Origin of the sequence: Dyella sp. OK004, assembly GCF_900114495.1 — a bacterium.
Classification (GTDB): Bacteria; Pseudomonadota; Gammaproteobacteria; order Xanthomonadales; family Rhodanobacteraceae; genus Dyella_D.
Genome location: NZ_FOZI01000001.1, coordinates 604,839 through 660,225, shown reverse-complemented (window position 1 = coordinate 660,225; position 55,387 = coordinate 604,839). Strand labels below are relative to the sequence as shown.

Sequence of the window (55,387 nt, the reverse complement as noted above, 5' to 3'; positions counted from 1 at the left end):
CGATCTGCGCGCGATCTTCCGGCTCGGGCCGCGCGTGCTCGGCGTATTCGCCTGCACCTCGATCAGCCTGTTCGTGGCCTTTATCACTACCTATCTAATGTTCCGGCGCTGGTTGCCCGGCGATGCCTGGCATCCGCTGGCCGCGCTCAGCGGCAGCTGGGTAGGCGGCACCGCCAACATGATCGCGGTGAAGCAGGCGATCGGCATGTCGGACACACACTTGGCGATGAGCCTGCTTACCGATGCGCTGTGCTACTCGATGTGGGTGGTGGTGCTGTTCTCGGTGGCGAAAATGGCACCGGCCTTCAATCGATGGACGCGCGCAAAGTCGAGTGGCGATCTGGATGTCGCCGAAACGCCAAACACCGGTCCGACTACGCCGGACACCGTGCTGCTATGGCTAGGCATGGCCTTGCTGATCGCGGCGGGTTCCAGCTGGCTGGGTGAACTACTGCCGACGTCGAGCATGGTGAGCGCGTCCACTTGGTCAATCCTGCTTGCCACGGCGGCGGGCCTCATCGCAGCGCACACGCCGCTGGCGCGTTTCCCGGGGGCGAGCAAGATTTCCAGCACGCTGTTGATCAGCGTGGTGGCGGTGCTTGCTTCGCAAAGCAATTTCGAGGGCATCGCCTCGGCGCCGGTGTACCTGATGTGCGGCGTCTGCATCATCGCTATCCATGCGGTGCTGCTGGTGATGTTCGCGCGGCTGTTCCGCTTCGACCTGTATCTGTGCGGCATCTCCTCGCTGGCGCATATCGGCGGCGTGGCGGCGACGCCGGTGCTGGCCGCGACGTATTCGCGCTCGCTGGTGCCAGTGGGCATTTTGCTGGCGCTGCTGGGCTATATCCTCGGCACCGGCTTCGGTCTGGTGGTGGCGTCGGTGCTGTCGCGGCTGGCGTTGCCTTGAGCCTGCTCTTGTCTGGAAACCGAACCATGCGCTATCCACTTGCCGCCGCGATCGCCTTTGTCCTGTTGCTGGAAGCCGGCGCGCTGCATGCACGCGAAGCAAACGCTACGCTGCCGGTGCCGCCCTCGGGAGTGATCGGTGTGACACAGCAGCAGCTTGATCCGGAGTTCTGGGTACGCAAGGCGTCCCAGCCGGATGCCATCGTGTTGAGCGCCGATGCCATTGCGGCACAGAACGCGAAGCTGCTGAAAATTGATCCCACCATGCACGACCTGCATGCGCTGCCGGCCACGCTGGACCAGGCGCAGGTGTTGGCATGGATCAACGGGATTTCCAGGCGCCCCAAGGGGTCGCTGTTTGATGTGGATGGCAAGCCAGTGCCGGCGGCCACGCTCGATGCACTGAGCGCGGACCTTGCCCTGGATCGCGTCCCCAAGCAGCAGGCCACGCGCTACGGCATGGTGGTGCGTCGCGCCGATCTGCGTGCCTTTCCCACGGCGCTGCGCGTGTTTAGCAGCAAGGGTGATACCGATATTGACCGCTTTCAGGAAAGTGCGGAATTCCCCGGCACGCCGATAGTGATTGCGCATACCAGCCAGGACGGCCAGTGGCTATTTGTGGTGAGTCCGCGCTACGCCGCATGGATGGCGCGCGAGGATGTGGCCGAGGGTACGGCGGCGCAGGTGCTCGGCTATGTCGACAAGGCGCCTTACCGCGTGATCACCGGCGCCACCGAGCGCACCGTGTTCACCCGCGAGCAGTCCGGGGTTTCACAGCTGCAACTGGACATGGGCGTGCGCCTGCCGCTGGCGACGGGGCTGGCACCGGACCAGCCGGTCAATGGCCAGTCCGGCTACACCTCGTATCCGGTCGAACTGCCGTTGCGCGCGGAGGACGGCACGTTGGCATTCACGCCGGCGCTGCTCCAGCACAACACCGACACCGCGCCGGACTATCTGCCGCTGACGCGTGCCAACATCATTCGCCAGGCCTTCAAGTTCCTGGGCGAGCGTTACGGCTGGGGCCATGCCTACGACGCGCGCGATTGCAGCGGTTTCACCTCCGACGTGTATCGCAGCATGGGTGTGCAGATGCCGCGCAATACCAGTGGACAGGGCGTGAGTCCCGCGCTCGACCACACGTTGTTAACGGCGGCCGACGATCATGCAAAGCGCGAGCGCGCCATCGATGCGCTGGAGGTGGGCGACCTGATCTACATCCCCGGTCACGTGATGATGATGATCGGCCGCATCGACGGCGAACCCTATGTGATTCACGACACCACCGGTATCAGCTATCGCGAGAGCGGTGGCGCCATGCGGCGGGTCAAACTCAATGCGGTATCGGTGACGCCGCTGCGGCCGCTGATGTTCAACGGCACGCAGTCGTATATCGATCGCATGACCAGCATTGTGCGCATCCGTCAGGCGCATGCAGAACCGCAAAAAAACTGACCAGACAATCAGCCAGACGGACCTCATGAAAATTACCGATATCCAGTTCGGCATGCTGCGGGTGCCGCTGAAGACACCCTTCAAGACCGCGCTGCGCACGGTTGACCGGGTCGAAGACATCATCGTCATGGTGCATACCGACTGCGGTCACATCGGCTATGGCGAGGCGCCGGCCACGGCGGTGATCACCGGCGATACGCACGGTTCCATCGTCGACGCCATCCGCCACTACATCTCGCCGCGCGTGATCGGCCAGGACATCGCCAATCTCAATCGCATCACCCAGCTGATCCAGGGCTCGATGGAGAAGAACTCTAGCGCCAAGGCGGCGGTGGAGATCGCTGTTTATGACCTGTGGGGCCAGCTCTACCAGGCACCGCTGTACAAACTGCTGGGCGGCGGCGACCCGGTGATCACCACCGACATCACCATCAGCGTGGACTACATCGACAAGATGGTGGCCGATTCGATCAGCGCGGTGGATCGCGGTTTCGAGTCGCTGAAGATCAAGGTGGGCAAGGACATCGGCGTCGACATCGAGCGGGTCAAAGCGATCTATGCGGCGGTGGAAGACCGTGCGCTGCTGCGCCTGGACGCCAATCAGGGCTGGACCGCCAAGCAGGCGGTGTATGCCTTGCAGACGCTGGAAGATGCCGGCGTGAAGCTGGAACTGGTTGAGCAGCCGGTGAAGGCGCGCGACCTTGAAGGCATGCGCTACGTCACTGAGCGCGTGCATACGCCGGTGATGGCCGATGAGAGCGTGTTCGGACCGATGGAGGTGATCGAACTGATCCGCCTGCGCGCGGCCGACATCATCAATATCAAGCTGATGAAGACCGGTGGCATTTCCAATGCGGTGCGCATCGCCGACATCGCCGGCATGCACGGTATCGAATGCATGATCGGCTGCATGCTGGAAAGCAGCATCAGCGTGGCGGCGGCGGTGCACCTGGCGGTAGCCAAGGCCGACGTGATCACCAAGGTGGATCTGGATGGCCCCTCGCTGTGCCAGTACAACCCGGTAGATGGCGGGGTGAACTTCAACGAATCGGAGATCTCGGTGAGCGATGCGCCGGGACTGGGCATCCGCGAGATTCGTGGCTTGGAAAAGATCTAGTTATGTCTGCTCTGGTGAAAATCCGTTCCGAACGCGACCAGATGTCGGCGGTGGAGCGGCGCATCGCCGATTTCATCCTGGAGAATGCGCAGTTGCTGCGCGACTACTCCTCGCAGCAGCTGGCCAACGCGCTGGGCATCAGCCAGTCCAGCGTGGTCAAGTTCACTCAGAAGCTCGGCTTCAAGGGCTACCCGGATCTGAAGTACTCGGTGGGCGAAGCGATTGCCCGCGCGGATAACGGCGATGCGGCGGTGGTGTCGCGTCACGTTGCCGATGACGCCGCCGCACAGGCGAGCAGCCTGTGGCGGCGCAAGTCGGAAGCGGAGGAGGCAACCCGGCTGATCAATCCGCCGGAAACGTTGCAGGCGGTGCTGGGTGCGCTCGCTGACGCCGGCAAGGTCTTCGTGATCGGTGTGGGTGAAGACGACATCTATGCGCGCGGCTTTGCCCTGAAGCTCTCGATGCTGGGCATGACTACCGTGCAGAGCTTCGACATCACGCGTATGACGGTGAGTATTTCCGGAGCCGGCGCAGGGGATGTGCTGCTGGTGTTCTCCGAGCACGGCAACCATCCGGCGCTGTGCAAGGTGGGGCGCTTCTTTCGCGAACAGGGCGGCCGTCTGCTCACGGTAACGCGGCATACCTCGAATCCTCTGCGTGCGCTGGCTAACATCGCGTTGCTGGTGTCAGCGCACGATGATCGACCGTATATCCAGTCGCTGCTGTATCAGTCCGCCCTGCAGCAGTTGCTCGATGGCATCTTTATCCAGTTGTGCGAGGGCGACGAACAGCGCCACGCGCAGTTGATCGCCAATCTGGAACGCATGCAGTTGTTGCTCGAACCCTAGGTGTTTTCCTCTGTCGACAGGTCCGCATGGTCAACGCATCTCTTCGCTCCGCGCTGCGCTCAGTTTCTTGCCTGGTACTGGCGGCCACCTTCGCCGGCTGTGTGCGGCAAGTGCCAGAGGCACCCGTGAACACCACGCCCTGGCAGGACGCGCACCAGCTCGTGCTGGTGACCATCGACGACTGGGATACGGATCATGGCGACCTGCGCACCTATGAGCGCGGTGATGGCGCCTGGGAGGAAGTGAGCGAGGGTGTGCCGGTAAGCATCGGCCGCTCCGGTGCTGCCTGGGGCGAGGGCCTGCAGCCAACACAGACCGGCGGGCCGGTAAAGAAGGAGGGCGATGGGCGTAGCGCGGCCGGCGTGTTCAGCATCGGTCAGGCCTTTGGTTACGCCGCACGCTCGACCACCGCGTTGCCCTATCGCGCGCTGCAGGAGTCGGACTATTGCGTCGATGTCGACGGTTCGCCGCTCTACAACCGCATCGTCGATGCGCGAGAGGTAGGCCAGCAGGCGGTGGTCGATTCCACCGAGCCGATGCGGCGCGACCTGCATGCCGACGGCGACATGCGCTACGAGCTCGGCTTCGTGATCGAGCAGAACCCCAACGGCAAGCGCGGCGCGGGTTCCTGCATTTTCGCGCACCTGTGGCAGATGCCGATGGAGACCACGGCGGGCTGCACGGCGATGGACGAAGTGGAAATGCAGATGCTGCTGACCTGGCTGAAGCCGGAGGAAAACCCGATCTTCATCCTGCTGCCGCAAAAGGAATACGTGCGCCTGCGCAAAGACTGGGCGCTGCCGTGAGCGCCACCACGCGGGTCCTGATCGGCCTGGCGGCTGGTGCGGCGCTTGGGCTGACGCTGGATGCATGGCATCCGGTAACGGCCTTGCGCGTGGCGGATGTGGCGCAACCGTTTGGACGGCTATGGTTGAACGCCCTGCAGATGACGGTAGTGCCGCTGGTTTTTGCGCTGGTGATCGTGGGCGTCAACACGGCCACCGATGCGGCGGCATCGGGCCGGGTGGCCCGCCGCGCCATTGTGGTATTCGTGGTGTTGCTGGTGGCGGGAGCGTTGTTCGCGGCGCTCGCCGCCCCTTTGCTGTTCGCGTTGTTTCCGCGCAGTCCGGCGTTGACCGAAGCCCTTGGCCGTGCGGTGGCCACGCCGGTGGCGGTGGCGCCGATAGGCTGGGCCGAATGGTTCAACGGCATCGTGCCCAGCAACGCGATCATGGCGGCGGCGCAGAGCGCCATGCTGCCGCTGGTGGTGTTCGCGCTGTTCTTTGGCTTTGCGTTGACGCGGATCGAGTTGAAGCGGCGGGCGCTGATTGTGGAATTCTTCCAGGCGGTCGCCGACGCGATGATCGTGGTGGTGCGCTGGGTGTTGTGGGTAGCGCCGCTGGGTGTGTTTGCGCTGATCCTCGCGGTGTGCGCACGGGCCGGGCTGCATATGCTCGGCGCGCTGGGTATCTACGTGCTGGTGGAATGCCTGCTCTATCTCGCGGTGACGGCGATGATGCTGCCGGTGGCGCTGGTGTGGGGCGGCGAGCGCGTACGTCGTTTTATCGCGGCGCTGGTGCCGGCGCAGATCGTGGCGGCCAGTACGCAATCGTCGCTGGCGTCGATGCCGGCGATGCTGGAAAGCGCGGGTAGTCGGCTGGGCTATCCCGCGCACGTCACGGCGCTGGTGCTGCCGATGGCGGTGAGCCTGTTTCGCCTTACCAGCCCGGTGCAGTACGTCACTTCCGCCTGCTTTATCGCGTGGGCATTTGGGATGGACCTGGGCGTAGCGCAGCTAGTGGCCGGTGCGTTGCTCGCGGTGGTGATCAGCCTGGGTTCGGTAGGTTTGCCGGGGCAGGTGAGTTTCATGGCCACCAACCTGCCGGTGGCGCAGGCGATGGGTGTGCCGGTGGGGCCGCTGGGTCTGATGCTGGCGGTGGACACGCTGCCGGATGCGCTGGCGACACTGGGCAATGTCACCGCGGATCTCACCGCGACCAGCGTGGTGGCGAAGCAATCCGCGGCGGATGCGTCATGAGCCGGGTGATGGATATCGAAGCCATCGTGATCGGCGCTGGCATGGCCGGCGCTTCGGCGGCTTATTTCATGGCGCCGCATGCGCAGGTACTGGTGCTGGAACGCGAGGCGCATGCCGGCGTGCATGCCACTGGGCGATCGGCTGCGCTGTTTTCCGAGACCTACGGTTCGCCGCAGGTACGCGCGCTGACGCGCGCAACGCGTCCGTTCCTCAACCGTCCGCCGGCTGGCTTTGCGTCACAACCTATCCTTACGCCGCGTGGCGCCACGATCATCGGCACCGAGGCACAGGTGGAGCAGGTGATGGCGATGCATGCGGCGATGCTGCCGTTCACGCCGGACCTCGTTCTGCAAACCGGTCGCGAACTGCGCGAGCAGGTGCCGGTGTTGCGGCCGGAGGCGGCGCATATCGGCCTGCTCGAACCCGGTGCGGCGGATATCGACGTCAATGAATTGCATCAGGGGTTTCTGCGCGGGCTGCGCGCGCGTGGTGGGCAGCTGCGCGTGAATGTCGAGATTGCTGCCATCGAGCGCGGGCCGGGACACTGGTACGTGGACACTGGCGAGCAGGTCTATCGCACGCCGCTGTTGCTCAATGCGGCCGGCGCCTGGGTGGATCAGGTCGCGATGCAGGCCGGCGTGGCGCCGCTGGGTATCGAACCGCGGCGGCGCTCCGCCTTCCTGTTCGAACCGCCACCAGCATTGCCCACCGCGCACTGGCCGTTCGTGATCGACGTCGACGAGAGCTTCTACTTCAAGCCCGACGCCGGCCTGTTGCTCGGCTCGGCCGCCAACGCCGACCCCGTGCTGCCGCACGATGTGCAGCCGGAAGAACTGGATATCGCCCTCGGTATCTACCGCATCGAAGAAGCTACCACCCTGAGCATCCGCCGGCCGACCCGCACCTGGGCCGGCCTGCGCTCCTTCGTCGCCGATGGCGATCTGGTCGGTGGCTTCACCAAAGATGCGGAGGGGTTCTTCTGGGTTGCCGCGCAGGGCGGCTACGGCATCCAGACCAGCGCGGCGATGGGCGAGGCTTGCGCCAGTCTGGCGCTGGGGCGGGCGCTGCCGGCGCATCTGGCGGATGCGGGGTTGTCGGCGGCGATGTTGGCGCCAAGACTGGCTGTGTAGACATCCGTCCGGGCGGTCCGTCGCACCACACAAATGGCCGGCTATACTGCGGACTCCCCTGCGGCCACGGGGCCGCATGCCTGCAGGCTTGCCATGCTTTTGATGATCGACAACTACGACAGCTTCACCTTCAACCTCGTGCAGTATCTGGGCGAGTTGGGACAGGAGGTGAAGGTGGTGCGCAATGATGCGCTGGACGTGGCCGGCATTCGTGCGCTGCGGCCGTCGCACATCATGATTTCGCCGGGTCCGGGTACGCCGGATGATGCGGGGGTGTCGCTGGACGTGCTGCGCGAGCTGGCGGGTGAGATGCCGGTGTTCGGCGTGTGCCTGGGGCATCAGGCGATCGGGCAGGCGTTTGGCGGCAAGGTGATCCGCGCTAAGCAGATCATGCACGGCAAGACCTCGCCGGTGCGCCATCGCGGCCAGGGCGTGTTCGCCGGGTTGCCGAATCCATTCGAGGCGACGCGCTACCACTCGCTGGTGGTTGAGCAGTCTTCGCTGCCGGATTGTCTTGAAGTGACGGCGTGGACGGAGAACGCCGATGGCTCCATCGACGAGATCATGGGTCTGCGGCACAAGACGCTGGCGGTGGAAGGGGTGCAGTTCCATCCGGAGTCCATCTTGACCCAGCACGGCCATGATCTGCTGCGCAACTTCCTCGGCCTGCCGTTGAAGCTGGCCGCATGAACGGACAGGGGCGCAGCATCACCATCACCCCGCAGGAAGCACTGCAACGGACCATCGAGCATCGCGAGATCTTTCATGACGAGATGATCGAGCTGATGCGCCAGATCATGCGCGGCGAAGTGAGTCCGCTGATGACGGCGGCGATCATTACCGGTCTGCGCGTGAAGAAAGAAACCATCGGCGAGATCACCGGCGCGGCGCGTGTCATGCGCGAGCTGGCGTCCAAGGTGGACGCGCCGCCGCACGATCACTTCGTGGATATCGTCGGCACCGGTGGCGATGGCGCTTCCAGTTTCAATATTTCGACCGCTTCGATGTTCGTCGCGGCAGCGGCCGGCGCGCGGATCGCCAAGCATGGTGGGCGGAGCGTGTCGTCCAAGTCGGGCAGCGCGGACGTGCTGGAGGCGCTGGGCGCGTCGATCGATCTGTCGCCTGAGAAGGTGGCGCAGTGCATGGCTGAGACTGATATCGGTTTCATGTTTGCGCCCAATCACCATCCGGCGATGAAGGTGGTGGCACCGGTGCGCAAGGAAATGGGCGTGCGCACCCTGTTCAATATTCTCGGGCCGCTGACCAACCCGGCGGGCGCGCCGAACATCCTGATGGGCGTGTTCCATCCTGACCTGGTCGGCATCCAGGTGCGCGTGTTGCAGCAGCTGGGCGCGAAGCATGCGCTGGTGGTGTGGGGGCGCGACGGCATGGACGAGATCTCGCTGGGTGCGGCAACTCTGGTCGGCGAGCTGCGCAACGGCGAGGTGCGTGAATACGAAGTGGAGCCGGAGGATTTCGGTCTGGCGATGGCGTCCAGCCGCAATCTGCGGGTGGAGAACGCGGAGGAGTCGCGTGCAATGCTGCTGGACGCGCTGGATGGGCGCCGCGGCGTAGCGCACGATATCGTTTGCCTCAACGCGGGCGCGGCCCTGTATGCGGCCGACGTGGCCGGTTCCATCGGTGACGGTATCGAACTGGCGCGCGCCACCATTGCCAGCGGCGCGGCTCGTGCAAAAATGGACGCCTTCGTGACAACCACCCGGCGTCTTGCTCAGGCATAGGCCGAAGGCTGTAGGAGCGTACGTTGTGCGCGACAAGCCAGCGGAGTGGCGACGTTGTAACCTTGTTCGCACACAGAGTGCGCTCCTACTGAACAAAGACGATCATGACTGACATCCTTCAACGCATCCTGACGCGGAAGACGGAAGAAATCGCGGAGCGTAGCGCCAGGCTGCCGCTGGCCGAGCTGACCGCGCGTGCTGCCGATGCGCCCGATACACGTGGCTTTGCCGCGGCGATCGAGGCAAAGATCGATGCCGGTCTATCGGCCGTTATCGCCGAAGTGAAGAAAGCCAGCCCGAGCAAGGGCGTGATCCGCCCGGATTTCGATCCGGCGGCGATTGCGCGCAGTTATGAGAAGGGTGGGGCGGCTTGTCTCTCAGTGCTGACGGACAAGGATTTCTTCCAGGGCAGCGAAGATTTTCTGCGCCAGGCACGCAATGCCTGCTCCTTGCCGGTGCTGCGCAAGGATTTCGTGATCGACCCGTATCAGGTGTACGAGGCGCGTGCGATCGGTGCGGACTGCATCCTGCTGATCGTCGCGGCGCTGGGCGATGCTGCCCTGCTGGAGCTATCGCTGCTGGCGGCCGAGCTGGACCTGGATGTGTTGTGCGAAGTGCATGACGCCGAGGAGCTGGAGCGCGCGTTGGTCCTGCCCGTGCCGCTGATCGGCGTGAACAACCGCAACCTGCGCACCTTCGAGACCAGTCTGGATACCTCGATCGAGCTGCAGGCGCTGATGGAGTACGACCGCATTCTGGTCAGCGAGTCAGGCATCCATACGCGCGACGACGTGGAGCGCCTGCGCGACGCGGGCATCAGTGCCTTCCTGGTAGGCGAGGCCTTTATGCGCGCCGAGGATCCCGGTAGCGAGCTGAAGAAGCTGTTCGCTACGCGCTGAGGTTGATGGTGACAGGGGATAAGGTGGAAATAGTGCCCGAAACGGTGGAGGCGGCTGTGTGTGCGCCGCGTACCGTGCTGTTCGATTTCGATGGCGTGCTGTTTCGCGGCGATTCGTTTAGCGTGTTCATGCGCGAACGTTTCCGCGACTCGCTGCTGCGCCGTCTGCTGTTGCTGCCGGCACTGCCGTGGATGCTGGTGACATGGCCGATTTCCTGGCGCATTCCGGTCCGCACCGCGGTGCATGTCGGCCTGCTCGGGCTGAGCGAGCGCCGCTATACCCAGGCGGCTACGGCCTTCGCCTCGGCGCTGGTGCGCCGGCCGAGCCAGTTTTTCCGTGACGGTCTGAGCACGCTGCGGCGTCATCAGGCCGAGGGCGATCGGGTGATTGTGGTGACCGGCTGCGAGCAGACGGTGGCGAAGGCGATCCTTGCGCAGCTGGGTCTGGAAGAGCTGGAAGTGCTCGCCTCGGAGTTCAAGCCGGGGCTGTTGGGCATGCGCGTCAAGTTCCATAACGTGGGGCGGCGCAAGCTGGTGAAGTTGAAAGCCGCCGGCGTGACCGAGTGGCAGCTGGCCTATAGCGACTCGCTGCAGGACATTCCGATGCTGAAGCCGGCGGCCGAGGCGGTGCTGGTCAATGGCACGCCTAAGGTATGCAAGCGGCTGGAGAGGGCGCTGGGGCGGAGCGTGACGCGCGTCGACTGGTTCTGACCGACCGCTTGGATGGGTTTTGTGTGCATGAGTGGCCGGGCTTGTCCCGGCCACTTGTTTTTCTGGTCCCTGGCGAATTATGTTAGTACTTACATAATTTCCTGAGGGTAATCTCCATGTACCTCGCTTCGCTGGCCGAGCTGGCGCTCGGCAGCCGCCTCAAGGCACTCAGCGATCATTTCTATGGCGCGGCCGACGAGGTCTATCGCACCTGTGGCGCGCAGATCGAATCGCGCTGGTTTCCGGTGCTGCGCTACTTGTGGGAAAACGGGCCGAGCACGGTAGGCGACGTCGCCGCCGCGATTGGCCAAACCCATTCGGCGGTCAGCCAGCTGGCCGACCGGCTGGCGCGAGCCGGGATGATCCGCCGCAAGCGCGATCCGGCCGATGGCCGTCGCAGCGTGCTTACCCTGACCGCCAAGGGCACGGACTCGCTATCGCAGCTTGGCGTGATCTGGTGCTCGATCCGGCGCGGTGCCGTGGCGGCGCTGGGTGACGAGGGCGAGCGCTTGCTGGCGGCGATGGCGGCTTGCGAGAAGGCGCTGCAGGAACGGCCGATTGTCGAGGCGATCCTGGCCGAGCACGCGGCTCTACGCGCCGCCTCGTTGGAAATCGTTCCCTACGAGCCGGCCCTGGCTGAACACTTTTATCGCCTCAACGCGCAATGGCTGCAGAGACACTTCCGGCTGGAAGAGATCGACAAGCAGATGCTGCGTGATCCCGAACGCTATGTAGTCGGCCCGGGTGGTGCGCTGTTGTTTGCGCGGTTGGGCGGGGAGGTGATCGGCACCTGTGCGCTGCTACAGGAGTCGCCGGGCGTCTATGAGCTTTCCAAGATGTGCGTGGACGAGAGCTTTCGCGGGCTCGGCGCTGGCCGCAAGTTGCTGGATGCCGCCGTCGCCGAATTCCACCGGCGTGGCGGCAAGGAGTTGTTCCTTGAGTCCAACAGCCGGCTGAAGACTGCGCTGCGCATGTACGAGCAGGTGGGTTTCGTGTTTCAGCCGGGGACACGGTCGGGCTCGCATTACGAGCGGGCGGACGTGTACATGATTTACCAGGCGCCGAAGAAGGCGCGCAAGCGCTGAATGTCTTTCCCCTCAAAAGCGACATCCCGGCATGCGCCGGGATGTCGGATGAGGCAGGGTGGCGGCGTTATCTCAGCGGGTGCCACGCACCACGATGGTCTTACCGGCCACATCGATCATGCCCTGCTCCTCCAGTTGCTTGAGCACACGGCCCACCATTTCGCGCGAGCAACCGACGATGCGGCTCACTTCCTGGCGCGAGATGCGGATCTGGGTGCCTTCCGGATGGCTCATGGCGTCCGGTTCCTGACACAGGTCCAGCAGGGTGCGTGAGATGCGGTTGGTAACGTCCATGAAGGCCATGCGGCTGACCTGGCGCGAGGTGCGCAGCAGGCGGTGGGTCAGCTGCGAACCGATGGCGAACAGGATCTTGGGGCATTCCTCGCGCAGCGGGCCTTCCATCAGATGGAACAGGCGCTCGTAGCTTATCTCGGCCATTTCGCACGGGGTACGGGTACGCACCATGGACTCGCGCTGCGCCTGTTCCACGAACAGCCCCATTTCGCCGATGAACTGGCCGCGGCTCAGATAGGCCAGGATCAGCTCGCGACCCTGCTCGTCCTCGGTGCAGACCGCCAGCGAGCCGTCGACGATGTAATACAAAGTGTTGGCAGGATCACCGGGCCGGATGATGGCCGTCTTGCCCGGATAGCGCCGGCGGTGGCAAAGAGCGAGAAAGCGCTCCATCGACGCCGGATCGGGAGCGAAATTGGCGGGTGCCTGGGAGCGTTCAAAAGCTTGTTGGAGTTGGTATTTGAGTTGCGCCACGGTCTGTCCCAGCTAAGTAAGGTCGGGCCCTCCGCCAAAGCGGAAGGCTGACAGGTCTTAAAGCAGTCCCCGCGGCATTATGGCAAACAAGTCCGGCCTGCCAAGGTTCAGTTTTTCCAAATTTTGCCGCATACTTCACGATCTTTCGGATGCGACTCCCTGTCGCACGCCCGTCACAAGGGTCGCGGAAGCTTGATGCTTTCGCGTCGTATTATCCAGCGGGGACCCTTGTCGCTAACCCGCCTCTACTGCTGGCCGAGCAACGGTCATGGAGAGTCGCTGTGGTGAAACCACTCCCGCGCCTGCGTCTGCAAGGCTTCAACAACCTGACCAAGGCCCTGAGCTTCAATATTTACGACATTTGCTATGCGGTGTCGGAAGAACAGCGCCAACGCTATATCGAGTACATCGATGAGCAGTATGACGCCGATCGCCTCACCCAGATCCTGACGGATGTGGCGGAGATCATCGGCGCCAACATCCTCAACATTGCGCGTCAGGACTACGATCCGCAAGGTGCATCGGTCACGATCCTCATTTCCGAGGAGCCGGTGATCGAGAAACTCGGCCGCGACACCATCTCCGGTGCCGTGGTGGCGCACATGGACAAGAGCCACATTACCGTCCATACCTACCCGGAAACGCATCCACACAACGGCATTGCGACCTTCCGCGCGGATATCGACGTGGCCACCTGCGGCGTGATCTCGCCGCTGAAGGCCCTGAACTACCTGATCGACAGCTTCGAGTCGGACATTGTGGTCACCGATTACCGTGTGCGCGGCTTCACCCGCGACGTGAAGGGCAAGAAACACTTCATCGACCACAAGATCAACTCGGTGCAGGACTACCTGGCCAAGCACATCCGCCAGAAGTACGAGATGTTCGACGTGAACGTGTATCAGGAAAACATGTTCCACACGAAGATGCACATCAAGGACTTCGACCTCGACACCTATCTGTTCGAGGCGCATGCGGACGATCTCTCGTTCAAGGAGCGCCAGCGCATCGAGTCGCTGCTGCGCCGCGAGATCGAAGAGCTCTTCCACGGCCGCAACCTGATGTAACGAAAAAACCCGCCGAAAGGCGGGTTTTTTTTATGGGTATATGGATTCGCGCTGCGTCAGATGCGGTAGGCGATCGTCTTCATGACTAGTGAGCTTGCGTGCATCAGCGAGGGGATCGGGAACGGCAGGTCGATGCCGCCGCGCTCCTTTGCGTTCTCGGCGTGGCGCACTTCATCGGCCTGCATCTGTACCAGCACGGCGCGCGAGCGATCGTCCTGTGGCGGCAGGCGGTCCAGATGCTCCTCCAGGTGCGCCTCCACCTGACGCTCGGTTTCCACCACAAAGCCCAGGCTGACCGGGTCGCCGGCCAGTGCGGCCAGTGCGCCGATGGCGTAGCTACCGGCGTACCACAGTGGGTTGAGCAGGCTGGGGCGGCTGTCCAGTTCCTTCAGGCGCTCCGCGCACCAGGCGAGATGGTCGGTTTCTTCGGCGGCGGCGTGCTGCAGGTGGTCGCGATTCTCGTCGCTGCGTGCCAGTGCGGCCTGGCCGTCGTAGAGCGCCTGCGCGCACACCTCGCCGGTGTGGTTGATGCGCATCAGGCCGGCGGCGTGGCGGCGTTCGGCGTCGTCCATCTCCGCTTCGTCAACGTTGGCGGCTGGCGAGAGGCGTGCCGCCTCCGGGCTGCCGGCTACGGTCTCCAGGGCGCGCTCCAGGCCGATCAACAGGCGATCGAAGGGTGAAAGGATGCGGGCGTTCATGGCGGCCTCCATCAGGTTTCCAGTTGCTGAGCGAGCAGGACGAGTGGATGTTGGTGCGGCCAGCTTTGACCCACGGCGCCCATGCCGGCGGCGAGATGCAGCCGGCAACCGATATTGGACGACAACAGCCGTTGCGGTGCCAAGGTGGCGGCCTGCCGCAGGGTCTCGTCACGCAGACGGGCGGCGCGCTCGGGGTATTCCAGCATGTGGGTGCCAGCGGCACCGCAGCAGTGCGGCGGGCGCGATAGTGCCTTGGCGTCGAGTTTGGGAACGCGCTGCAGCAATTTCAGTAGTGCGGTATCGCTGCGCGTCACATTGCTCTGTGTGCAGGGCAGATGGACGGCGACGTGTTCCGGTAACGGGCGGAACGACAGGCGATCGGCACGGGAGGCGAGCAGGGTGACGGGGTCGATAACATCTGCGCCCGGCAGCGCGTGGCGCAGGGTGCCGATGCACCCGGGCGTGACGGATACCAGGTGATCTGCGCCGGCCTTTTCCCAGGCGGCGCGTACCTGCCGGGCCGCCTGCGCTGCGTGTTCCGAGTCGCCGCCGTGCAAATCCATGGCGCCGCAGCAGAAGGCCGGCAACTTGGTGACCCGGTAGCCCGCGGCGCGCAATAGAGTGATGGCGGCTTGCTGCGCCTCAGCGTCTTCGACGCTGGCGATACAGCCGGGAAAGAGCGCGACCGTTTCGCCCGCAGTTGGATTGCTGAGCGGCAGTGGTGACTGCTTTGGCAGGGGCTGCCTGGGCCAGAGCGCCAGGGCGGCGCGCATGGGTGAGTCCGGTGGCAAGAGACTCTGTAGTAATGGTTTCCAGTGGGCAAAGCCGGTCCATCCGGCGATCCGCCGTAGGCGTCGCCAGCGGGCGGGCTGGCGGATCAGCGCCAGTTCGCGTTCTGGCCGCCCGGGCGACGGGCCCAGCATGGCCCGTGTTTCGATCAGCAGCTCGCCATATTGCACGTTGGCCGGGCACACCTTTTCGCAATTCAGGCAGCCCAGGCAGTGGTCCAGATGCTCGCGCAGCGCAGGGGTGGTGGACACCTGCCCGCGGGCCAGTGCGGCGGCGATCGCGATGCGGCCCCGCGGCGACTCCGCCTCGTTCCGGTCCAGCGCATAAGTAGGGCATACCGGCAGGCACAGACCACACTGCACGCACTGGTCGGCCAGTGCCGCGATGCGTATGGGGGGCTTTTCATCGGGCATGCCGATCATGCTATCATCGACAGCTCGCAGCCCGCCGGTCGGTGGGCTTGCGCGATAGATGAAAGCTCCGCTATCATCTCGCGCCTTTGCTCCACCGATTATGCCAACCGCCACTTTGGCGGCAGACTAGGTATTCCGAAATGAAAACGTTCAGCGCCAAGCCGGAAAGCGTCAAGCGCGACTGGTTCGTGATCGACGCCACGGACAAGACGCTCGGTCGTCTGTCGACCGAGATCGCCCGCCGTCTGCGCGGCAAGCACAAGCCGGAGTTCACCCCGCACGTCGACACCGGCGATTACATCGTCGTGGTCAACGCCGAGAAGGTGGCCGTCACGGGTGCCAAGCTGGACGACAAGAAGTACCACCGTTTTACCGGCTATGTCGGCAACCTGAAGACCACCAGTCTGAAGGACCTGCTGGCTACCCACCCGGAGCGCGTGATCGAGATCGCCGTGAAGGGCATGCTGCCGAAGAACCCCCTGGGCCGCGCCATGTACCGCAAGCTCAAGGTCTACGGTGGCTCCGAGCATCCGCATACCGCACAGCAGCCGCAGGCGCTGGAACTCTAAGGAATCATGATGGCGATCCAGCAGAATTACGGCACCGGCCGCCGCAAGACCTCCGCCGCTCGCGTGTTCCTGCGCAAGGGCAAGGGCGACATCACTGTCAACGGCAAGACTCTCGACCAGTTCTTCGGTCGTGAGACCTCGCGCATGATCGTGCGTCAGCCGCTCCAGTTGATCGAAGCGACCGACAAGTTCGACATTAACGTGACGGTCGCCGGCGGCGGCATTACCGGCCAGGCCGGTGCGATCCGCCTCGGCATTGCTCGCGCACTGATCGAGTACGACGAAAGCCTGAAGTCGCAGCTGCGCAAGGCTGGCTTCGTGACCCGCGACGCCCGTGAAGTCGAGCGTAAGAAGGTCGGTCTGCACAAAGCCCGTCGCGCTACCCAGTTCTCGAAGCGCTAATCATCGCGCTTCGACAGTCCGACGCCCCAGGTCAGAGCGCGTCGTACTGCGAGTTATTGGGAGATCGTCTAACGGTAGGACAACGGACTCTGACTCCGTTTATCTAGGTTCGAATCCTAGTCTCCCAGCCAAAATAAAAAAGCCCGCCTTCACGGCGGGCTTTTTTATTTTGGGCTGTGGGGACAGGAGTCGAGCCACGTTCGACAAATTTGCCGGGAGCAAATTTGGACAGCGCGCAGCGCTGGCCTCGCGAAGCGAGGTTTGCCCCATGGATGGGGCAAACAATCCTAGTCCCGCACGCTGGAAAGGCCGCTCTTGCTAGGGGAGGGCATCAGTTTCTGCCCGAAAACCCCATCACACCCCCGAAACCCCCACCCAGAGTAACGTTCCCGTTTGCCGCTCGCGCATGGTGCGCGACAAGGAGGCAAACATGGCTACGCGAAAGAGGGTGGTCCCGAACCAGGCCCTGACGCTTGAGGGCCTGATCGAGAAATACGGCATTGCTGCCCTGGGGGCGCTACGCAATCCGGCGCTGTGGGACGTCATCGTTCCGATGGGGCCGGGCAAGAACGGGGTGCTCTCGGCGGCGGCGAAGAAGCAGCTGCAGGGCGAATTGAACGCTGTCTACGGTGTTCTGCTGAACAACGCCAAGGCAGGGGACGCTATTTCGGGGGCTTTCGCCGCGCAGGTGGCGATGAGCAAGGCGGTCATCCATTGAGACCGCATGGGTCGCGTCCGCCGCATGGCGGACGCGACCTCGTCGCATTACATCTCTCGGTCGCCGATCAACACGACATCCGCCGCGCGCTGCGCGAACAGGCCGACCGTCACGATGCCCGGGATCTGATTGAGATCCTTCTCCAGCGCGACCGGATCGACAATCTGCCAGCCATGCACGTCAATGATCCAGTTGCCGTTATCGGTAACCACGCCATCGCGCCACACCGGATTGCCACCACGCTTGACGATCTCGCGGCCGACCAGGCTGCGCGCCATCGGGATCACCTCGATCGGCAGCGGGAACTTGCCAAGCAAATCCACGCGCTTGCTCGAGTCGATGATGCAGACGAACTTGTCGCTCGCTGCTGCCACGATCTTTTCGCGGGTCAGCGCAGCGCCGCCACCTTTGATCAGGTGCTTGTGCGGATCGCATTCGTCAGCGCCATCCACATAGAGCGACAGGGGGCCGGTGGCGTTGAGATCGAGCACCGGAATGCCGAGCTTCTTCAGCTGGGTCGTCGATTGCTCGGAGCTGGACACGGCACCCTGGATGCGATCCCTGAGATCGGCCAGCGCATCAATGAAGAACGCCACCGTTGAGCCAGTGCCGACGCCGACGATGGCGCCGTCCTCGACATAGCGGATGGCGCTTTCACCGGCCAGACGTTTTTCGTTTGCGTTGCTCATGAAGTGGGTTCCGGATATCGGTAAGGAATTATTCGAGCGTGAGGATGTGCCGCCACTCGGCCGCGCCTACCGGCATCACCGAAAGACGGTTGCCTTTGCGCACCAGTGGCATCTCCACCAGGGCGGGATCGGCTTGCAGCTCTTTCAGCGTGATGGCGCGCTTGAGCTTCTTCACGAACTTCACGTCCACCAGCATCCAGCGCGGATTGTCGCGAGAGCTGGCGGAATCGAAGTATTTGCTCTTGGGGTTGAACTGGCTGGGGTCGGGATAAGCGTCGGTCGCGACTTCCGCGACGCCGACGATGCCCGGCTCGTCGCAATTGGAGTGATAGAAGAACACCTTGTCGCCGACGCGCATGCCGTCGCGCATGAAATTGCGCGCCTGGTAATTGCGTACACCGTCCCAGGCTTCCTGGCCCTTGCGCTTCAGGTCGTCAATGGAAAACGCGTCCGGCTCTGACTTCATCAGCCAATAATTCATGCGTGGTTTTCTCCGTCCTCGCCAGGGGTGTGGCAGTCGATCAATTCCTGATCCGTGGCGATGTAGTCGAGTGGCACGTCCCAGCGCTCGGCCTCGATCTCGGGCAATTCCTGGAAGGCGTAGCCGATGCCGACCAGCAGCGGTTCGGTGGGGCGCACCTGTTCTTTCAGGAAGGCGAAGCCGCGGTCGTAATAACCACCGCCGTAGCCAATGCGATGCCCGCGGCGGTCGAACGCCACCAGCGGCACCAGCACCAGGTCGAGCTGGAACGGTTCCAGCAATTCTTTGGGCGCAACCGGCTCGGGAATGCCGTAGCGGTTCGGCTGGACCTCTTCACCGGACTGCCAGGGGGCGAAACGCAGGCGCTTCCCCGGGCCGATTACCGGCAACAGGAACTGCTGGCCGCGCGTCGCCAGGGGCGGAATCACCAGATTCAACGGCAGCTCGCCGTTGCTGGCCCAGTAGCCGGCAACGCGCAGATCGGTGAAATATTCGGGGAGTTGTTCCAGGCTGCGCCGCAGCCCTTGGGCGGCGGCAATGCGCTGGGGTGGCGTGAGTGCGCGGCGGCGTTCGGCCAGCTGCTGGCGCAGTTCGCGGCGCTGGGCGGTGGCGTCCACGGTGACGCGTCTCCTCAAGAGAACGCCCGCAGCGGTTGCTGCGGGCGGTTCCGCGGGCCCGGCCGATGTCGGAACAAACTCGGCCGTAGCGGTAAAGGGGTGGCGTTCACCGCGATGCCGCTGCCCACCAAACGACCTTGATCCACGATGGATCAGGTGGGAGGGCCACATGGTCTCAAGGCTTTCCGCACGCAGCGGACATGCACAACAACCGATGAAGAGCCGACCCGGGGCCGTATTTAGGAACAAGGCAAATGTAAGAGTGTGCTGGCGCACACCGCAGTAAACGCCGAGGACTATTTTAGGGGTGCGTCGAGTGCGGCAGCAAGCTTATGTCGCAGCGCGGCCAAGCCGTCGCTAACGCTCTGGTCATGACCACTGTGTTGCTTGCGCAGCGCCAGGAACTCATGCGTGATGCTGATGGCCGCCAGGACGGCCAGGCGGTCGAAGCCCGGTGTCTTGGCGTTGGCACGAAGTTCGCGCATCTTGCGGTCCAGGTAGGCCGCCGACTCCAGTAGGCCCTCGCGTTCTTCCGGTGCGCAGGCAATCAGGAATTCGCGGTCGATCAGTCGCAGCGCGACCGGTTCACTGGGAGTGCTCATCGGGATACTCAGCCGTTGTTCTCGAGCGCCTTCAGGCGCTGGATCATTGCCTCGACGCGACTGCGCGCCTGCTCATTGCGGGCCATCAGGCCGGCGCGTTCGCTGGCCAGTTGTTCCTGGCTATGCCGCAGGCTGCGGTTTTCCTCGTTGAGCCGGCGCACCATGTCGAGCAGGCGGTCGAGCTGCTCGCCCAGCGCGGCGATCTCTTGCTTGACGGGGTCAGGCTTGACGGTATCAGGCGTGCTCATGCGAGGAACTATAACAGGAGGTTTGGCGAAGTCTGCAGGTGCTTCGGCGCTTTGCCAACCACTGCATTAAACTGCCTGCTTGCCCTTTGAGGAGTACCGCCATGGCGGCTATGGAGCTGATTGGCCACGAGGATTTGGACGCCGTCGCAAGGCGCCTGCAACTCGGTGTGGATGCCAGCGAACTGCACGGTTCCGTGTGCGGTTATTTGTCCGCAGGCGGGCGTCCCGGCAAGCAGTCGCTGCTCGCCTTGCTGGAGTTGGAGGGCACCGAGCCGGTGACGCCATCGCCACTTGACCAGGCGCTCCTGGATCGTCTGGTCCAGCAAAGCGAGGCCGAACTGGCCGACCCCGAACTGGGTTTCGAACCCCTGCTGCCCGCCGACGATCGCCCGCTGTCGGAACGTGTCGAAGCGCTGGTCGACTGGTGTCGCGGTTTCCTGGGTGGGTTCGGGCTGGCCGGATCGGACAAACACGGCAAGCTGTCGGAGGATGCGCAGGAAATCCTCAATGACCTCGGTTCCATCGCCAAGTCCGAGTTCGAGTTCGGCGACGAAGCCGAGGACGAAGATGCCCTGATCGAAGTGCATGAATTCGTGCGCGTCGGCGCCATGCTGTTGCACGCCGAATGCGTCGGAGGCCGCAACAAACCCAATAGCGACACCGTGCATTGAATATCCTGCCCGACGAATTCGCCCGTCGTCGGCGCCAGCTGATGAAGATGGCTGGCGAAGACGCCGTCCTGTTGATCGCTGCCGCACCCGAGCGCATCCGCAACGCCGATGCCACCTGGCCGTATCGCCAGGACTCGGACCTGCATTACCTCTCCGGTTTCCCCGAGCCAGGCGCCGTCCTGGCCATGCTGCCCGGCCGCCGGCACGGCGAGGCTGTGCTGTTCTGCCGCGAGCGTGATATTGAGCATGAGCGCTGGCATGGCGAATCCATTGGTACCGAACGCGCCGTCAGCGATTACGGCATGGACGACGCGTTTCCCATCGACGACATCGACGACATCCTGCCCGGCATGATCGAGGGCAGGGCGCGCGTGTACTGCCACTTCGGGCGCGAGCCGGAATTCGACGCGCAGCTGCTGGGCTGGATGCGCCGCCTGCGCCAGTTGCGCGGCGGTGGTGTGGTGCCGAAGGAGTTTGTCGCGCTGGGGCATCTGCTGCATGACCTGCGCCTGTACAAGTCGCGGACGGAACTGAAGTTGATGCGCGCCTCGGCAGCCATCGCGGCGGAAGCGCATCTGGCGGCGATGCGGATCGCGACGCCTGGGCGCCATGAATACGAAGTTGAAGCAGAGCTAACGCGCGTCATGCGCAGCCACGGCGCGGTGCCCGCTTTCCCGCCGATCGTCGCATCCGGTACGAACGCCTGCGTCATGCACTACCAGGCGAACCGTGCACCGTTGCGCGAAGGTGACTTGCTGTTGATCGATGCGGGCGCTGAGCTCGAATGCTACGCCTCGGACATCAGCCGCAGCTTCCCCGTCGGTGGCCGCTACAGCCGCGAACAGCGCGCGCTCTACGAAGTCGTGCTGGCCGCGCAGCAGGCCGCCATCGACGAGGTGCGGCCGGGGCAATCTTTCAGCGCTGCGCATGAAGTGGCAGTACGGATGATCGTGGAAGGCCTTTGCTCGCTCGGCTTGCTCAGGGGCGACGCTGACACGGCGATCGCCGAGGGCAGCTACAAACTGTTCTTCCCGGCCAAGACCGGCCATTGGCTAGGCCTGGATGTGCATGACGTCGGTGACTACCGCGTGGATGGTGAGCCGCGCTTGCTCGAACCGGGCATGGTGGTGACCGTTGAGCCGGGCATCTATGTTCCGGTCAATGAGCGCTCCGTGGCAGAGCGTTGGCGTGGCATCGGCATTCGTATCGAGGACGACGTGGCGGTAACGCGCGATGGGCATGAGGTGCTTACTGCGGCTGTGCCGAGAGATCCCGAGGAAATTGAAGCGCTGCTCGCACGGCGCTGAAGCAAGCGGCATTTGGACGTACAAACGGCCCGCATCTGGCGATGCGGGCCGTCGTTCTTTCAGGCGTCGTTCTTGCTTTGGTCCCTGCGCCGATCCGCTTCATCCGTCGCATGCACCTCGTACCACATCGCATTGAGGATGCCGAAGGCGCAGGCCAGGCCGAGACCGAGAATCCAGGAAAAATACCACATGGTTTTAGGCTCCGGTCAGTAGGTATGGCTGGAATCGCGGACGTGCTCGAGCGTCACACGCCCGCGCAATACCCGGTAAACCCAGCTGGTGTAGAGAATGATCAGCGGCATGAAGATCGCCGTGGCACCCAGCATCAAACCCAGCGTGGTGTGGCTAGACGATGCGTCCCACACGGTCAGGCTGGAGCGTGGGTCGAGCCGTGACGGCAGCAGAAACGGGAACAATGCGAAACCTGCCGAGAGGATGGTGCCGGCCACCATCAGGCTGCTGCTGATGAAGCCTGCCAGGCCGGTCTTGGCGACGGTGAGCTGCACACCTACCGCACCCAGGATCGCCAGCAGGGGCGCCGACCAGAACCAGGGATGCTGCATGTAGCTGGCGAACCAGCTGCTGCCGCGCGCGACTTCCTTGTACAGCGGGTTGGATACGCCGTCAGTCACCACCGGGCCGACGATGGCATAGCCGGGTACGCCGTAGGCGAGCCAGATGCCGGCAATGACATACAGCACCACATAGGCCAGCGTGAACCAGCGGGCGAGGGTGGCGGCGCGTGTTGCAATGCTTTGGTCGGCCTTCATCGCCGCCCAGCAGGCACCATGGGCCAGCAACATGCTCAGCGACACCAGGCCGGCCACCAGCGCGAACGGATGCAGCAGCTCAAGGAAGCTGCCGTGCCAGCTCATGCGCAGGTCGCCGTCGAACTGGAACGGTACGCCCAGGAACAGGTTGCCGAACGCCACACCGGAAATCAGCATCACCACGACACCGGATAGCACCAGCACCCAGTCCCACAGGTTGCGCCAACGCGTGTCATGGATCTTGCCGCGGAAATTGAAGCCCACCGGTCGCAGAATGAAGGCGAGCAGCACCAGGAAGATCGCCAGGTACATGCCGGAGAACGACACCGCGTAAAGCATCGGCCACGCCGCGAAGGCCGCGCCGCCGCCGAGGATGAACCACACCTGGTTGCCTTCCCAGGTGGGCTCGATGGTTTCCAGCAAGACCAGGCGTTCTTCGTCATTGCGGCCCAGCACGCGCAGCAATGCAGCGATGCCGAAATCGAAGCCGTCCATCACGGCGAAGCCGATCAGCAACACACCGAGCAGCGCCCACCAGATCACTCGCAGGGTTTCATAGTCGAACATGACGTTCTCCTCAGGCCTTGGTCGCGGTGGTGGAAGGCCAGAGGCCTAGGCCATCCGGTCCCTTGCGGGCGAATTTCACCATCAGCACTGCATCGACGACCGCGAGCGCGGTGTAGAACAGCACGAAGCCGCCGAGTGACGTCCACACCTGACCAGACGTCACCGAAGACACGCCCAGCGCCGTCGGCAGGATGCCCTCGATCGCCCAGGGCTGGCGGCCGTACTCGGCCACGATCCAGCCCAGCTCCGCGGCGACCCACGGCAATGGCAGGCTCCACAGCGCGAGCTTTAGATACCAGCGCTTGTGATCGAGTTTGCGCTTGCTGGATAGCCAGAACGAATACGCGAACAGCGCGATGAAGTAGAAGCCGCAGGCCACCATGATGCGGAATGACCAGAACAGTACCGGCACATTCGGAATGGTGCTGTCGGCGGCCTTCTGGATGTCCTCAGGTGTGGCTTGGCGCGGATCATCGATGAAGTGCTTGAGCAGCAGCGCATAACCCAGGTCCTTGTCGTGCGCCGACAGAATGGCCTTGGCCTGTGCGTTGTTCTTGTCCTCGCGCAGCACCAGCATGGCGTCATAGGCCTGGATGCCGTTGTCGATCTTGCCCTTGGTTTCTTCGACCAGGTTGGCGATGCCGGGAATGGGTTTGTCGATCGAGCGTGTGCCGATCAGGCCCATCACCCAGGGCAGGCGCAACGCATAGTGTGTGGTGCGATTCTGCACGTCGGGAATGCCGAACACGGTGAACGAGGCCGGCGCGGGTTCGGTTTCCCACATGGCCTCGATCGCGGCCATCTTCATCTTCTGGTTTTCTGAGACGGCATAGCCCGATTCATCGCCCAGCACCACCACCGACAGCGCTGCGGCAAGACCGAAACTGGCGGCCACCGTCATCGAGCGCTTGGCGAAATCCACGTTGCGTCCGCGCAGCAGATACCAGGCGCTGATGGAGAGTACGAACATCGCGCCCATCACGTAGCCGGCGCTCACCGTGTGCACGAACTTCGCCTGTGCCACCGGATTGAACACTACTTCGGCGAAGGAGGTGACTTCCATGCGCATAGTTTCAGCGTTGAAGGCCGAGCCTACGGGGTTCTGCATCCAGCCGTTGGCGATCAGGATCCACAGAGCGGAGAGACTGGTGGCCAGCGCCAGGAACCAAGTGACCAGCAAGTGCTTCACCCTGGAAATGCGCTTCCAGCCCATGAAGAACAGGCCGACCAGCGTGCCTTCCAGGAAGAACGCCATCAGTCCTTCGATGGCCAGTGGGGTACCGAACACATCGCCCACGTAGTGAGCGTAGTAGGCCCAGTTCATGCCGAACTGGAACTCCATGGTGACGCCGGTAGCGACGCCCATGGCGAAGTTGATGCCGAACAGCACACCCCAGAACTGGGTCATGCGTTTCCACACTTCGCGCCCGGTCATCACGTAGACGCTCTCCATGATGGCAAGCATCCACACCAAGCCGAGCGTGAGCGGGACGAACAGGAAGTGATAGAGCGCTGTCAACGCGAACTGCAGGCGTGACAGGGTGACGACATCGGCATCGATGATCATGGCTGGCCTTTGTGCGCAGCGGAGGATGAGGTGGCGGGAGCGAGCAGTTGTTCGATCGCGGTCGGACGGGTGTCGGGTCGTGGATGCGGGGCGATGGCGATCCACCAGATCAGTGTGAGCAACACGATCTTGACGATCACGATGAGGATCAGTTCGCGCGCCAGCCGTCGCAGTGGGCGGCCTTGAGGTGCGCTGCTGGGTTGGGCAGACGACATCGACATCTGGTGTTCCCCTGGATCAGCTGCGGGGCAGGATAACCATTGGGGATGTGGATGTCGCGCGAAGTGTTGTCGCAGAGGTGGGATGTCGCAGGGGGATGATCTGGATCAGGTTATGCAGCTTCGCGCCCTCTCTCCGACGACCCGAAGATAGTCCCTGTGGGAAAGAGGGTTGGGGTGAGGGTTCGGCCCTTGCGATATCTCTACCTACTCGTCATCCCTGCGTAGGCAGGGATCCAGTGCCTTGTTGCTCGGTTGTCGCGTCTGCGTGCTCTGGCTCGCCTGCCGCGGGCTTCCGAACCGCCGCCGCGGTCCGGGTCACTTTCTCTTTGCTGGCCCAAAGAGAAAGTAACCAAAGAGAAATGGCTTGAAGAGCAGGCGGTGTGCTTTGTAGCTGCGCCTTTTCCAGTGTCAGGCGTCGGGGAAGTTTTTTCCTTGGCCTGATCGTCTATCCGTTTCGAAGCGCCGCATCTCCCTCTCCCCTCCGGGGAGAGGGTTGGGGTGAGGGGCGGGTGCTCGGGATCGCGTTGCTACTTTCGAGGTTGGGGTGAATTGCTGGACTTCAGCGGGTGCTGGATCAACGCGCGTCGTCTTCGCTCACTTCATCATCCAGCGTCAGATCAATGCTGGAGCCGTCGGCCATCACCAGCCTGCCGCCGTCGATGCGTTCGTGATCGTCGTCTTCGGTGAGGAAGCGCGCTATCACAGTGCCGTTGCCGCGATCACCGGTGACATGGAAGGCGAAGGTGTCGTCATCGGGCTCGTCGGTGGTGGTGGACCAGTCGACATCGACGCGACGGATGTGGCCGATGTGTTCAGCGACGACGGGATGTTCGTTCATCTCGGCGGTGGCCTGAGTGACGAATTGGTGCCAGCCCCACCACGCGATGCCGCCGATGGTTATGGCGAGGCCGAGCAGCAGGCCGACGGCGAGCATGATCCACGGCAGGGCACGGCTTCGCTTGGCCGCGCGTGGCGGCAGCGGGGCGGGGCCGAGCAGTGGGGGCATGTTCGCCGACATGATCAGAGCTGAGCGAAGGCGTCGCGGGTGAGGTTTTCGGGGGTGTCGGTGGTGCAGACCACGTCGTCTTCGATACGGATGCCGCCGTAGGGGCGGAAGGTCTGCACTTTGGTCCAGTCGATGTCGGCGGCGAAGGGCTTATCGCGCAGTTCGTTGAGCAGCATGTCGATGAAGTAGAGGCCGGGTTCGATGGTGACCACCATGCCGGGTTCGAGCACGCGTGTCATGCGCAGATAAGGGTGGCCGTCGGGGCGAGGGATGTTGCCGCCGTGTTCGCTTTGCTGGAAGCCGGCAACGTCGTGAACCTGCAGGCCGATGGGGTGACCCAGGCCGTGCGGGAAGAAGGCGGCGGTGACGCCGGATTCCACCGCGCTTTCGGCACTCATGCGGATAAGGCCATGCTCGCGCAGCACACCGGCCAGCACGTGATGCGCATGGATGTGCAGTTCGGGGTAGCTTTGCCCGGCGCGCACTTTCGCGACGAAGCTAAGTTGGGCGGCTTCGACACTGTTGATCAACGCCTGGAACTCGTCCTCGCCTTTGCCGGCATAGGTGCGCGTGATATCGCTGGCATAACCCGCGGCGCTGGCGCCGGCGTCGATCAGAAAGGAGCGGCTATAGTCGGGGGCGGCGCGATCGAAGTGGGTGTAATGGAGCACGGCACCGTGTTCGTTGAGGCCGACGATGCTTGCGTAAGGAAGCTCTGCATCGATGGCGCCAGCTGCAGCCAGATAGGCCTGATGGATGCCGAGTTCGCTGGCGCCGTTACGGAATGCATGCTCCGCCGCGCGGTGCGCGCGTGCGCCGGTGCGGCTGGCGGCACGCATCAGTTCCAGTTCGTAGGGTGTCTTATACGAGCGGTGCCAGTGCAGGTAATCGACTACGGCCTGCGGGTTGTTGGCTTCCACACCCGGTACGCTCGGGCATTCGGGGGCGATGATCGCGCGGCGCGCAGTAGCACCCGGCAGCTGCGCCACGGCTTCGGCCGCGCTGCGCACGATCACGATGTCGAAATGTTCCACCCAATAGCCGCGCGGCGCCTCCGGCACCACGTGCCAGTAGTCGCGCGGCTGCAGGAACACCAGCTTGGTCTTCCGTCCCGGCGTATGCACGATCCAGCTGCCCGGCGCATCGGTCAGCGGTAGCCAGTGTTTGAAATGCGGGCTGGCGACGAAGGGGTAATCCTGGTCGTCGAGGAACTTGCGCAGCGGCGTGCCGGCGGCGATCACCAAATGGTCGTAGCCACCGAGTACAAGCGCCCGGTCGGCGCGTTCGCGCAGGGTGGCCAAGTGCTGGGGATAGAGCGGGGCGAGACGGTCGGTCATGGATGTTCCTGGCGTGGGCCCGCCTCGCTATCATGGTGGAGGCAAGCCGATCAATGCACCGCATGCGCAGCGCTGGGGACTAGCCCTACATGATCGCGCGCAGGTGTTGCGCTGCCAACCTTGGCTATCCGTGCCCGCCCGGTAGCGCCAGCCAGGCATCGAGCAGGGCGGCATCGGTCTGGCTGATCGCCACGATGCGATAGCCGGACCAGATCTGGCCCGGGTTGGCCGCAGCTTCGTGCCATTGCTCCTGGATACCGAGCTCGATGGTCTGCGCATGCGTGCCCAGACCCGGGAGTGGCAGGCTTACCTGGTAGATCGCTTCGCGGTGCGGCGGATACACGCTGATCAGCAGCATGCCAGTAGCGGAGAGGTTGCCAAGATGGCCAAGCGGTCGGTCGTTGATCGCGTCGGTGACGACCACGGTGAAGTTGGCGCGTTTGCGCTGGGCTCGGCGCTGATCGATGGAGCTGACGTTCGGGTTCATCGCCGGTCGCCCTCCGGACGGGTGGCAGGTGGCTGGCGCAGATTGCCGGTGAGTGCGTGCATGGCGCGGTCAAGCAGGCTATCGCGGCTGGGCGGTGCCTCACGGACACGGCCGCAGGCGATTTCGCGGGCGAGTTGTTCCAGCGAAATTTCCTCGCTGCGCAGGCCGCGCCGGGTCACGAACAGACTGTTGCCCGAGATCGGCGAAAACCACGCGAGCTTGCGTGGCGTGATACGGCCGCTGGCGGGATCGATGAACTCGAACCAGCTGCCGAAGGGCAATTTGAGCAAATGGTCGTGGATGCGTTGCTCTTGCGGCGTCAGGTGATGCGCGGGCAGTACGGGTGTTGCCGTCGCTGAGATCGCTGCAGTCGGCTCCGCGCCCTGATGCTCGCCAAGGCGCTGGTGTTGCTTGAGCTTTAGCGCCAGTCCGGTCGCGGTGGGCGTGTTCTCGCCAAGGCTGGCCGGCTCGGGCGTACCGAGCAGGCGCTGCGCCACCTGGCTGGCTTCGTCGGCGTGCATGCCGATCTGCTGCAAGCCAGTTTCCACCTCGAACAGCAGCTGCTCGCGGTCATCCACCGGCAGGCGTCCGAGCAACTGATCGGTAATGCGTAGGCGTACGGCGAAGACTTCGCTGTCTTCGCCATTGCGCAGCAAGGTCAGCGCAAGTACGTCCGACCAGGCGCGTTCCAGCAGGGTGCGTAGCAGACCGCGTGGCGGCGAGGCCTCAAAGCGGTCAGCGATTAGTTGGGCTGCCTGCCGACGCGCCTGCTCCAGCCGTTCGCGGCCTTGCATGGCTTCGACCTGACGACGCTCGGCGACCTGTGCCTTGCGATGGAGCATGGACAGATGGTGTTCGATATCGGCGAGCAGGCTGGTGTAAAGCCCTGCGCTGGGCGGCTCGCGCCGTGCGCGCTCCACCAATTGGCTGAGTTTGGCGGCCAGCGAGCGGTCCGGATCGCCTTCGCCACCGTCGAGCCAGTCGTTGGCGGCCTCGGCTACGGTGCCGAGCAGGCGGCGCGCCGGGTGCTCATGGTGGTCGAAGAAGCCGCGATCGCTCACTGCCATGCGCAGCAACGGCAATTGCAGATCACCCAGCAGGGTGTGTGCGTTGCCGCCCTGCTGCAGTTGCTGCGCGACCTGCTCGAACAACATGGCGAACAGTTCCACCGTGTCGCCTTGTTCGGACGAAAGTTGCGTGCGTTGTACCTCCGCGCTTTTGCCGGCGTTGAGTTGCATCATCAGCTCTTCGCGCAGTCGCTGCGCGCTGCGCAGTTCGCGAGTGGCTTGATGCGTCATGTCGGTCAGATGCTGCTGCAGCGCGCCGAGGGCGAGTTGCAGTTCTTCGGCCGTGGCAGGCCGGTCGCCTGCCGGGCCGACGCCGTAGCCGCTGCGTTGTTGCGCGAGCAGATCGCGCAGGGTCTCGAGTACGGCGATGGGTTCGCTGCGTTGGGTTGTCGCCGCCGCATGGTCCGGTGCGGCGGCACGCTCCGGTTCGCGTGATGCGGCCGCAGGGGGTGCGGCGCGGTTGCGCTCGCCGCCGTTACGCGCCACGCGAAAAGCGCGCAGCTGCGGCAGGATGCCGTCGCAGCTCAGGTGCTGGTTAACCGTTTCGTAGAGCGTCGCCAGATGGCGGATCACCAGACTGTCGAAGCTCTCCAGCATCAGCAGGCGATGCCGTACCGGCATGTCCAAAGTATGGCTGGCTTCGAGAAAGGCGCGCGCCAGAGCTTGAGGCCCCAGCGGCAGGGCATCGCCTTCAAGCGGTGGCTGGCTGACCAATACGGCGAAGCGATAGCTCAGTTCGAACAACAGCGATCCATGGCGTGCCTCGCTGCGCGCGCCGGCTTTTTCCAGGGCGGCGGCCTGTTCGTGTTCAGTCTGATCGAGCAGGGCGAGCGGATGCTGCTGCGCGCTGGCAACGTCCTCCGGGGCAGCACCCAGGCGGCCGAAGCGCCGGCGCACCGCGGTAAAGAAACTTTGCTCGAACTGTGCACGATGCAGCTGCAATTGCTGGCGCACGCCCATATGCAACTGCTGATCGAGATGGCTGTGGCTGCGCTCAGCCAGTATGTAGAGCTGCTGCTCGGCGTCGGTGAGGCAGCTGCGCAGCGGCGCTTCCAGCCAGCTGTTGCACAAGGCGTGCGTTTCTTCGATCAGGCGACGTGCGCGCGGACTCCAACGTTCGTTGTCGAGACGATCGTTGCGTCCGGATGCAAGCGGCTGACGTCGACCCTGTTCGACATCCATGGCAGTTCCGCCGATTTCCCCCTGGGGACCCCAGTCTATGCCTTGCCCCGCCCCGCCGGCCATCGGCCGGACGCGCTAGTCGAGAAAACTGGCGATCACGTCATTGAGGAAGCGCTGCCCCAGCGGTGTGGTCTGCAGCCGCTGAAGGTCCGGCGTAAGCCAGCCACGCTGGCGGGCCTGGGCCAGTGGTTCAGCGATGCGTTCGAGGGGCAGGCCGGTGCGCTCAGCAAATTCGGCCATGGGCACGCCGTCGATCAGGCGCAGGGCGTTGAGCATGTACTCGAAGGGCAGCTCGCCCCCGGCCACAGGGTTGTCGCCACCGATGCGGCCAGGGCCACCGGCGGCATCCAGCCAGGCGCGCGGGTGGCGGGTCTTCCAGCGGCGCTGGACGTTGCCGCCGGTCGTATCGCTGAGCTTGCCGTGGGCGCCGGCACCGATGCCCAGGTAGTCGCCGAACTGCCAGTAATTGAGGTTGTGCACGCAGCGCCGGCCGGGGCGCGCGTAGGCGGAGATCTCGTACTGACCGTAGCCGGCAGCGGCCAGGCGCTGCTCGCAGGCTTCCTGCATGGCCCAGGCATGGTCGTCGTCGGGGAGCGGCGGTGGGTTCGCGGCAAAGGCGGTGTTGGGTTCCAGGGTGAGCTGGTAGTGGGAGATATGCGTGGGCTGCAGGACAACGGCGCGCTCAACGTCAGCCAAGGCGCCTTCCTGCGTTTGCTCCGGCAGCGCATACATCAGATCGAGGTTGAAGTTGTCGTAGCCGGCGTCCTGGGCCGACTTCACGGCGGCTTCCGCCTCGGCGGCGGAATGGATGCGGCCGAGGCGCTTGAGCTTGTCATCGTCGAAGCTCTGGATGCCGAAGGAAAGGCGGTTTACGCCAGCGGCGAGATAGCCATCGAAGCGACCATGCTCGACCGTGCCGGGGTTGGTTTCCAGGGTGATTTCGGTGTTATCGGCGAGTGGCAGCCGCTCGCGCACGCCATCAAGAAAACGGGCAATCAGCTCTGGCGCGAACAGGCTCGGTGTACCGCCGCCGAAGAAGATGCTTTGTACGGTACGGCCCTCCAGCGCGGCGCCGAAGTCCGTGCGGTCGGCATCCAGATCGGCCAATAGCAGATCGGTGTAGAGCGCATACGGCGGTGGCTCATCGCGCAGGCCGTGCGAGTTGAAGTCGCAGTAGGGGCACTTCTTCACGCACCACGGCATGTGTACGTACAGCGATAGCGGTGGCGCGAGCAGCGACATGGTCAGGCGTGCAGTTCGGCCAGTCGCGCATGCAGTGCGGCAAGCGCCTGGCCGCGGTGGCTGAGATGGTTTTTCACGGCGGGCTCCAGCTCGGCGGCGCTGCTGGTGTGGCCGTGCGGGAGAAACAGTGGGTCGTAGCCGAAACCCTGTGTGCCACGCTGCTCGGTGAGCACGCGGCCGTGCCAGCGGCCTTCGGCGATCAGCGGTGCCGGGTCGTCGGCATGCTGCACCAGTACCAGTACGCAGATAAAGAAAGCGTCGCGTTGTTCGGTCGGTACGCCATCCATCTCGTGCAGCAGCTTGGCGTTATTCGCGGCGGCATCGCCATGGATGCCGCTGTAGCGCGCCGAGTACAGGCCGGGCGCGCCACGCAGGTGGTCCACGCACAAGCCGGAGTCGTCGCCCAGCGCGGGCAGGCCGGTGATCTGTGCCGCGTTGCGCGCCTTCAGCAAAGCGTTCTCGACGAAGGTCAAGCCGGTTTCTTCTGCGTCCTTGACGCCCAGGCTGCCCTGCGTGACGACTTCAAAGCCGCTGTCGGCAAATAGGTGATTGAACTCGGCAAGTTTGCCGCGGTTGCTGCTGGCGAGAACGATGCGTGACATAGCTCAGTCGGTGAGGTTGGCGAATTCGGGGGCGTAATCGATCTGGCCGCGATAATCGTGCAAGCCGCCTTCACATAGCGCCAGCGCCATAAAGGCATCACCGCCACCGTAGATGTCGTGCAGATGAAAGGCGGAGGCCGGGGTGAAGCCGAAACGGCCGTAGTAGGCGGGGTCGCCGAGTACGACGACGGCGCGGAAAGGGCTTGCGGCCAGCGCCTGCAACGCATCGTGGATCAGCGCCGTGCCCACGCCGCGGCGCTGCCATGCGGGCAGTACGGCCATCGGTGCCAGCCCCAGCGCCTGATTGTCGTCACCGTGTTCGATGCGAATCGGTGAGAACAGCAGGTGCGCAACGATTTCGCCATGCTGTTCGGCGAGCAGCTCAAATGTGTTGCGCCCGGAAGCACGCAACTGTTCCACCAGCCGCGCCTCGTCCTCACGCCCGAAAGCGGCGCGATGAACCGCGAGAATCTCGTTGAGATCGTCGGGATCGGGGCGGGGCCGGCGGATCAGCAGCGACATGTCAGCTCTGTTCGAGCGCGGCGCGCTGCGCGGCGACCAGCTCGCCGATGCCCTTCTCGGCCAAGCCGAGCAGAGCGTCCATTTCGTCGCGGCGGAAAGCGTGGCCTTCGGCGGTGCCCTGTACCTCGATAAAGCCGCCGCCGTCGTTCATGACGACATTCATGTCCGTGTCGCAGTTGGAGTCCTCGGCATAGTCGAGGTCCAGTACCGGCAGACCCTGGTAGATGCCGACGGAGACCGCCGCCACCGCACCGAGGATCGGGTTGCGGCGCAGGTTCTCGCGCTTCATGAGCAGGTTCACCGCATCGACTAGGGCCACGTAGGCGCCGGTGATGGCGGCGGTGCGGGTGCCGCCATCGGCCTGGAGCACGTCGCAGTCAAGGGTGATTACGCGCTCGCCCAGGGCCTGGCGGTCCACGCAGGCGCGAAGGCTGCGGCCGATCAGGCGCTGGATTTCCATGGTGCGGCCACCCTGGCCGCCGCGCGCGGCTTCGCGCTGGGTGCGGCTGGATGTGGCGCGCGGCAGCATGCCGTACTCGGCGGTGACCCAGCCTTCGCCCTTGCCGCGCAGCCACGGCGGCACGCGGTCTTCGATGCTGGCGGTGCAGAGCACGCGGGTATCGCCAAAGCTGACCAGCACCGAGCCTTCGGCGTGGCGGGTGTAGTGGCGCTCGAGGGTGACGGTGCGCAGCTGGTCGGCGGCGCGGCCGCTAGGGCGGCTGACGGAATTCATGGGAGGCAAGGGGCCGATTGGGCAAGGCAGGGTGGGAGAGTTTACCATTGCGGCCTTTCAAGCCATCCGCAGACTCAGGTTTCCATGATCAGCAGCATGACCGCCTACGCTTTCGCCGAGACCTCCGGTCCGGTCGGTACGCTCAGCTGCGAGCTGCGCACGGTAAACCACCGTTACCTGGAGCTCAGTCCGCGCCTGCCGGATGACCTGCGCAACTTCGAGTCGGCCTTGCGCGAGCGCATTGCAGCCCGGCTGTCGCGCGGAAAGGTGGACCTTACGGTGCGCCTGCGCAGCGAGGCCAAAGGTGACAGCCTGCAGATCAATCACGCGGTGCTTGGGCGGTTGTCCGAGCTGGCGATGGATCTGGAGTCGCGCTTTCCCAGCCTGCGCATCGAGTTCACCGAACTTTTGCGTTTCCCTGGCGTGATGCAGCAGGCCGAGGTCGATCAGGACACTCTGCAAGCCGCGCTGTTCGGTGTGCTCGACGACGCGCTTGCCGCACTCACCGCGACGCGCGAACGCGAAGGCGCCAAGCTGGGTGAACTGCTGAAGGAGCGCCTGGATGGCATCGAGCGCATCGTCGCCGACGTACGCACCTGGATGCCACAGATCCGCGAAGGCTTGCGTACCCGGCTGGAAACGCGCCTGGCCGACCTGAAACAGCCGGCCGACCCCGGTCGCCTGGAGCAGGAGCTGGTATTGCAGATCACCCGCGTCGACGTGGACGAGGAGCTGGATCGCCTCACCACGCATATTTCTGAAGCCCGCCGCGTGCTGGGCCTGAAAGAGCCGGTCGGCCGCCGCCTGGATTTCCTGATGCAGGAATTCAACCGCGAGGCGAACACGCTCGGCTCCAAGTCGATCGACGCGCGCAGCACCAATGCCGCGGTGGAGCTGAAGGTACTGATCGAGCAGATGCGCGAACAGGTGCAGAACATCGAATGAGTGCGCCTGCTTCCGACGTCGGCACGCTGGAAGGCACCCTGTTCGTGGTGGCCGCGCCTTCGGGTGCGGGCAAGTCCACCATGGTTAACGCGCTGCTCGAGCGCGAGCCGGCGATTTCGCTGTCTGTTTCGCATACCACGCGCCCGCCTCGTCCGGGTGAGCAGTACGGGCGGCACTATTACTTTGTCGAGCGCGTGGAGTTTGAACGCGAGATCGCCGAAGGTATTTTTCTCGAGCATGCCGAAGTGCATGGCAACCTCTATGGCACCTCGCGCACTACCGTGGCGGAGTTGCTGTGCCAAGGCAGGGATGTGCTGCTGGAGATCGATTGGCAGGGCGCGCGGCAGATCCGCAAGAGCAAGCCCGATTGCGTCAGCGTGTTCATCCTGCCGCCGTCGCGGGTGGAGCTGGAGCGGCGGCTGCGTGGCCGCGCCTCGGACAGCGCTGAAGTGATCGAGCGCCGCCTGCACAATTCGCGCGAAGAAATCGCCCACGCGCACGAGTTCGACTACATCATCGTCAACGATCGTTTCGAGGATGCGCTGGGAGACTTGCAGTCCATCGTGCGGGCGGTGCGTCAGCGCAGTGCCTTGCAATGGCGGCGGCACGAGACCCTGATCGCCGAACTCCTGGCCTGACGGCCTTGCCTTATAGGTAGGAGCCCACCCTGTGGGCGACTCATCCTGGCAACGGTACCTCGCAGGTTTGTCGCGCATGGGGTGCGCTCCTACCGAGATTTATGTCCGGATGTATGTGCGCATGAACCGGCGCCAAGCGGCAAAGCGGCGCCCCGCATAGCCTTCGGGGCCGTCTTCGGCTACTTTGATCGCCTTTCGACTGGCCATTCCGCCCATGACCGACTCCGTTCGTGCCAAGCCCGATGACAGCGCCATCGTGCGCGTCCGTGGCCTGACCACGGTGCTCAACGGCAAGACCATTTTCGATGCGCTGGATCTGGATATTCCGCGCGGCAAGGTCACCGCCATCATGGGCCCCAGCGGTACCGGCAAGACCACCCTGCTCAAGCACATCACCGGGCAGATGCGCGGCCAGGTCGGTGAGGTGGTGGTGGATGGGGAGAACGTGGCGACGCTGAGTCGCGAGCAGTTGTTCGAGCTGCGCGAGCGCATCGGCTACCTGTTCCAGAACTCGGCTTTGCTGACTGACTTCGATGTGTTCGAGAACGTGGCGTTTCCGCTGCGCCAGCACACCGAGCTGCCGGAAGTACTGATCCGCAACATCGTGTTGACCAAGCTGCAGGCGGTTGGCCTGCGCGGCGCCGCGAAGCTGATGCCGAGCGAGCTTTCTGGCGGTATGGCGCGGCGCGTGGCGCTGGCGCGTGCGATCGTGTTCGATCCCATGTTGATTCTGTACGACGAACCGTTTGTCGGTCTCGATCCGATTGCGTTGAACCAGGTCCTCAAGCTGATCCGCACGCTCAACCAGACCCTGGGTATCACCAGCGTGCTGGTAGCGCATGAGCTGGCGGCGGTGCAGCAGGTGGCGGATCACGTGTACCTGATCGCCAACGGCAAAGTGGTGGCGCATGGCGATCCCAAGACCATCGCCAGCGATGGTTCGCCGTGGACGCGGCAGTTCTTCGGTGGCGAGGCCGATGGCCCGGTGCCGTTCCAGTATCCGGCGGGCGATTACGCGGCCGCGCTTGGCTTCAAGGGGGGCGCATGAGCGCGCAGCCGGCACGCGACAATATTGTTATTCGATCGCTGAGCCAGATCGGCGACTGCGCGCTGTTCCTGTTGCAGATTCTGGCTGCCGTCCCGCGCAGCTTGAAGCACGTGCGCGAGACCGTGCGCCAGCTTTGGTTCGTCGGTGCGATGAGCCTGATCATCATCATGGTCTGCGGTCTGTTCGTAGGCATGGTGCTGGGGCTGCAGCTGTATGACGTGCTGTCGATCTTCGGCGGCACCTCGGCTACCGGCACCGTGGTGGCCATCGCGATCTACCGCGAATTGGGTCCGGTGGTGACGGCGCTGCTGTTTGCCGGTCGCGCGGGCACGTCGGTGACCGCGGAGATTGGCCTGATGCGTGCCACCGACCAGATCGCCGCGATGGAAATGATGGCAGTCGACCCGATGGCCTACGTCGTTGCGCCGCGCTTCCTCGCCGGTGTGATTGCCATGCCGCTGCTGTGCTGTGTGTTTTGCGCGCTGGGCATCTTTGGCGGTCATCTGGTTGGCGTGAGCTGGCTGGGTATCGACAACGGTACCTTCTGGTCGAACATGACCGCGACCGTGGATCTGGTGAAGGACGTGATCAATGGCGTGCTGTGGAAGAGTGTGGCGTTTGGCGTCGTGGTCTCGCTGATCGCCGTGTTCCAGGGTTACACCACGCCGCCGACCAGCGAGGGCGTGGCCTATGCCACTACCCGTACCGTCGTCGCTTCGTCGATCGCCATCCTGGCGCTCGATTTCGTGCTCACCGCGTTCCTGATGTGAGCCCCGATATGAAAACCGTATCCCATCACTTTTTACTGAGGATCGTGCCGTGAGCCAGAGACAATCCTATGCCGTCGGCACCGGCCTGTTCATCGTGCTCGGCTTTGCCGCGCTCGGCTATCTCGCCACCCAGACCACGTCGGTCGCCAACACCAGCCGCGGCCCGAGCTACACGGTGGAGGCGCACTTCGCCAACATCGGCCAGCTCAAGGAGCGTGCGCCGGTGAAGGTGGCAGGTGTGCGCATTGGTCAGGTGCAGTCGATCGTGCTTGATCCGGGCAAGGAGACGGCTGACGTCAAGCTGGCCATCGACAAGCGTTACGACAAGATTCCTGACGACTCCGTGGCGACGATCTTTACCAGTGGCCTGCTCGGTGATCAGTACGTGGGTATCCAGTACGGCAGTTCTGCAAAGACCATGGCCGATGGCGGCACGCTGGCGCTGACCCGTCCGGCGCAGCAGCTGGAAGAGATGCTCGGCAAGTTCTTCGGCGCTGGCGGCGCGGCGGACAATCTCTCCGGCAGCTATACGGTCAAGGCGCGCTTCACCAATGTTGGTGCGCTGTCCATCGGTGCGCCGGTGAAGATGGCTGGTGTGGCGATCGGCAGCGTGCAGTCGGTGAAGGCCGACCCGGTCAAGCTGGACGCCGAGGTGATGCTGGCGATCGACAAGAAATACAGCCAGATTCCCGACGATTCGGCGGCGGCGGTATTCACCAGCGGTTTGATCGGTACTCAGTATGTTGCGATCCAGCCCGGCGGCTCGCCGGACATGCTCAAGAACGGTGACGAGTTGGTGTTGACGCAGTCGGCCCTGCAGCTCGAAGACCTGATCGGCAAATTCCTGGTCAATGGCTCGCCCAGCGACAAGAAGCCTGCCGACAACTCCGGTTCGACCACTCCCCCGGCTGGCAAGCACTGAGCCAGCCCTTCCCCGAGACAGAATTTCCAGGAGTTACCCATGATGTTGCGTAGTCTGGCTCTTGCCACCGCCATCGCTTTCAGCGGTGTGGTCGCCGCACCGGTTTTTGCTCAGAACGCCGCGCAGACGCCGGCTGCGGGGCAATCCCCCGTGCAGGTGGCGCAAACCATCGTCGATCAGTTGGGCAATGCTATCGATGGCCATCAGGCCGAGCTGAAGAAGGATCAGGAGAAGCTGATCTCGGTGATCGATGATGTGTTCCTGCCGCACTTCGACATTGATTACGCGTCGATCCTGGTGCTTGGCCAGCACGCCCGCGACGCCTCGCCGCAGCAGCGCGAGCGTTTTGCCAAGGCCTTCTACAATTCCATCACCCATCGCTATGCAGAGGGTCTGGTCAACTACACGCGCGGTCGCGTAAAGGTGCTGCCGTTCAGTGGCGACCTCAACGACAAGCGCACCGTGGTGCGCACCCAGGTAGTACTGGACGACGGCAAGACCGTGGCCGTGGATTATGCCTTCCGCAAGAGCCGCAGCGGCGACTGGAAGGCTTACGACGTGATCATCGAAGGCATTTCCTACGTCACCAATTATCGCAACCAGGTCGACGCCGAGATCCGCAAGGTGGGCCTCGACAAGCTGATCACGAACCTGGAGACCCAGGGCTCGAAGGCGCTGGAAACCTTGGAAAAGGACGGCAAGGCCGCGCAGTGATGACGACCGCCGCCAGCGCCTCGTTTCAGTTGAATGCCGCGGCACCGGATACCTTGAGCGTATCCGGTGCGCTGACGTTCGTCACGGCGGCGAATGCGCTGTCGGCCATCACCTCCGCCGTGGCGGGCAACGGTCATACGCAGCTCGATCTCTCCGGTATCCGGCATAGCGACAGTGCGGGTCTGGCCTGCGTGCTGGCGGTGCTGTCCAAGGCGGCAGAGCAGGGGCGTCGGCTCCACGTGCGCAACGTGCCCGAGGGCATGCGCGTGCTGGCGCAGGTCTGCGAGGTGGATTCGCTGCTGGCGTAGAACGTGTGGTGCGGAAAGGAAAAAAGGGGCCTTGCGGCCCCTTTTTCGTATCTCAGTTCTTGGTCGGTTGCGGCTGCCCGGACTGACTCTTTTCCCATTTGTGCTGCTCGTCCAGCAGTTCCTCGGGATCGAAGTTCTTGTCCTTCAGGCCCTGCATCTGCTCGATCACATCAGTGGGCGGGTTGCCGTCGTAGATCTGATAGATGCGCTGCTGGCGATAGGCGTCACGCAGGAATGCGTACGGATCGTAGGCCGACTGCAGGAAGCTCTCCGCGTCGATGGCACGTGCGCGTAACGTGACCAGGTACAGCATCGATGGCAGGTAGTACTGACCGGCCTTGAAGCTGTGGTTGCGCGAGTAGTAGCTCAGTGGATCGAAGAAATAGCTGTCCACCGGGAGGCGCCATACATCGCGCACCGTGGTCGGGCCGATGAGGGGCAGCATCAGGAAATCGCCCTCAGGTACGCCCCAGCGGGCGAGGGTGATACCGAAATCGTTGTCTTCCAGCGGCAGGCCGAGCTGGCTGGCAGGGTCAAAGAAGCCGCCGACGCCCAGGGTCAGGTTGACCAGGAAGCGTCCGGTGCTGCGCGCGGCCTGCATCGGGCGCGCCTGCAGCAGATCGTTCGCCACCGTGATCGGCATGCGGATATTGGTGAAGAAGTCGCTCACCGCACGACGTACCGGTGGATTGGTGACCTTGCGGTAGCCCACGGCCACTGGACGGATCACGGCCTTGTCGACTGAGTCGTTGAAGGCGTAGACCTTGCGGTTGAACTGCTCGTGCGGATCGTCTGTGCGCGGTTTGGCGATACTGCAGCCGGCCAGAAGCGCCACGGCCAGCAACGGCAGGCAGCGCAGGGAAAGTCGAATGAGGGGCTGCATCGGCATCAAGGGGATCCGCTGGGGTCCAAAAAGTGTACTTCCTAGTACTTGAATTGTGTACCGCCCGGCAGTCTGGCCGGCTGGCGCTGCAGGCCTGCTGAACTGCGCATCATACGGGGATGCTGCATTGCCAGCAAAGCGCCCGATGGCTACACTGGTGACCTATAAGTCGTTTATTCCCTAAGGATTTCACATGGCACGCATTACTGTCGAAGACTGCCTCGAGGTGGTCGACAACCGATTCGAACTGGTGCTGATGGCGACCAAGCGCGCCCGCCAGCTCTCCAAGGGTGCCGAGCCGGCAGTCAATCCCGACCATGACAAGCCCACCGTGCTCGCCTTGCGCGAGATTGCGGATCGCCGCATCGACCAGGCCACCATCGACGAGATCGACAAGGCCGAGCGCGAGCGCGCCGAGCGCGAAGCGCTGGAATGGGCCGCGGCCGAGGTCGATGACGACCTTTCCAAGGGCGGCGACGACTGATGGATGGCGCCGGCTGTAAACGATGCTCCACGCGCACCGGCTCAGCCGGTGCCATGCGATGGTGCGTCGAAGCCGGCCCCCTGCTTTCCCTGCCGCATCGTGAGGAGGCTGCCTGAGCGGCGGCCGACCTACCATGCCGGCGGCCACGCATCCCGAGATTGTGGATACGTCGGCCCTGCCACCGTATGTGTTGGCTCTGAAAGAGCGCGTGGCCTACCTGCCCGAGTCGCAGGTGGTGCGCGTGACCCGCGCCTATGAGGTTGGCGCGCAGGCCCATGAGGGCCAGGCGCGCAAAAGCGGTGAACCCTATATCACCCATCCGGTCGCCGTGGCCGGCATCCTCGCCGAACTGGGCCTGGATGCCGAGACCATTATCGCGGCGATCCTGCACGACACGCTGGAAGATACCGAGCTGAGCCGTAGCGAGCTTGCCAGCGAGTTCGGCGAGACCGTGGCCGAGCTGGTCGACGGTGTCACCAAGCTGGACAAAATGCGCTTCAGCAGCCGCCAGGAGGCGGATGCGGAAAGCTTCCGCAAGATGTTGCTGGCGATGGCGCGCGATCTGCGCGTGATTCTGATCAAGCTGGCCGACCGCCTGCACAACATGCGCACGCTGGGTGCGAAAGATGCGCCATCGCGTCGCCGTATCGCGAGCGAGACGCTGGAGATCTACGCGCCCATTGCGCAGCGCCTGGGCATGAACAAGTTCAAGGCGGAGCTGCAGGACCTGGGCTTCCGTGCGCTGCACCCCGATCGCTATCGTGTGATCAGCGAGCGCATCCGCGCGGCGCTGGGCAATCGTCGCGAGGCCATGGGCAAGATCGAAGCGGCACTGTCCACGCGCCTCACCGCGGAACACATCGGTTCCAGGGTGATCGGCCGCATCAAGTCGCCGTGGAGTATCTATTCCAAGATGCGCAACGAGCACAAGAGCTTCGCGCAGCTGATGGATGTGTACGGCTTCCGCGTGGTGGTGGACAACGCGATGAGCTGTTACATGGCGTTGGGCGCAGTGCACTCGCTGTACAAGCCAGTGGATCGCCGTTTCAAGGACTTCATCGCCATTCCCAAGGCCAACGGCTACCAGTCGCTGCACACCGTGCTGCTCGGGCCGTTTGGTGCGCCGATCGAAGTGCAGATCCGCACGGCGGAGATGGATTCGGTGGCCGAGCGCGGCGTGGCTGCGCACTGGGCCTACAAGACCGACAGTGGTCCGGCCAACAGTGCGCAGGCGCGGGCACGCGAATGGCTGTCATCGCTGGCCGATAGCCAGGCGAATACGGCGTCGTCGTCGGAATTCATCGAGAACGTCAAGATCGATCTGTTCCCGGACGAGGTCTATCTGTTCACGCCGCGCGGCGACATTCTTTCGCTACCGCGCAATGCGACCGCGCTCGATTTCGCCTATGCCGTGCACACCGACGTGGGTGACCACGCGGTGGCCGCACGCGTGGACAAGAAGCTGCTGCCGCTGCGCACACGACTGGAGTCAGGGCAGCTGGTGGAAATCATCACTGCGCCGTCCGCCTTGCCGAATCCCGCATGGCTGGAATCGGTGGTTACCGGCAAGGCGCGCACCGCGATTCGCCAGTATCTGAAACATCTACAGCACGAAGATGCCGTGGATTTCGGCCATCGTATGCTTGATCGCGCACTCGACGCGCAGGGCAGCAGCCTCGATGCGATTCCTGCTGCGGTGCTGGACCGTTTCCTTGAAGCGTCCAAGCTCAAGCGCCTGGAAGAGCTGCTTTCCGACATCGCTCTCGGCAATCGCATGCCGGACGTGGTTGCTGGCCAGTTGCTGGCAGCGCGGGGCAAGCAGAAGGGCGGAGCATCGGTGCCGTCGCCGCATGTGACGGAAAAGATCCGCATCACCGGCGCTGAGCGTGGTGTGCTGAGCTTTGGCAATTGCTGCCATCCGCTGCCGGGCGACGAGATCATCGGCTATCTGTCGTCGGGCAAGGGCATCGTGGTGCACCGGGTCGAATGCCCGAATGTGGTGGAGCTGCGCAAGTCCCCGGAACGCTGCGTGGCGATCGAATGGGATCGCGACGTGCAGGGCGACTATCGCGCCGAATTGCGCATCGAGGTCATCAATCGTCCAGGTGTGCTGGCGACGGTAGCTGCCGCGATCGCCGCCGCCAACTCGAACATCGAGAATGTGGAGTACGTCGAGCGCGATGCTGCGGCGGCGACTTTGCTGTTCGCGCTGGAAGTGAAGAACCGCAAGCACTTGGCCGATGTGATCCGGCGCGTACGACGCACCGGCGTGGTCAGCGGCGCCTATCGCTACCCTCTGTAGGAACGCACCCCGTGCGCGAAAGGGCGCGATGAGCGTCCTACCAGCACGATTCTTCGCCTCCCGCTGTGCACCCCGGTGTCCGCGTTCGTAGTAGCCGGCGTCAATGGAGTCGAGTGCCGCGCTCCACAGGCTTTTCGCCCACAGGGTGGGCTCCTACACTTGGCGTTTTCTGCCTGAGGTTTGTGCCATGTCTCGCAGCATCATCTCTACCGATAAAGCTCCTGCCGCCATCGGCCCATATTCCCAGGCAGTGCGCGCCGGCAGCACGGTGTACTTCTCCGGCCAGATCCCGTTGGATCCGGCTACCGGCAGTCTGGTCGGGGGTGATATTGCCGCGCAGACCCGCCGGGTGTTCGATAACTTGAAGGCTGTGGCCGAGGCGGCGGGTGGTTCGCTGTCGAAGATCGTGCGCGTAGGAATCTATGTCACTGACCTGGCGAACTTCGCCACCGTGAACACGGTGATGGCCGACTATTTTCAGGCGCCGTATCCCGCACGCTCCACCATCGAAGTCTCGGGTCTGCCAAAAGACGCCGAGGTGGAAGTGGATGCGGTGATGGTGCTGGACTGATCCAGCTATCAGGCCGGCGCTGACGCGAATTGCCGCGGTGCCGGCTACGCGAGCGCCATGTGCTCGGGTAGGCTTGCGGCAATGTCTGTTTCATCTGACAAGCTTCTTATCGCTGACGCAGCCGGCTTGAGGCCGGTCGCTTCGCTGCCGGGTATCGGGCCGGCCCTGGCCGATGCGCTGCGGCGCCTGGGACTCGAGCGTGTGCAGGATCTGTGGTTCCACCTGCCGTTGCGCTATGAGGATCGCACGCGTATCAGCACCATCGCCGAGCTGCGCGCGGGCGATCAGGTACAGGTGCTGGGTGTGGTGGAGGCGGTCGAACGTGGTTTTCGCTATCGGCCGCAATTGAAAGTCGCCGTCAGTGACGACTCGCGACAAACGCTGCTGCTGCGTTTCTTCCATTTTCATCGTGCCCAGGTCGATCAGCTGCAGCCTGGGCGCCGCTTGCTGATTTATGGCGAAGTGCGCCTGGGGTCGCAGGGGTTGGAAATGGTGCATCCCCAATACCAGCGCTTGGCTGACGATGCGGAGCCAGTGGTCGAGGATCGCCTCACGCCGGTGTATCCCACCACCGAAGGCTTGGGTCAGAAACGCATCGCCGGTGTGATTACCAAGGCATTGGCGCTACTTCCGCCTGACGAGCAGCTGGAGCTGATACCTCCGGAGCTGGCCGCGGAGCATGGCCTCACTTCCTTGCGCGATGCCTTGCTCTACGTCCATCGGCCACCGGCGGATGCGCCTGTGGAGCAGCTGACGCTCGGCCGCCATTCGGCGCAGCAGCGCCTCGCTTTCGAGGAATTGCTTACCCAGCACCTCAGCCTCAAGCGGATGCGCGCAGCGGTGCGCCGCCGGCATTCGCCGGTATTGGGTGGCGATGGTGTGCTGCGCAAACGTTTGCTGGTTGATTTGCCGTTCTCTCTGACCGGCGCGCAGCAGCGCGTGTCTGATGACGTCGCCGCCGATATCGCGAAGCCTCGCCCGATGCTGCGTCTGGTGCAGGGAGATGTGGGCAGCGGCAAGACCGTGGTTGCCGCACTGGCGGCGCTGGCCGCGGCGGAGACGGGTTATCAGGTGGCACTGATGGCGCCCACTGAATTGCTGGCTGAGCAGCATCTGCGGAACTTCCGTCATTGGTTGCAGCCGCTGGGTATCGAAGTGGAGTGGCTCGCTGGAAAGGTCACGGGGAAGGCGCGACAGCAAGCTCTCTCGCGCGTTGCGTCGGGTGCGCCGGTTGTGGTGGGCACGCATGCTCTGATGCAGGAGGGTGTGGCTTTTGCGCGGCTCGGGCTGGTTATCGTTGATGAGCAACATCGATTTGGCGTGCAGCAACGCCTTGCCTTGCGCGACAAGGGGCTGGAGGGCGATCAGGTGCCGCATCAGCTGGTGCTCACCGCTACGCCGATCCCACGCACTCTGGCCATGAGTGCGTATGCGGATCTGGACGTCTCTTCCATCGACGAACTGCCACCTGGAAGAACACCGGTACAGACCATCGCGATTTCCAATGCGCGCCGTATCGAAGTGATCGAGCGTATTCATGCAGCTTGCAGCGAGGGGCGGCAGGTGTACTGGGTCTGCACCTTGATCGAGGAGTCCGAGCAGTTGCGTGCGCAGGCCGCCGAGGTGGCGCATGCCGAGCTATCCGCGACACTGTCTGACTGCAAGGTGGGGCTGATTCATGGCCGCATGAAGCCCAAGGAAAAGCAGGCGGTGATGGATGCCTTCAAGGCGGGCGAACTGGCCGTGCTGGTGGCAACTACGGTGATCGAGGTCGGCGTGGACGTGCCCAATGCCAGCCTGATGGTAATCGAGAATAGTGAGCGGCTAGGTCTGGCCCAGCTCCACCAGTTGCGCGGGCGAGTGGGGCGTGGCGCGGTCGCCTCCAACTGCGTATTGCTCTATCAGCCACCGTTAGGTCAGCTTGCGCGTGAGCGCTTGCAAGTGATGCGGGACACGAATGACGGCTTCCGCATTGCCGAAAAGGACCTGGAGCTGCGTGGCCCAGGTGAAGTGCTGGGTACCCGTCAAACCGGTCAGCTCAGTTTCCGCATTGCCGACCTGTCCCGCGATGCGCATTTGCTGCCGGCTGTGCAGCAAGTGGGTGCGAAGATGCTGAGCCACCATGCAAAGCGCGCCGAGCAATTGATCGAGCGCTGGGTGGGTGGCGCTGCTCGCTATGCACACGCGTGAAACAGGTTGCGAAACTACGTGGCCCGCTTCTGTTCCCCGTCTCCTGATCCCAATAAGCTAGAGGGCTCACCCAAGGAGCCTTCATGACCAAGCCACAACTCCTCATCGACACCGATCCGGGCGTAGACGACGCTCTGGCCATTTTGATGGCACACGCGCATGCCGATATCGCCGGCCTTAGCATTGCCGCCGGCAACGTGGGGCTTGAGCACACCGTGCGCAATGCGCGTACGTTGATGGATCTGGTGGGTGCGACAGCGCCGGTGTTCGGTGGTTGCCCGACGCCGCTGGTGCGCGCGCCGGAGGAGGATGCTGCATTCGTGCACGGCATGGACGGTTTCGGCGATGTCGGCTTCCCTGAGCCTAAGGTCACCGCGTCGGACGAGCAGGCTGCCCTGGCGTTGTTACGCCTGACCCACGAGCGTCCCGGTGAGCTGACCCTGGTTGCACTGGCACCCCTGACGAATGTGGCGCTGGCCCTGCGGCTAGATCCCAGCTTGCCGCAACGGGTGAAGCGCCTGGTCGTGATGGGCGGTGCAGTGACGGGTCACGGCAATACCGGCAATATCCCGGCGGAATTCAATATCGGCTTCGATCCCGAGGCGGCGCATGTCGTGTTCGAGGCCTTCCCGCATTTCGATCTGGTCGACTGGGAAGCGACGCTCCGTCACGCCTTCGATGAAACCGAGTTCGACGGCTGGCTCGCGGCGGGTGACCATCGCGCGGCGTTCTTCGGCCAGGTATTTCGCACGGCCCGCTCGTTCAATGCTAGGAGCAAGCGGCGCGGCATCATCGCTGCGGACGCGTTGGCCATGGCGGTGGCGATCGATCCTTCCATCGTCACCCGCAGCGAAGAGCGGCACGCCGCGGTGGAGCTAGATGGTCGCCTGACCCGAGGTGCCACGGTGGTGGACTGGGCGGGACGTCTGGGGCATCGGGCCAACACCCGGATCGTGCTGGAGGTGGACCAGGCGCGGTTCGCAGCCATGGTGAGACGGGCGCTGGGCGCTGCCTGAGTCCGATGGCATCGACAAGTCCCTGACCGACTTGCCAATGCCGGCCAGTCGTCGTTACAATGCCGCTCTTTTCACCCACCGCTTTGAGTCCGTCATGAAGCCCGATACCCATCCGAATTACCGCCCGGTGGTGTTCCAGGACCTGTCGTCCGAGTTCGCGTTCCTTACGCGTTCGACGATTGCCAGCAAGGAAACCGTCAAGTGGGAAGACGGCAACGAGTACCCGCTGATCAAGGTGGATATCTCGAGCCATTCGCACCCGTTCTACACCGGCAAGCAGAAGACGCTGGACGTGGGCGGCCGCGTCGACAAGTTCCGTCGTCGCTACGCGCAGAAGTAATTCGCGCTAGACGCGTTCGCCGGGCCTGACGGTCCGGCGTTCTGTCATACGGACATGGGGCGAGCGAGAGCTCGCCCCATGTTTTTTCGTGTCCGCCATCCGACCATGCGCTAGGGGATGTCCGCCGGATCGATGTGCGATAATGGTCGGTGTTGCATCGCCGCCATCCCCCGGCGCGGTGTCTCTACATTCCCTCGCCGGCAGGCGCCGCCAGGTGCCCCGGTGGTGACATTCGTGAAGGAGGTTTCCGTGTCCGATACCAAAATCGTCAAGCTGGTGGATGAGTCGAGCAACCGCAGCAGTGAGCTGCCCCTGCTGAGCGGTACGCTCGGTCCGGCCTGCATCGACATCGGCACGTTGTACAAGGACACCGGCCACTTCACCTACGACCCGGGCTACGGCAGTACCGCCAGCACCAAGAGCGCCATTACCTACATCGACGGCGACGAGGGTGTGCTGCTGTATCGTGGTTACCCGATCGAGCAGCTGGCTGAGAAGTCGAGCTTCCTTGAAGTGGCTTACTTGCTGCTCAACGGCGAGCTGCCGAACAAGGCGCAGTTCGACAACTTCGAGCACCAGATCACGCATCACACGATGATGCACGAGTCGCAGAAGGACTTCTTCAAGGGCTTCCATCACGACGCCCACCCGATGGCCATGCTGGCTGCTTCGGTGGCGTCGTTGTCGGCGTTCTATCACGACGATCTGGACGTGGATAACGCCGAGGACCGCAAGCTCGCTGCTGTGCGCCTGATCGCCAAGATGCCGACCATCGCTGCGGCCTGCTACCGCTACTCGATCGGCTGGCCGATGCGCTATCCGCGCAACAACCTCGAGTATGTCGATCGCTTCCTGCACATGATGTTCGAAGTGCCGAGTGAGCCGTTGGAGATGAGTCCAGTCGCCGCCAAGGCACTGGATCTGTTGTTCATCCTGCACGCCGACCACGAGCAGAATGCATCGACCTCGACGGTGCGTCTGGTTGGCTCCACCGGTGCCAATCCGTACGCCTCGATCGCCGCCGGCATTACCGCGCTGTGGGGCCCGGCACACGGCGGCGCCAACGAGGCGGTGCTGAAGATGCTTGAGGAGATCGGCACGCCGGACAAGGTGGAAACCGCGGTCAAGCGCGCCAAGGATAAGAACGACAACTTCCGCTTAATGGGCTTTGGCCACCGCGTGTACAAGAACTTCGACCCGCGCGCGAAGATCATCCGCGAGATGTGCCACAAGGTGCTCGCCGAGCTGGGCGTCAATGACCCGCTGCTCGACGTCGCCATGAAGCTGGAAGAGGCTGCGCTAAAGGACGATTACTTCGTCGAGCGCAAGCTGTATCCGAACGTCGACTTCTACTCCGGCATCATCTACAAGGCGCTGGGTATCCCGACTGAGATGTTCACCGTGATGTTCGCTATCGCCCGTACCGCCGGCTGGATCGCGCACTGGATCGAACAGCACGAAACCCCCGGCGCGCGCATCGGCCGTCCGCGCCAGATCTACACCGGTGCTGACGTGCGCGACTATATGCCGGCTAGCAAGCGCTAAGCCGCACGCACCGATGCAAAAAAAGCCCGGCTCTCGCCGGGCTTTTTTTTGTTGGGTTTCGAGTATGCCGGTCAGCGCAGTGCGGCGGCCAGTTTGCGTTCGAAATCGTCGCCCTCCTCGCCCTCGGCGAGCAAGGTCTCCACGGTTGCCAGTGATGCGCGTCGCATGGGTTTCTCATCCACTCGATCCAGTGGCGGCTGGCGCAGCGCATCGAGTGGCAGCACGGTAATGTCGAATGGTAGCTGGTCAGCAGCGAACAGCAGCACCGGATATTCGGCTTGCTCGTCGCGACTGGTGCGCAACCGGCGGGTTTGCGTTTCGACCGGCACGCCGTGCTCACGCAGGAACAGCGTGACGGCTTCTGGATCGTCGCTGAATACGTGCAGGCAGATCGCCGAATGGCTGTCCGCAGTGCCGTCGAGCACGGTACCGACCAGGCGTGGTTCGTATGCGTGCAGGAAACGCATGGCTTCAATCGCGGCTTCGCGCCGCTCCTGCAGCAGTTGGGGTTGGCTCTCCGCGTGGAATATGCGCTGGTGCTCGCGCAGCGCATCCTCGATTTCGTTGTTGCGGGGCAGGGCTTGCGCGTCGAGGATGCCAAGCCGCTCGGCGGCCTTGAGTTTGGCGTGGTGGAAGTCACGGATCCCGTGTTCGCTCATCAATCGCGCCGCTTCCTGGGCGATACGCAAGCGATTGCGCTGAACGCGGTCCTGTGCGTGGATGCGATGGTGTTCGCCTCGCGCCATGGTCGTAGTCCCTCCTCGGTCAATATTGCGGACGTCTGTATGGGAGGTGCGGCCGCTGTGCGGCCTTGCGTCGAGCCGGCAGGGTCACTGCCGGCTGTCGCCGTCAAAAGATGTCGTAGGCGTGTTGCTGGTCAGGGTCCTCCTGCTGCTGGCTGGCCTGCTGGCGCAGGCGGTCCACGTCTTCTACTTTGAACATCTCGGGCATGCTGTTGGGGTCGCCGGCAGCGGAAGGTAGGCCGCTGGCCCGGTTGATCTGCACCGTACTGATACCAGGCGGCATCGACAAGGTGGCCGAGGGCCGATCCTTGAGCGCAGCGCCCATATAGCCCATCCAGATCGGCAGGGCAGCCTTGGCGCCAAACTCGCCGCGACCCAGCGAGCTGAAATCGTCGAAGCCGACCCACACCGCGGTGGACAGGTCGCCGTTGAAGCCGACAAACCATGCGTCGCGATGCTCGTTGGTGGAGCCGGTCTTGCCGGCCAGGTCGTCGCGGCCAAGGGCCATGGCGGCCGAGCCGGTGCCGCGCTTGATCACGTCCTGCATCAGCGAGGTGACCAGATAGTCGTTGCGTACGTCGATCACCTGCGGCGCGAGTACCGGCGGGTGAGCGCCGTTGCCGTGGGCGTCGGCCGGTAGCACGGCGCCGCCAATGTCGCTGCTGGTCGCGGTGGCTGGTGCGCCAGCCGAGCTGGCGCTAGCCACGGAGTTGGCGGGCGCCGTGCTGGTGGTGGGCGGCGGACCCGGCGGGCGCGTATCGAGCAGGCGCTCCTGGCAGGTGCGGCAAGCGCGCGCCGGGTTGGCTTGGTACACCGGCTTGCCATCGCGGTCGTCGATCTCGCTGATGAAATAGGGCGTGACCAGATAGCCGCCATTGGCGAATACCGAGTAACCACGCGCCATGCTCATCGGCGACACCGATGCCGTGCCGAGCGCCATCGACAGATTGCCGGGCAGCGCATCAAGCGAGAAGCCGAAGCGGGTGATGTAGTCGCGGGCGAAGCGCACGCCGATGGCGTCGAGCAGGCGCACCGAAACCAGGTTCTTCGACTTCACCAGCGCTTCGCGCAGGCGGATGGGGCCGTCGAACTTGTCGTCGTCGTTTGACGGCGTCCATAGCCCATCGGGACGCGACGGATCGGGCAGCGCCAGCGGCGCATCGTTGATGATGGAAGCCGGGGTAAAGCCACGTTCGAACGCGGCCGAGTAGATGTAGGGCTTGAAGCTGGAGCCCGGCTGGCGCGCGGCCATCACGGCGCGGTTGAACTTGCTGCGCAGGAAGTTGAAACCGCCGACCAGTGCCTGTAGCGAACCGTCCTCCGGATTGACCGAGGCCAACGCGCCCTGCACCTTCGGGATCTGGGTCAGTTCCCACTCGCCCTTCTCGTTGCGCGACAGGCGAATGATGTCGCCGCGCTTGAGCACGGCGCCGACGCTCTTTGGCGCCGCTCCGATACGGGTCTCACTGATATAAGGGCGCGCCCATTCCATGGTGCTGAAGCCGAGTTTGGTCTGTTCGCGGCTAGACAAATACACGGTGGCTTCGTTGCCGGACACCGCTGTAACGATGCCCGGATGCATACCGGCGATATCGGTATAGCTCGACAGCACACGGTCGTAGTCCTCATTACCGGCATTGTCGGCCAGTTCCTGATGATCCTCTGGGCCGCGCCAGCCATGGCGTCGGTCATAATCGATCAGGCCAGCGCGCAACGCATCCACAGCAGCCTGCTGTCGCATGCTCTGCACCGTGGTCTTGATCACGTAGCCTTCGGTCAGGGCATCGTTGCCCAGGCGGTCCAGTGCCTGCAGACGCACCATTTCGGCCAGATAGGGTGCGTCCACCTCGATCGGCGGCTCATGCGGATAGGCATGGTTGGGTTCGGCAATGGCCTGCTCGTACTCGGCCTTGCTGATGTAACGGTTCTGCAGCATCTGGCCCAGCACCCAGTTGCGGCGCGTAATGGCGCGCTTGGGGTTGTTAAGTGGGTTGACTACCGACGGCAGCTGGAAGGTGGAGGCGATCAACGCGCACTCGGCCACGCTCAGCTGATCCAGTGTCTTGCCGTAGTAATACGAGGCTGCCGCCGCCACGCCGTAGGAGCGATGGCCCAGGAACATCTTGTTGAGATAGAGCTCGAGGATCTGATCCTTGCTCAGCTGGTTCTCCATACGCAGGGCGATGAAGATCTCGGTCAGCTTGCGCGAATACAACTTCTCGGGGCTAAGGAAGAAGTTTCTCGCAACCTGTTGGGTAATGGTCGAGCCGCCGGGCCCTTTATCGCCACCCGAAACAATCACATGCCAGCCGGCGCGCGCGATGCCGTGCCAGTCCACGCCAGGGTGGCTATAGAAGTCCGCATCTTCGGCGGAGAGTACGGCGTGCTTGAGCCGTTCCGGCACGTCGGCGATCCCCACCGGGATTCGCCGGGTTTCGCCGAAACTTGCGATCAGCTTTCCATCCGCGGTGAGTACGCGCAGCGGAACCTGCATGTGGTAGTCCTTCAGCGCGGCGACCGAAGGCATGCGAGGGGAAACCAGCCAATAAGCCACACCGACCGCGGCAACGGCCAGCAGTAATCCGGTAAAGGCAAGGATCAGTACCCAGCGCAGCAGACGCTTGAGAATTTGCATGGTGTGGATATTGCGAGACCTGAGTCAAAACACGACAGAGTATAGATGTAGCAGTATCTGCAGAACGGGTGCTGACCGGCACATTAGAAGAGCGGCGAGCAAGAATCAGGCCATCGGGGGCGATGCCCCTAAGTGTGCAAGCCGTCACGCCAATCAGTCGAGAAAGTTGTTGTAGGCCGTTGCCATTACGTTAATTTTTGGATTTAATGCCGACGCGTACTCACCACACATACGGTGCAGGCGCCCAGGGGCAAGGGGGAAAACCAGTGGGGCTCTTTACACCGAAGAAGCCGCCGCTTGTTGGCGTCGACATTAGTTCGACGGCCGTCAAGCTGCTGCAGCTCAGTCAGGCCGGTGGCCGCTATCGCGTGGAACACTACGCGGTGGAGCCATTGCCCCCTAATGCCGTGGTCGAGAAAAACATCGTCGAGGTTGAGGCGGTGGGCGAGGCGATTCGGCGCGCACTCGCGCGATCCGGTTCCAAGCTCAAGCATGCGGCGGCCGCCGTGGCCGGCTCGGCGGTGATCACGCGCATCATCCCGATGTCGAGCGATCTCTCCGACGATGACCTCGAAGGCCAGATCCAGGTCGAGGCTAATCAGTACATCCCGTATCCGATCGAAGAAGTGAGCCTTGATTTCGAGGTCCTCGGTCCGGTGCGCGACAACCCTGAAATGAATAACGTGCTGCTCGCTGCCTCGCGCACTGAGAACGTCGACATGCGCGTTGCTGCGCTGGATCTGGGTGGGCTTTCCGCCAAGGTTGTCGATGTCGAAGCGTTCGCAATGGAAAACGCCTTCGCGATGGTGGCCGATCAGCTCAACGTCGGTCGTGATGCGCTGGTAGCGGTGGTCGATATCGGCGCCACCATGACGACGCTGTCGGTGCTGCGCAATCAGCGCACCATCTATTCGCGCGAACAGGTTTTCGGCGGCAAGCAGCTCACCGACGAAATCATGCGTCGCTATGGCCTTTCCTATGAGGAAGCCGGCCGCGCCAAGCGTAAGGGCGGTCTGCCCGAGTCGTACGAAAGCGAGGCGCTGGAGCCGTTCAAGGAGTCGCTGATCCAGCAGATCAGCCGACTGCTGCAGTTCTTCTTTGCCGGCAGCGAATACAGCAAGGTCGACCAGGTCGTGCTGGCCGGCGGCTGCGCTTCCATCGAGGGCATCGGCCCAATGCTTGAAGAACAGCTTGGCGTGCCCTGTGTGGTGGCCAACCCGCTGGCGCGCATGTCGCTGTCGCCGCGCGTGCAGGCGCAGCAGCTGGCCCAGGATGCGCCCGCGTTGATGATCGCGGTCGGCCTCGCCATGAGGAGCTTCGACTGATGGCACGCATCAACCTACTTCCCTGGCGCAACGAACGCCGCAAGCAGCGCGAGCGCGAGTTCTTCATGCAGCTCGGCGCGGCGTTCGCCGCGGCCATCCTGTTTGTATTGCTGTGGATGTTCTGGATGGATCAGCGCATCGACAACCAGAACGAGCGCAATACCTATCTGCAAGGCGAGATCAAACAGCTCGACGACCGCATCGCCAAGATCAAGGATCTGGAAAAAGTGCGTGAGCGCCTGCTGGCACGCAAACAGATCATCGAACAGCTGCAGGCCAACCGTTCGCAGATGGTCCATCTGTTCGACGAACTGGTGAAGACCATTCCCGCCAGCGCGCGCCTCAGCGGTCTCAAGCAGAGTGGCGAATCGATGACGCTGGACGGCGTAGCCCAATCCAATGCCAGCGTCGCCGAGTACATGCGCAATATCGAGTCGTCGCCATGGATGGGTCATGCCGATCTGCGCAAGACCGAAAATACCCACGGCGATTCGCGCATGCCGTACTCCTTCGGCCTGGATGTCGCGCTCAGCCGGCCCAAGGCTGACGAGAACGCAGACGCCGATCACACCCCGATCCTGCCCGCAGGCAGCAGTACAGCGGCTGCCCCCGCAGCGCCTGCCGCAGCGGGTACGGTCGCTGCACGTCAGGCTCTGACGGCGGCAGCACAAGCTGTCACCGCGACGCCGGCCAAACCTGCGCCGGCTGCTCAGGAAGCGCCGAAGCCGGCGAGCACGGCAGGTAACGGAGGAGCCAAGCCATGAAGTTCCTCAATGACCTGCGCAGTCTCGATCGCAATAACGTCGGTGGCTGGCCGAAATCGATCAAGTTGTTCTTCACCGCGCTGCTCTTTGGTCTCGTCGTACTTGCAGGCTGGTACTTCGTTGTAAGCGATCAGCAGGATTCGCTGACGCAGCTGGTCGGCAAAGAAGAGCAGCTCAAGCAGGAATTCGCGACGAAACAGGCCAAGGCGGTCAATCTCGAGGCCTTGCAGCAGCAGCTCGACGAAATGCAGGACATGCTGCGCCAGTTGCTGCGCCAGCTGCCCAGCAAGACCGAAATGCCAGAGCTGTTGGTGGATATCTCGCAGACCGCGTTGTCGGCTGGCCTCGAGACCGAGCTGTTCCAGCCGGGCGCCGAAGTGCCGAAGGATTTCTACGCGGAGAAGCCGATCCAGCTGCGCATGGTGGGCACCTATCACCAGTTCGGCACCTTCATCAGCGGTGTGGCTTCGTTGCCGCGCGTAGTCATCCTGACCCTGCACGACGTCTCGCTGACGCCCAAGGACAAAAATGGTCAGCTGGTGCTGCAAGGCACAGTGAAGACCTATCGCTATCTGGAAGACGACGAGAGCGCTGAAGCCAAGGCTGCCAACGCCAAATCGCCGTCGGCTGCCAAGAACGGGGGGCGGAAATGAGCAAGTCGATAGCCCTCAGACCTTTGCAGGTGGCGCGCGTCGCGCTGATGCTCGGTGCCGTCCTGGTGCTCGGTGGTTGCACACGCGGCATGTCCGATGTGCGCGACTGGGTTGCCCAAGAGAAGCAGAAGAAAGGCGCACCGATCCCGCCGTTGCCGGTGATAAAAACCTTCGAAACCTTCTTGTACAACGATCAGGGTAGGCGTGATCCGTTCAGCCCGAGCACGGCCGAACTGGACAATGGCGGTGCCAATGCCGGTCCGCGTCCCGACCAGGACCGCACCAAGGAGCCGCTGGAGGTGTTCGCGCTGGACAGCCTCAAGATGGTCGGCACCGTGGGTACCGGAGGGGGTACCGAGGTACTGATCAAGGATCCGGGTGGCGTGATCCATCGCGTCCATCGGGGCGAATACATGGGCCAGAACTACGGTCACGTCACCGCCATCAGCGAAGACCACATTGAGTTGGTCGAGCTGGTTTCCAACGGAAACGGCGGCTGGATGGAACGCTCAGCCAGCATCGCGCTTGGCGAGAAATAAGAATCACAGGGGCTGATGCAATGACCAACCTTATCCAACCTGTTCGGGGCCGTGTCATGCGCCAAGCGAGTCGTCGAGTGGTCACCGGATTGCTGATTGCCAGCGCCGCGTGGTCCGGCATCGTGGCCGCCGCTACCAATACGCTGAAGGACATCAGCTACGACACGCTGCCTGGTGGGCGTATCGAGCTGCATCTGAACTTCAATGGGCCCGCGCCGGAACCAAAGATCTTCACCACCGGCAATCCACCGCGCATCGCGATCGATTTCGCCGACACCGATAACTCGGCTGCCCGTCATCTCGACATCGGCAAGGGTTCAACCTCGGGCGTGTCCGCTGTTGCCGCCGGCGGGCGCACCCGTGTGATCGTGGAGCTGATGCGCGACGCCACTTACCGCACCCGCGCCGACGGCAACAGCCTTGTGTTCACCGTTAACAACGGCACCGAGGCACAGACCGTCACCACGGCATCCACCATCGATCCGTCGAAGGCGCTGCCATCGTCGGCAAGCGGTCCTGCGGTGTCGAATATCGACTTCCGTCGCGGTCCGAACGGCGAAGGCCGTGTGCTGATCAACTTCAGCGCTGCTGGCGCCAACGCTGACATGAAGCGCGAAGGCGACAAGGTGGTGGTCAATCTCGATCACGTGAACCTGCCGCAGAATCTGGCGCAGCGCCTCGATGTGCTTGACTTCGCTACGCCGGTGCAGTCCATCGTGACCAAGGCCGGCCCGCGCGGCGGCGCCCATATGGAAATCGCCACCAAAGGCAGCATCGAAA

The 55,387-nt window shown here is 63.6% G+C and carries 60 protein-coding genes, 1 tRNA gene and 1 other RNA gene (2 of these 62 only partly in view); 38 read left to right on the top strand and 24 right to left on the bottom strand.

Features of this window, described 5'->3' with window-relative positions; all coding sequences use genetic code 11:
• From BM338_RS02895 to BM338_RS02840, 12 genes are all read left to right on the top strand, one after another.
• Positions 1-907 carry the 3' portion of a DUF819 family protein gene (locus BM338_RS02895; RefSeq protein ID WP_090449269.1) on the top strand. 245 nt of this gene lie to the left of the window's left edge, so the window shows 907 of its 1,152 coding nt (coding positions 246-1,152); the start codon falls outside the window, past its left edge; its stop codon occupies positions 905-907.
• Between the two features lie 26 nt (positions 908-933).
• A complete protein-coding gene (locus BM338_RS02890) occupies positions 934-2,361 on the top strand; it encodes a C40 family peptidase (protein ID WP_090449268.1) in 1,428 nt (475 codons plus the stop codon).
• Between the two features lie 25 nt (positions 2,362-2,386).
• Entirely contained in the window at positions 2,387-3,478 is a 1,092-nt protein-coding gene (locus BM338_RS02885) for a dipeptide epimerase (RefSeq protein WP_090450080.1), read from the top strand.
• Between the two features lie 2 nt (positions 3,479-3,480).
• Entirely contained in the window at positions 3,481-4,326 is an 846-nt protein-coding gene (locus tag BM338_RS02880) for a MurR/RpiR family transcriptional regulator (protein ID WP_090449266.1), read from the top strand.
• Between the two features lie 26 nt (positions 4,327-4,352).
• On the top strand, positions 4,353-5,132 hold the full coding sequence (locus BM338_RS02875) for a L,D-transpeptidase family protein (RefSeq protein ID WP_090449265.1): 780 nt from the start codon (positions 4,353-4,355) through the stop codon (positions 5,130-5,132).
• Positions 5,129-6,364, top strand: a complete 1,236-nt coding sequence (locus BM338_RS02870; protein ID WP_090449263.1) for a dicarboxylate/amino acid:cation symporter — start codon at positions 5,129-5,131, stop codon at positions 6,362-6,364. The genes BM338_RS02875 and BM338_RS02870 overlap by 4 nt, the downstream gene beginning before the upstream one ends.
• Positions 6,361-7,494 (top strand): NAD(P)/FAD-dependent oxidoreductase, encoded by a 1,134-nt coding sequence (locus tag BM338_RS02865; RefSeq protein WP_090449261.1) that lies wholly within the window; start codon positions 6,361-6,363, stop codon positions 7,492-7,494. Before BM338_RS02870 ends, BM338_RS02865 begins: the two co-directional genes overlap by 4 nt.
• A 93-nt stretch (positions 7,495-7,587) precedes the next feature.
• Positions 7,588-8,184: an anthranilate synthase component II gene (locus tag BM338_RS02860; protein WP_090449260.1), complete on the top strand. Its 597-nt coding sequence runs from the start codon at positions 7,588-7,590 to the stop codon at positions 8,182-8,184.
• Positions 8,181-9,236: an anthranilate phosphoribosyltransferase gene (gene trpD / locus BM338_RS02855; RefSeq protein WP_090449258.1), complete on the top strand. Its 1,056-nt coding sequence runs from the start codon at positions 8,181-8,183 to the stop codon at positions 9,234-9,236. The genes BM338_RS02860 and trpD overlap by 4 nt, the downstream gene beginning before the upstream one ends.
• A gap of 104 nt (positions 9,237-9,340) precedes the next feature.
• Positions 9,341-10,135, top strand: a complete 795-nt coding sequence (trpC, locus tag BM338_RS02850) for an indole-3-glycerol phosphate synthase TrpC (protein WP_090449256.1) — start codon at positions 9,341-9,343, stop codon at positions 10,133-10,135.
• A 23-nt stretch (positions 10,136-10,158) separates the two neighbouring features.
• Positions 10,159-10,845, top strand: coding sequence for an HAD family hydrolase (locus tag BM338_RS02845; RefSeq protein ID WP_343124150.1), 687 nt, complete (start codon positions 10,159-10,161; stop codon positions 10,843-10,845).
• Positions 10,846-10,961: 116 nt separating this feature from the next.
• Positions 10,962-11,930 (top strand): bifunctional helix-turn-helix transcriptional regulator/GNAT family N-acetyltransferase, encoded by a 969-nt coding sequence (locus BM338_RS02840; protein WP_090449254.1) that lies wholly within the window; start codon positions 10,962-10,964, stop codon positions 11,928-11,930.
• 72 nt (positions 11,931-12,002) lie between these two features.
• On the opposite strand, the gene crp is transcribed toward BM338_RS02840, so the two are convergent.
• The gene (gene crp / locus BM338_RS02835; RefSeq protein WP_090449252.1) at positions 12,003-12,698 is read right to left on the bottom strand and encodes a cAMP-activated global transcriptional regulator CRP; all 696 of its coding nucleotides are present in this window, start codon (positions 12,696-12,698) and stop codon (positions 12,003-12,005) included.
• Positions 12,699-12,979: 281 nt separating this feature from the next.
• Between crp and speD the strand changes: the two genes are divergently transcribed.
• The gene (speD, locus tag BM338_RS02830; protein WP_090449251.1) at positions 12,980-13,765 is read left to right on the top strand and encodes an adenosylmethionine decarboxylase; all 786 of its coding nucleotides are present in this window, start codon (positions 12,980-12,982) and stop codon (positions 13,763-13,765) included.
• A 56-nt stretch (positions 13,766-13,821) separates the two neighbouring features.
• On the opposite strand, the gene coq7 is transcribed toward speD, so the two are convergent.
• Positions 13,822-14,463 (bottom strand): 2-polyprenyl-3-methyl-6-methoxy-1,4-benzoquinone monooxygenase, encoded by a 642-nt coding sequence (gene coq7, locus BM338_RS02825; RefSeq protein ID WP_090450079.1) that lies wholly within the window; start codon positions 14,461-14,463, stop codon positions 13,822-13,824.
• An 11-nt stretch (positions 14,464-14,474) separates the two neighbouring features.
• Positions 14,475-15,674: a (Fe-S)-binding protein gene (locus BM338_RS02820; RefSeq protein ID WP_090449249.1), complete on the bottom strand. Its 1,200-nt coding sequence runs from the start codon at positions 15,672-15,674 to the stop codon at positions 14,475-14,477.
• Between the two features lie 131 nt (positions 15,675-15,805).
• Here BM338_RS02820 and rplM point away from each other — a divergent pair, with 131 nt between their 5' ends.
• The 4 genes from rplM (at position 15,806) to BM338_RS02800 (ending at position 17,354) form a co-directional block, all read left to right on the top strand.
• Positions 15,806-16,234 (top strand): 50S ribosomal protein L13, encoded by a 429-nt coding sequence (rplM, locus tag BM338_RS02815; protein WP_090449248.1) that lies wholly within the window; start codon positions 15,806-15,808, stop codon positions 16,232-16,234.
• 9 nt (positions 16,235-16,243) lie between these two features.
• Positions 16,244-16,636, top strand: a complete 393-nt coding sequence (gene rpsI / locus BM338_RS02810) for a 30S ribosomal protein S9 (protein WP_090449246.1) — start codon at positions 16,244-16,246, stop codon at positions 16,634-16,636.
• A 57-nt stretch (positions 16,637-16,693) separates the two neighbouring features.
• Positions 16,694-16,767: transfer RNA gene (locus BM338_RS02805), tRNA-Gln, on the top strand.
• A gap of 299 nt (positions 16,768-17,066) precedes the next feature.
• Positions 17,067-17,354 carry a hypothetical protein gene (locus BM338_RS02800; RefSeq protein ID WP_090449245.1) on the top strand — a complete coding sequence of 96 codons (288 nt, stop codon included), beginning with the start codon at positions 17,067-17,069 and terminating at the stop codon, positions 17,352-17,354.
• 47 nt (positions 17,355-17,401) lie between these two features.
• Here BM338_RS02800 and rpiA read toward each other — a convergent pair whose 3' ends face one another.
• The 6 genes from rpiA to BM338_RS02770 form a co-directional block, all read right to left on the bottom strand.
• Positions 17,402-18,043 carry a ribose-5-phosphate isomerase RpiA gene (rpiA, locus tag BM338_RS02795; protein ID WP_090449243.1) on the bottom strand — a complete coding sequence of 214 codons (642 nt, stop codon included), beginning with the start codon at positions 18,041-18,043 and terminating at the stop codon, positions 17,402-17,404.
• A gap of 28 nt (positions 18,044-18,071) precedes the next feature.
• Positions 18,072-18,524 (bottom strand): EVE domain-containing protein, encoded by a 453-nt coding sequence (locus BM338_RS02790; RefSeq protein ID WP_090449242.1) that lies wholly within the window; start codon positions 18,522-18,524, stop codon positions 18,072-18,074.
• Positions 18,521-19,141 carry a 5-formyltetrahydrofolate cyclo-ligase gene (locus BM338_RS02785; protein ID WP_090449240.1) on the bottom strand — a complete coding sequence of 207 codons (621 nt, stop codon included), beginning with the start codon at positions 19,139-19,141 and terminating at the stop codon, positions 18,521-18,523. The genes BM338_RS02790 and BM338_RS02785 overlap by 4 nt, the downstream gene beginning before the upstream one ends.
• 102 nt (positions 19,142-19,243) lie before the next feature.
• Positions 19,244-19,430, bottom strand: a non-coding RNA gene (gene ssrS, locus BM338_RS02780) — 6S RNA.
• Between the two features lie 7 nt (positions 19,431-19,437).
• Entirely contained in the window at positions 19,438-19,743 is a 306-nt protein-coding gene (locus tag BM338_RS02775; protein ID WP_090449238.1) for a cell division protein ZapA, read from the bottom strand.
• 8 nt (positions 19,744-19,751) lie between these two features.
• Positions 19,752-19,991 carry a TIGR02449 family protein gene (locus BM338_RS02770; protein ID WP_090449236.1) on the bottom strand — a complete coding sequence of 80 codons (240 nt, stop codon included), beginning with the start codon at positions 19,989-19,991 and terminating at the stop codon, positions 19,752-19,754.
• A 101-nt stretch (positions 19,992-20,092) separates the two neighbouring features.
• On the opposite strand from BM338_RS02770, the gene BM338_RS02765 reads away from it, so the two are divergent.
• Both BM338_RS02765 and BM338_RS02760 read left to right on the top strand, forming a co-directional pair.
• Entirely contained in the window at positions 20,093-20,662 is a 570-nt protein-coding gene (locus BM338_RS02765; RefSeq protein ID WP_090449235.1) for a UPF0149 family protein, read from the top strand.
• Complete coding sequence (locus BM338_RS02760; RefSeq protein WP_090449233.1) at positions 20,659-21,969, top strand: aminopeptidase P N-terminal domain-containing protein; 1,311 nt, start codon at positions 20,659-20,661, stop codon at positions 21,967-21,969. Before BM338_RS02765 ends, BM338_RS02760 begins: the two co-directional genes overlap by 4 nt.
• A gap of 59 nt (positions 21,970-22,028) precedes the next feature.
• Here BM338_RS02760 and cydX read toward each other — a convergent pair whose 3' ends face one another.
• From cydX to rph, 12 genes are all read right to left on the bottom strand, one after another.
• On the bottom strand, positions 22,029-22,160 hold the full coding sequence (cydX, locus tag BM338_RS02755) for a cytochrome bd-I oxidase subunit CydX (RefSeq protein WP_090449232.1): 132 nt from the start codon (positions 22,158-22,160) through the stop codon (positions 22,029-22,031).
• Positions 22,161-22,175: 15 nt separating this feature from the next.
• Complete coding sequence (cydB, locus tag BM338_RS02750; protein WP_090449231.1) at positions 22,176-23,306, bottom strand: cytochrome d ubiquinol oxidase subunit II; 1,131 nt, start codon at positions 23,304-23,306, stop codon at positions 22,176-22,178.
• A gap of 10 nt (positions 23,307-23,316) precedes the next feature.
• Positions 23,317-24,873 carry a cytochrome ubiquinol oxidase subunit I gene (locus BM338_RS02745; RefSeq protein ID WP_090449229.1) on the bottom strand — a complete coding sequence of 519 codons (1,557 nt, stop codon included), beginning with the start codon at positions 24,871-24,873 and terminating at the stop codon, positions 23,317-23,319.
• Positions 24,870-25,094, bottom strand: a complete 225-nt coding sequence (gene cydP / locus BM338_RS02740) for a cytochrome oxidase putative small subunit CydP (protein WP_090449228.1) — start codon at positions 25,092-25,094, stop codon at positions 24,870-24,872. The genes BM338_RS02745 and cydP overlap by 4 nt, the downstream gene beginning before the upstream one ends.
• A 574-nt stretch (positions 25,095-25,668) precedes the next feature.
• Complete coding sequence (locus BM338_RS02735; RefSeq protein WP_143109226.1) at positions 25,669-26,100, bottom strand: hypothetical protein; 432 nt, start codon at positions 26,098-26,100, stop codon at positions 25,669-25,671.
• A 14-nt stretch (positions 26,101-26,114) separates the two neighbouring features.
• Positions 26,115-27,437 carry a Xaa-Pro dipeptidase gene (gene pepQ / locus BM338_RS02730; RefSeq protein WP_090449226.1) on the bottom strand — a complete coding sequence of 441 codons (1,323 nt, stop codon included), beginning with the start codon at positions 27,435-27,437 and terminating at the stop codon, positions 26,115-26,117.
• Between the two features lie 124 nt (positions 27,438-27,561).
• Positions 27,562-27,924, bottom strand: coding sequence for a pilus assembly protein PilZ (locus BM338_RS02725; protein WP_090449225.1), 363 nt, complete (start codon positions 27,922-27,924; stop codon positions 27,562-27,564).
• Positions 27,921-30,173: a DUF1631 family protein gene (locus BM338_RS02720; protein ID WP_090449224.1), complete on the bottom strand. Its 2,253-nt coding sequence runs from the start codon at positions 30,171-30,173 to the stop codon at positions 27,921-27,923. Before BM338_RS02720 ends, BM338_RS02725 begins: the two co-directional genes overlap by 4 nt.
• A 75-nt stretch (positions 30,174-30,248) precedes the next feature.
• Complete coding sequence (gene hemW, locus BM338_RS02715; RefSeq protein WP_090449223.1) at positions 30,249-31,415, bottom strand: radical SAM family heme chaperone HemW; 1,167 nt, start codon at positions 31,413-31,415, stop codon at positions 30,249-30,251.
• 2 nt (positions 31,416-31,417) lie between these two features.
• Positions 31,418-32,017, bottom strand: a complete 600-nt coding sequence (rdgB, locus tag BM338_RS02710; protein ID WP_090449222.1) for an RdgB/HAM1 family non-canonical purine NTP pyrophosphatase — start codon at positions 32,015-32,017, stop codon at positions 31,418-31,420.
• A gap of 3 nt (positions 32,018-32,020) precedes the next feature.
• Positions 32,021-32,539, bottom strand: a complete 519-nt coding sequence (locus tag BM338_RS02705; RefSeq protein WP_090449221.1) for a GNAT family N-acetyltransferase — start codon at positions 32,537-32,539, stop codon at positions 32,021-32,023.
• A 1-nt stretch (position 32,540) separates the two neighbouring features.
• A complete protein-coding gene (gene rph, locus BM338_RS02700) occupies positions 32,541-33,272 on the bottom strand; it encodes a ribonuclease PH (protein WP_090449220.1) in 732 nt (243 codons plus the stop codon).
• Between the two features lie 84 nt (positions 33,273-33,356).
• Here rph and BM338_RS02695 point away from each other — a divergent pair, with 84 nt between their 5' ends.
• The 7 genes from BM338_RS02695 (at position 33,357) to BM338_RS02665 (ending at position 38,617) form a co-directional block, all read left to right on the top strand.
• Positions 33,357-34,217 (top strand): YicC/YloC family endoribonuclease, encoded by an 861-nt coding sequence (locus BM338_RS02695; protein WP_090449219.1) that lies wholly within the window; start codon positions 33,357-33,359, stop codon positions 34,215-34,217.
• The gene (gmk, locus tag BM338_RS02690; RefSeq protein ID WP_090449218.1) at positions 34,214-34,855 is read left to right on the top strand and encodes a guanylate kinase; all 642 of its coding nucleotides are present in this window, start codon (positions 34,214-34,216) and stop codon (positions 34,853-34,855) included. The genes BM338_RS02695 and gmk overlap by 4 nt, the downstream gene beginning before the upstream one ends.
• Before the next feature lie 214 nt (positions 34,856-35,069).
• Complete coding sequence (locus BM338_RS02685) at positions 35,070-35,903, top strand: ABC transporter ATP-binding protein (RefSeq protein ID WP_090449217.1); 834 nt, start codon at positions 35,070-35,072, stop codon at positions 35,901-35,903.
• Positions 35,900-36,673, top strand: a complete 774-nt coding sequence (gene mlaE / locus BM338_RS02680; protein ID WP_090449216.1) for a lipid asymmetry maintenance ABC transporter permease subunit MlaE — start codon at positions 35,900-35,902, stop codon at positions 36,671-36,673. Before BM338_RS02685 ends, mlaE begins: the two co-directional genes overlap by 4 nt.
• Before the next feature lie 49 nt (positions 36,674-36,722).
• Positions 36,723-37,595, top strand: a complete 873-nt coding sequence (mlaD, locus tag BM338_RS02675) for an outer membrane lipid asymmetry maintenance protein MlaD (protein WP_090449215.1) — start codon at positions 36,723-36,725, stop codon at positions 37,593-37,595.
• 42 nt (positions 37,596-37,637) lie between these two features.
• Positions 37,638-38,309 carry an MlaC/ttg2D family ABC transporter substrate-binding protein gene (locus tag BM338_RS02670; protein WP_090450078.1) on the top strand — a complete coding sequence of 224 codons (672 nt, stop codon included), beginning with the start codon at positions 37,638-37,640 and terminating at the stop codon, positions 38,307-38,309.
• On the top strand, positions 38,309-38,617 hold the full coding sequence (locus BM338_RS02665) for an STAS domain-containing protein (RefSeq protein ID WP_090449214.1): 309 nt from the start codon (positions 38,309-38,311) through the stop codon (positions 38,615-38,617). Before BM338_RS02670 ends, BM338_RS02665 begins: the two co-directional genes overlap by 1 nt.
• A 52-nt stretch (positions 38,618-38,669) precedes the next feature.
• Here the strand turns inward: BM338_RS02665 and BM338_RS02660 are convergent, their stop codons facing one another.
• Complete coding sequence (locus BM338_RS02660; protein ID WP_090450077.1) at positions 38,670-39,500, bottom strand: MlaA family lipoprotein; 831 nt, start codon at positions 39,498-39,500, stop codon at positions 38,670-38,672.
• A gap of 193 nt (positions 39,501-39,693) precedes the next feature.
• Between BM338_RS02660 and rpoZ the strand changes: the two genes are divergently transcribed.
• The 7 genes from rpoZ (at position 39,694) to BM338_RS02625 (ending at position 47,948) form a co-directional block, all read left to right on the top strand.
• Positions 39,694-39,984 (top strand): DNA-directed RNA polymerase subunit omega, encoded by a 291-nt coding sequence (gene rpoZ / locus BM338_RS02655; protein ID WP_090449213.1) that lies wholly within the window; start codon positions 39,694-39,696, stop codon positions 39,982-39,984.
• 133 nt (positions 39,985-40,117) lie between these two features.
• Positions 40,118-42,286: a RelA/SpoT family protein gene (locus tag BM338_RS02650; RefSeq protein WP_090449212.1), complete on the top strand. Its 2,169-nt coding sequence runs from the start codon at positions 40,118-40,120 to the stop codon at positions 42,284-42,286.
• 187 nt (positions 42,287-42,473) lie between these two features.
• Positions 42,474-42,857, top strand: coding sequence for a RidA family protein (locus BM338_RS02645; RefSeq protein WP_090449211.1), 384 nt, complete (start codon positions 42,474-42,476; stop codon positions 42,855-42,857).
• Positions 42,858-42,938: 81 nt separating this feature from the next.
• Positions 42,939-45,047: an ATP-dependent DNA helicase RecG gene (gene recG / locus BM338_RS02640; RefSeq protein ID WP_090449210.1), complete on the top strand. Its 2,109-nt coding sequence runs from the start codon at positions 42,939-42,941 to the stop codon at positions 45,045-45,047.
• 83 nt (positions 45,048-45,130) lie between these two features.
• Positions 45,131-46,063, top strand: coding sequence for a nucleoside hydrolase (locus tag BM338_RS02635; RefSeq protein WP_090449209.1), 933 nt, complete (start codon positions 45,131-45,133; stop codon positions 46,061-46,063).
• Positions 46,064-46,157: 94 nt separating this feature from the next.
• Entirely contained in the window at positions 46,158-46,403 is a 246-nt protein-coding gene (locus BM338_RS02630; RefSeq protein ID WP_090449208.1) for a type B 50S ribosomal protein L31, read from the top strand.
• 249 nt (positions 46,404-46,652) lie between these two features.
• Positions 46,653-47,948: a citrate synthase gene (locus BM338_RS02625; RefSeq protein ID WP_090449207.1), complete on the top strand. Its 1,296-nt coding sequence runs from the start codon at positions 46,653-46,655 to the stop codon at positions 47,946-47,948.
• A 71-nt stretch (positions 47,949-48,019) separates the two neighbouring features.
• Here BM338_RS02625 and BM338_RS02620 read toward each other — a convergent pair whose 3' ends face one another.
• Both BM338_RS02620 and BM338_RS02615 read right to left on the bottom strand, forming a co-directional pair.
• Entirely contained in the window at positions 48,020-48,694 is a 675-nt protein-coding gene (locus tag BM338_RS02620; protein WP_090449206.1) for a hypothetical protein, read from the bottom strand.
• Between the two features lie 103 nt (positions 48,695-48,797).
• The gene (locus BM338_RS02615) at positions 48,798-51,326 is read right to left on the bottom strand and encodes a penicillin-binding protein 1A (protein ID WP_090449205.1); all 2,529 of its coding nucleotides are present in this window, start codon (positions 51,324-51,326) and stop codon (positions 48,798-48,800) included.
• A gap of 266 nt (positions 51,327-51,592) precedes the next feature.
• On the opposite strand from BM338_RS02615, the gene BM338_RS02610 reads away from it, so the two are divergent.
• The 5 genes in view from BM338_RS02610 to BM338_RS02590 are tightly spaced (at most 56 nt apart) and all read left to right on the top strand, a layout consistent with a single transcriptional unit that may run on beyond the window.
• Positions 51,593-52,651, top strand: coding sequence for a pilus assembly protein PilM (locus BM338_RS02610; protein WP_090449204.1), 1,059 nt, complete (start codon positions 51,593-51,595; stop codon positions 52,649-52,651).
• Positions 52,651-53,415 carry a PilN domain-containing protein gene (locus BM338_RS02605; RefSeq protein ID WP_090449203.1) on the top strand — a complete coding sequence of 255 codons (765 nt, stop codon included), beginning with the start codon at positions 52,651-52,653 and terminating at the stop codon, positions 53,413-53,415. The genes BM338_RS02610 and BM338_RS02605 overlap by 1 nt, the downstream gene beginning before the upstream one ends.
• Positions 53,412-54,068 (top strand): type IV pilus inner membrane component PilO, encoded by a 657-nt coding sequence (gene pilO, locus BM338_RS02600; protein WP_090449202.1) that lies wholly within the window; start codon positions 53,412-53,414, stop codon positions 54,066-54,068. Before BM338_RS02605 ends, pilO begins: the two co-directional genes overlap by 4 nt.
• Positions 54,065-54,607, top strand: coding sequence for a pilus assembly protein PilP (locus BM338_RS02595; protein ID WP_090449201.1), 543 nt, complete (start codon positions 54,065-54,067; stop codon positions 54,605-54,607). Before pilO ends, BM338_RS02595 begins: the two co-directional genes overlap by 4 nt.
• A 56-nt stretch (positions 54,608-54,663) precedes the next feature.
• Positions 54,664-55,387: the 5' portion of a type IV pilus secretin PilQ gene (locus BM338_RS02590; RefSeq protein ID WP_090449200.1), read on the top strand. 1,448 nt of this gene lie beyond the right edge of the window; 724 of the gene's 2,172 nt are visible here — the first part of the coding sequence; the start codon lies at positions 54,664-54,666; its stop codon lies off the right edge, out of view.

Coding starts and splice junctions, on each gene's coding strand:
- BM338_RS02890 (WP_090449268.1), top strand. CDS start 934: ATGCGCTATCCACTTGCCGCCGCGATCGCCTTTGTCCTGTTGCTGGAA.
- BM338_RS02885 (WP_090450080.1), top strand. CDS start 2,387: ATGAAAATTACCGATATCCAGTTCGGCATGCTGCGGGTGCCGCTGAAG.
- BM338_RS02880 (WP_090449266.1), top strand. CDS start 3,481: ATGTCTGCTCTGGTGAAAATCCGTTCCGAACGCGACCAGATGTCGGCG.
- BM338_RS02875 (WP_090449265.1), top strand. CDS start 4,353: ATGGTCAACGCATCTCTTCGCTCCGCGCTGCGCTCAGTTTCTTGCCTG.
- BM338_RS02865 (WP_090449261.1), top strand. CDS start 6,361: ATGAGCCGGGTGATGGATATCGAAGCCATCGTGATCGGCGCTGGCATG.
- BM338_RS02860 (WP_090449260.1), top strand. CDS start 7,588: ATGCTTTTGATGATCGACAACTACGACAGCTTCACCTTCAACCTCGTG.
- trpD (WP_090449258.1), top strand. CDS start 8,181: ATGAACGGACAGGGGCGCAGCATCACCATCACCCCGCAGGAAGCACTG.
- trpC (WP_090449256.1), top strand. CDS start 9,341: ATGACTGACATCCTTCAACGCATCCTGACGCGGAAGACGGAAGAAATC.
- BM338_RS02840 (WP_090449254.1), top strand. CDS start 10,962: ATGTACCTCGCTTCGCTGGCCGAGCTGGCGCTCGGCAGCCGCCTCAAG.
- coq7 (WP_090450079.1), bottom strand. CDS start 14,463: ATGAACGCCCGCATCCTTTCACCCTTCGATCGCCTGTTGATCGGCCTG.
- BM338_RS02820 (WP_090449249.1), bottom strand. CDS start 15,674: ATGATCGGCATGCCCGATGAAAAGCCCCCCATACGCATCGCGGCACTG.
- rplM (WP_090449248.1), top strand. CDS start 15,806: ATGAAAACGTTCAGCGCCAAGCCGGAAAGCGTCAAGCGCGACTGGTTC.
- rpsI (WP_090449246.1), top strand. CDS start 16,244: ATGGCGATCCAGCAGAATTACGGCACCGGCCGCCGCAAGACCTCCGCC.
- BM338_RS02800 (WP_090449245.1), top strand. CDS start 17,067: ATGGCTACGCGAAAGAGGGTGGTCCCGAACCAGGCCCTGACGCTTGAG.
- rpiA (WP_090449243.1), bottom strand. CDS start 18,043: ATGAGCAACGCAAACGAAAAACGTCTGGCCGGTGAAAGCGCCATCCGC.
- BM338_RS02790 (WP_090449242.1), bottom strand. CDS start 18,524: ATGAATTATTGGCTGATGAAGTCAGAGCCGGACGCGTTTTCCATTGAC.
- BM338_RS02775 (WP_090449238.1), bottom strand. CDS start 19,743: ATGAGCACTCCCAGTGAACCGGTCGCGCTGCGACTGATCGACCGCGAA.
- BM338_RS02770 (WP_090449236.1), bottom strand. CDS start 19,991: ATGAGCACGCCTGATACCGTCAAGCCTGACCCCGTCAAGCAAGAGATC.
- BM338_RS02765 (WP_090449235.1), top strand. CDS start 20,093: ATGGCGGCTATGGAGCTGATTGGCCACGAGGATTTGGACGCCGTCGCA.
- cydX (WP_090449232.1), bottom strand. CDS start 22,160: ATGTGGTATTTTTCCTGGATTCTCGGTCTCGGCCTGGCCTGCGCCTTC.
- cydB (WP_090449231.1), bottom strand. CDS start 23,306: ATGTTCGACTATGAAACCCTGCGAGTGATCTGGTGGGCGCTGCTCGGT.
- BM338_RS02745 (WP_090449229.1), bottom strand. CDS start 24,873: ATGATCATCGATGCCGATGTCGTCACCCTGTCACGCCTGCAGTTCGCG.
- cydP (WP_090449228.1), bottom strand. CDS start 25,094: ATGTCGATGTCGTCTGCCCAACCCAGCAGCGCACCTCAAGGCCGCCCA.
- BM338_RS02735 (WP_143109226.1), bottom strand. CDS start 26,100: ATGCCCCCACTGCTCGGCCCCGCCCCGCTGCCGCCACGCGCGGCCAAG.
- pepQ (WP_090449226.1), bottom strand. CDS start 27,437: ATGACCGACCGTCTCGCCCCGCTCTATCCCCAGCACTTGGCCACCCTG.
- BM338_RS02725 (WP_090449225.1), bottom strand. CDS start 27,924: ATGAACCCGAACGTCAGCTCCATCGATCAGCGCCGAGCCCAGCGCAAA.
- BM338_RS02720 (WP_090449224.1), bottom strand. CDS start 30,173: ATGGATGTCGAACAGGGTCGACGTCAGCCGCTTGCATCCGGACGCAAC.
- hemW (WP_090449223.1), bottom strand. CDS start 31,415: ATGTCGCTGCTCGCGCCACCGCTATCGCTGTACGTACACATGCCGTGG.
- rdgB (WP_090449222.1), bottom strand. CDS start 32,017: ATGTCACGCATCGTTCTCGCCAGCAGCAACCGCGGCAAACTTGCCGAG.
- BM338_RS02705 (WP_090449221.1), bottom strand. CDS start 32,539: ATGTCGCTGCTGATCCGCCGGCCCCGCCCCGATCCCGACGATCTCAAC.
- rph (WP_090449220.1), bottom strand. CDS start 33,272: ATGAATTCCGTCAGCCGCCCTAGCGGCCGCGCCGCCGACCAGCTGCGC.
- BM338_RS02695 (WP_090449219.1), top strand. CDS start 33,357: ATGATCAGCAGCATGACCGCCTACGCTTTCGCCGAGACCTCCGGTCCG.
- gmk (WP_090449218.1), top strand. CDS start 34,214: ATGAGTGCGCCTGCTTCCGACGTCGGCACGCTGGAAGGCACCCTGTTC.
- BM338_RS02685 (WP_090449217.1), top strand. CDS start 35,070: ATGACCGACTCCGTTCGTGCCAAGCCCGATGACAGCGCCATCGTGCGC.
- mlaE (WP_090449216.1), top strand. CDS start 35,900: ATGAGCGCGCAGCCGGCACGCGACAATATTGTTATTCGATCGCTGAGC.
- BM338_RS02670 (WP_090450078.1), top strand. CDS start 37,638: ATGTTGCGTAGTCTGGCTCTTGCCACCGCCATCGCTTTCAGCGGTGTG.
- BM338_RS02665 (WP_090449214.1), top strand. CDS start 38,309: ATGACGACCGCCGCCAGCGCCTCGTTTCAGTTGAATGCCGCGGCACCG.
- BM338_RS02660 (WP_090450077.1), bottom strand. CDS start 39,500: ATGCAGCCCCTCATTCGACTTTCCCTGCGCTGCCTGCCGTTGCTGGCC.
- rpoZ (WP_090449213.1), top strand. CDS start 39,694: ATGGCACGCATTACTGTCGAAGACTGCCTCGAGGTGGTCGACAACCGA.
- BM338_RS02650 (WP_090449212.1), top strand. CDS start 40,118: ATGCCGGCGGCCACGCATCCCGAGATTGTGGATACGTCGGCCCTGCCA.
- BM338_RS02645 (WP_090449211.1), top strand. CDS start 42,474: ATGTCTCGCAGCATCATCTCTACCGATAAAGCTCCTGCCGCCATCGGC.
- recG (WP_090449210.1), top strand. CDS start 42,939: ATGTCTGTTTCATCTGACAAGCTTCTTATCGCTGACGCAGCCGGCTTG.
- BM338_RS02635 (WP_090449209.1), top strand. CDS start 45,131: ATGACCAAGCCACAACTCCTCATCGACACCGATCCGGGCGTAGACGAC.
- BM338_RS02630 (WP_090449208.1), top strand. CDS start 46,158: ATGAAGCCCGATACCCATCCGAATTACCGCCCGGTGGTGTTCCAGGAC.
- BM338_RS02620 (WP_090449206.1), bottom strand. CDS start 48,694: ATGGCGCGAGGCGAACACCATCGCATCCACGCACAGGACCGCGTTCAG.
- BM338_RS02615 (WP_090449205.1), bottom strand. CDS start 51,326: ATGCAAATTCTCAAGCGTCTGCTGCGCTGGGTACTGATCCTTGCCTTT.
- BM338_RS02605 (WP_090449203.1), top strand. CDS start 52,651: ATGGCACGCATCAACCTACTTCCCTGGCGCAACGAACGCCGCAAGCAG.
- pilO (WP_090449202.1), top strand. CDS start 53,412: ATGAAGTTCCTCAATGACCTGCGCAGTCTCGATCGCAATAACGTCGGT.
- BM338_RS02595 (WP_090449201.1), top strand. CDS start 54,065: ATGAGCAAGTCGATAGCCCTCAGACCTTTGCAGGTGGCGCGCGTCGCG.